The organism is Deltaproteobacteria bacterium, assembly GCA_003696105.1.
Classification (GTDB): Bacteria; Myxococcota_A; Polyangia; order Haliangiales; family J016; genus J016.
This window is the reverse complement of the sequence record RFGE01000022.1, coordinates 1-57,671: the sequence shown is the minus strand read 5'-3', so window position 1 is coordinate 57,671 and position 57,671 is coordinate 1. Positions and strand designations below refer to the sequence as shown.

Genomic DNA, 57,671 nt, shown 5'->3' with positions numbered 1-57,671 from the left:
CGCCGTCGGCGCGCAGCGCGACGCGGTCCTGCCCGCCCATGATCTCGACGGTGACGACCGGGATGCCGTCGTCGGTAAACGCGAACCGATCGCTGTACAGGGCGCGCACTTCGTCGCCGCGCGACAAATCGGTCGCGGCCCGGTGCGCGCCGACGGCCAGGGCGACGCAGGCCGCCAGGATGGCCACCGATGTGCGGATCGCGCGCATGCGCCGTCGAGGCTACGCCGCCGGCGCGCGGCGGGCAAAAAACCGGCCTGCCGGGCGATGTGCACGCCGCCTACGACGGGCGCGGCGGCGCGCCGGCGTGCGGTTCCGGCGGCAGTTCCACCCGCGCGATGAACAGCAGGTTCAGGAAGTTGATCGTGAAGTGGGCCGCGATCGGTGCGCCGAGGTCGCCGGTCCACTCGAACACGTAGCCGAACACCAGCCCCATCGCGAACGCCCACGCGGTCCACGGCAGAAACCGCATCCCCGGGCCGACGTGCAGCAGCGCGAAGATGAGCGCCTGCGGCCAGACGCCGATCCACGGCTGGAGCGCGCCGCGAAACAGCAGCTCCTCGCCGACGGCGCTCGCCGCCGCGAGGATGACGATCTCGCGGGTCGTGAGCGGGCCCAGCAGCGCGCGGAAGTCGCGGTGGAGTGCGCGCGCCCACGCGAATCGATGGACGGCGGCGCGAGACGCCGCGACGACGGCCAGCCCCAGGGCGGCGCCGACCAGTGGACTCAGCAACAACCAGGTCGCCGTCGACCGCCCCTCGATCCGATAGATGTCGACGTCGTCGCGGCCTGCCGAGATGAGGACCGCGACGAGCGCGAGGGCGCCGTACAGCGCCATGATGAGGCCGGCCCGAGACGGGCCGGCGGGCTCGGACCCCGGCAATTCCATGCGCATCGGACTATATCCGCACTTGACAGCGACGGGCCGTCCGAATATCACTACCCGCGGCGAATCGGGCTGTCGTTTCGCGAGGCTGGCGGAACTGGCAGACGCGCTAGACTAAGGATCTAGTGGGGCAACCCGTGGAGGTTCGAGTCCTCTGCCTCGCACCGGCCCGATTCGCCGCATTCGTTTCCGCGCGCGGCGGTCACGACATCCGGTGAATCTTCAGCAGGTTGGTCGATTCGCCGGCACCGACCGGGACGCCCATCGTGATCGCGACGTACTCGCCGGGCTCGGCCAGCTGGCGTTCGCGCAACACGGCTTCGATCCGATCGATCATCTCGTCGGTGGTCGCCGCCGGCGAGATGAGAATCGGCGTGACGCCCCAGTAAGGCGCGAGGCGGCGGTAGGTCACATCGTTGGTCGTCAGCGCGAGGATTGCCGCTTCGGGGCGGTACTCGCTCATCAACCGGGCGGCGCCTCCCGACTCGGTCACCAGCGCGATCGTCTTGATGCGCATCTGCCGGGCGGCGATCGCCGCCGCGTGGGCGATCGCGTTCGCCGACACGGGCAGATCGAGCGTCGGCGGCTCGATGTGCCGGCGGTAGTACTCCGAGTGCTCGACCTCGCGAATGATCCGGTCCATCGTCCGCACGGCTTCGATCGGGTACGCGCCGACTGCCGTCTCGCCCGACAGCATGAGCGCATCCGTCCCGTCGAGCACCGCGTTGGCGACGTCCGATGCTTCGGCGCGCGTGGGCCGCGAGTTGTGAATCATCGACTCGAGCATCTGCGTCGCGGTGATGACCAGCTTGCCGTGACGATTCGTGGTTTCGATGATGCGTTTTTGGATGAGCGGCACCTTTTCGGGCCCGAGTTCGACGCCGAGGTCGCCGCGCGCGATCATCGCACCGTCGGCGACCTCGACGATCTCGTCGAGGCGATCGACCGCCTGCGGCAATTCGATCTTGGCGATGATCGGGACGCGGACGCCGTCGACCGTTGCGAGTTCGCGCGCGAGTCGTACGTCTTCGGGGGAGCGTACGAACGACAGTGCGATGTACTCGACCCCGACGCGCACGCCCCATGCCAGATCGCGCCGGTCCTTGTCCGACAGCGTCGGCGCCGACAAGTTGACGTTGGGGAGGTTGATGCCCTTGTTGTCGCGCAGCGTCCCGCCCGCGACCACCTTGGTGTGGACCTCCGTTTCGGTCACGTCGGTGACGACCAACGACAGATAGCCGTCGTCGAGGAGGATCTGATCGCCGGCCGCGACATCCTTCGGCAGATGCTCGTAGGTCGTCGATACGCGCGTTCGGTCGCCGACCACGCTGCGGTCGGTGGTGATCGTGAACGCCGCGCCGGGCTCGAGGTCGACCGCGCCGTTCGCGAACCGGCCGACGCGAATCTTGGGACCGGCGAGGTCGAGCAGCACCGCCACGGCGCGGTCGCGGCGCTCGGCCTCGGCGCGGACTGCGCGCAACGTGGCCTCGTGCGTGGCGTAGTCACCATGCGAGAAGTTCAGCCGCGCCATGTCCATGCCGGCGTCGATCAGCTCGCCGATGCGCTCGGGAGTCGAGGTCGCGGGACCGAGGGTGCAGACGATCTTGGCGCGCCGCATGGCGCGAAGCATAGCGCAGCCGGTGCGTGGCCGGCGGCCGGTCGGACTATCGGCGTGTGGGGGGCGTGTGGTATGTGGGCCGTTCCATGGCCCGGAGCCTGCCGATCCTCTCCGCGGCCGCGGCGCTCGTCGCGGCGTGTACGGTGGCGCGCGACCGCCCGGACCTCGTCGGCCAGGACGTTCGCATTACCATCGTCCACACGGCCGACATCCACTCGCGGCTGTTTCCCTACACGCTCACGCCGAACCGGTTCGACGAGGGCTACGGCCTGCTTCCCGAAAACGGCCCGTTCGGCGGGATCGCGCGCATCGCCACCCTGGTCAAGGAGCAGCGGGAGCGGGCGGCGCGGTCGCTGTGGCTCGACTCGGGCGACGTGTTTCAGGGCGCGCCCGTGTTCAACTTGTTTCGCGGCGAGGTCGAGGTCCGGGCGCTGTCGCGCGCCGGGCTCGACGCCGCGGTGTTGGGCAACCACGAGTTCGACCTCGGCTCGCGCAACCTCTACGAGCAGATCGACCAGTGGGCGACGTACCGGTCGCTGGCGGCCAACTACGTGTTCGAGGAGCCGAACGACCCGATGGAGCCGTGGCTGCGCGACGTCGTTCAGCCCTACGCGATCTTCGATCTCGACGGGGTGCTCGTCGGCGTGATCGGAATGGGCAACTGGTCGTCGATGACCGGCATCTTCGAGGGCGGCAACTCGCTCGGCATTCGGCCGATCGAGGACGGCCAGGTGGTCGCCAGCTACGCGCGGCTGTTGCGCCCGGTCGTGGACGTCGTGGTCGTGCTGTCTCACCTCGGGCTCGAGGAGGACGAAGGACTGAGCGCGGCCGACATCGAACTCGACCGCAACGAACTGCTTCCGCTCGCCGACGTCGACGTGATCCTCGGCGGCCACCTGCACATCGTGCTCAACCCGCCCAAGGTCATTCGTGACCAGGACGGCAACGAGGCGATTCTCGTCCACTCCGGAGCGTTTGCGAAGTACGTCGGGCGCCTCGATCTGGTCGTCCGGGTGGGCGAAAACAACCGCGATCCGGCCGATCGCAGCCGCATCACCGCCTTTTCGTACGAAACCATCCCGGTGGACTCCACGGTTCCGGACGACGTCGAACTGACGGATCTGCTGCAACCGTACTGGCAGCAACTCAACGCGAAGATCGACCTCGACGGCGTGTTCGCCTACGTCGACGCGCCGGGCGGCGCGAAGATCGTTCGCAACGACCCCACGGGCGGCGACTCCCAGCTCGGCAACCTCGTGGCGCGCGCGATGCAAACGCGGTCGGGCGTCGAGGCGGAGTTCGCGCTCACCAACTCACTCGGCATTCGAGCCGATTTCGAACCGGGGGCGCTCACCGTCGAACAGATGTTCAACGTGTTCCCGTTCGAAAACAGCATCACCGTCATGTACCTGTCGGGCGCCGAGGTCAAGGAGATGCTCGACTTCAACGCGCGGAAGTCGGCTAGCCGTGGCTGCCGGTCGCAAGCGCAGGTCGCCGGAATCTGGCACGACATGGTGTGCCGATCGCCGGACTGCCCGAACGGGTGCGCGAAGAACATCTTTCTCGGGGAGAACTGTCGCAACGGCAACCCGGACGGCCCGATCGACGAGACGAAGTGTGCGCCGCTCGAATTGGGCGCGCTGTACCGGGTCGCGGTCAACGACTTCATCGCGCGCGGCGGATCGGGGTTCGACGTGCTGGAGCGCAACACGGCGAAGATCGACACCGGCATTTCGCTGCGCGACGCGCTCACCGATTTTTTGCGCCGGCAGCCGGCGTGTACTGATCCCGCGGTCATCGCCGAGCACGGCGCGATCGCCTGCATCGACGAGACGGTGGAGCCACACGATGGGCGTATTCGCCCGGTGTTCGAGTAGGAAGGCGTGGGCGGCCGCCGCGGTGGCCGCGTGTGCCGCCGGCTGTACGGATCGGCTGCCGCCGCTCGAGGGCACGACGTCGCTGCGAGTCGACCTGATCGCGCCGGCCGATCCCGGCACCGCCGACCGCCGGTTGCCCGACGACGCTCGAGACGTGGTCGTCCGGGTCACCGCGCTGGACGCCGCGGGGGAGGTCGATACGGGCTTTGCCGCGGACCTGCGCGTGTTCGTGCACCACCTCGGCAGTCTCACGCCGGAGCTGAATTCCGGCGAGGCGCTCGCGACCGTGGCGATCGCGGGCGGTCGGACGGGCGACGTCGCGCTGTCGTTGCCCCGCGTGTTCGGCCCGGCGTTCTTGTGGGTCGAGGACGCGGTCGGCCCGAACGCCACGTTCGCCACCGGCACGTCGCCCCGCATGTGGTTTCGGGACCCGTGGCTGGTGGACATCTCCATGCCCGAGGACGAGACGGCGCTCGACGCGCTGTTCGTGTCGCCGCTCGAGCGCAAACAGGTCACGGTGACGCAGAGCCGCTACGGCGCCGAGGGACGGCTCGTCGTCACCGGCGTGTACGCCCAGGGGTACACGCTGTCGGACGTCCGGTGCGCAGACGCCGCGGGCACGCCGCCGTGCGTGGCCGGCGACTACGACCACATTTTCGTGTTCACCTTCTCCCGCCCGGAGACGGTGGACGGCGGTGACATCCGCGCCGGCGACGTGGTGGCCGAGGTGGGCGGCGGCGTGTCCGAGTTCGAGGGGCTCACGGAGATCGGCTTTCCGCGCACGCGCATTGCCAGCGGCGAGCACGACCCGGCGCGCATCCCCGCGCCGGTGCCGATCGATCCGGCGTGGCTCGACACGCGCATCGAACTCGAGCGGCTGGAAGCCGGCGTGGTCGCGGTCGAAGGCGGCGTCGTCTGCCCGCTCGACGACAGCTTCGCCGAGTTCGGCCAGTGGAAGCTCGACGTCGGCAAAGGCTGCTTCGACTCCATCTCGGTGTCCACGTTGGGCCAGGTGCCCGACTTCGATCCCGCCGCATTCGTCGGCCGCGCGCTGCCGCGCGTGGTCGGCACACTTCGGCCGCTCAACTTCGCCTCAGGCGGAAACATCTGGCTCGTGTACCCGCGCGACCTGTCCGACCTGACGCTGCCGTAAGGAGCTTTCGTGTACCGCATTGTCCCTGTTGCCGCGATCGTGTTGTGGTCGGCCGCCGTGTTCGCGCAGGCGGCCGGCGAGTCCGAGTCGCCCACGGCTCAGCGGCCGGACGACGCTGCGCCGTGGGCCGCCGCGCCCGCGCCGGGAGGCGGCGCCGAGCCGGAGGCGCCCGCGCCGGGAGGCGGCGCCGAGCCGGAGGCGCCCGCGCCGGAGCGAGCAGCCGCGCCGGAGCGAGCAGCCGCGCCGGAGCGAGCAGCCGCGCCGAAGCGCCCAGCCGCGCCGGAGTCGCACAGTGACTTCATCGACACGCGGTTGAACTTCACGTTCACGAACGAAAACGTGTTGGCCGATCCGAACGAGACGCACGTGCCGAACGTGCCCGGCTATCGGTTCGGCCGGCCAAACCAACTCGGCACGCTGTTTTTCGACAACTACGACACGCGGTTTTCGGGGTTCGAAACCCTGTCGCATGCCGTGCTGTACAAGCGCCACTCCGCCGGCAACTGGGACGTCGAAGGCGCGCTCGTGCTGCGCGTCAACGACCTAGCCGAGCGCGACATCCGGCTGTCGGATGCCGGCTCGTACATTCGCGTCGCCCGGTGGGCCGACGCCGAGCGGCGGTCGCCCGCGCGCGTGTCGCTCACCGCGTTTCCGACGTCGTCGGATCGGTTTCGCCTCGGGTACAGCTATCGGCTGTCGTGGGGTGGGTCGAACGAGTACCAGCGCACGAAAAACGCGGTCCCGGGCGTCAAGCTGCAGTGGGAGAACGACCGCGTGTACGCGTTCGTCGGCGCGAAGTCCGCGGTGCTCGTCGACGACACGATCGACGAGGAGCGATCCGTATTCGCGTACCTGGCCGGTGCCGGCGTCGATGTAACCGACATGCTGCGGGTCGAGGTCAACGGCGGCTATTTCGACCGCGGTACGAACGAACAGGAAGACGTGCGATCGGAGCACGTCCAACTCTTCGGCGCATCGGTGCAAGTGGCGCTGCAGCAGGGGATCCCGGTCGGGTCGTCGATCGATTACAAGCTCTACCGCAACGACCTCGAGAGCATTCGCACGCTGTTTCGCCAAAAGGACGAGTACCCCGGCGGATTCGCGTGGATGGTCGCGTCGGAGGCGACGGTGCTCGGACAGACGCTCAAGGATCCGGCCGCGCCGGGGACGACGACGATTCAGTACGCGTTCGCCGGCGACGTGAACGTTCGCGCCAAGCTCGACTACACCCGGTTTCGTGTCGACCTGCAATACCGCGACGCGGCGTATATCCTGCACTCGGCGCCGTCATTGCCGTCGTACGTCGACTTTGCCGACGACTATGAACTCACGCCGAACTTCTTCGCGGCCGCCGGCGTCGACCACCACTACCCGGGTCCCAATCTCACCACGGGTATCGTCCTCGGGCTCGAACTGCCCGCGACGATCGCGTCGCCGAAACCGATCGTCGAGGTCGACCAAGTGAGCGCGGGTGAGGCGGTGTACGTGATTCGGGCCGAAGGCGACTACACCATCTTGCCGCCCGGCGAAAAGGCGCTGCCGCAGCTCGCCGCGAAGTTTACCGCGCGGCTCGACTTCGCCGACGATCGATTCGCGTCGATCCTCGACGTCTACTATAGCCGGGACCCGAACCGCACGCGCCTGCGCCGCGACGGACCGGAGGACCTTCTCCAGTACGAGTTCGACGACTTCAACCAGCTCGGTTTCAATCTCACGCTCCAGGCGCGATTCTGACCGGCGGCCGCGCGTTTCGGCCGGCGGCGCGCGCTTCCTCGATCCGCGTGCTGCCTGACGCTGTGGCGCATCAGCGTGGTCGCCAGTGGTCGTGGCCTCGCGCGATTGCGGCTACAATCGCGCATCGGGATGACGAGCCGGGATTTCGACTTCCCCGGGACCGAACGGTTCGAAGTGCTGTCGCGGCTCGGCTCGGGCGGGATGGGGGTCGTCTACGAGGTGTTCGACCGCGAGACGCAACGGCGCGTCGCGCTCAAGACGCTCCGGGTGAAGAACGCCGAAATGCTGCTGCGGTTCAAGGACGAGTTTCGCAGCCTGCAGAGCGTCCAGCACCCGAACCTCGTCCAACTCGGCGAGCTGTTCGAACACCGCGGCTTGTGGTTTTTCACGATGGAACTCGTCCACGGCGTCAACTTCGTCCGCTACGTGCGCGACGGCGCGGCCGGCGGGGACGCCTTCGCCGCGGCGGCTGCGCTCGAGGCGTCGGAGCTGTTTCGCGCGCGCCGCGCGACGATGGGCGAAATTCCGGCCGCGAAGACCACAGGGAAGTTGCCGTCGGCGCTCGGTCTCGGCTTCGACGTCGACAAGCTCGCATCGGCGCTCGCGCAACTCGCGCAGGCACTGATGGCGCTTCATCGAGCGAACAAGGTCCACCGCGACATCAAGCCGTCCAACGTACTCGTGACGCCGGAAGGGCGCGCAGTGTTGCTCGACTTCGGGTTCGTCATCGACAAGACGACCACCGGCCATACCACCGACGGGATCGTCGTCGGCACCGCCGACTACATGGCCCCGGAGCAGGCCGCCGGTAGGCCGGTAACGCCGGCGGCCGACTGGTATGCGGTCGGCGTGGTGTTGTATCGCGCGATGACCGGCAGGCTGCCGTATACCGGCTCGCGGATGGAAATTTTGTTGCGAAAGCAACAGGTTGCGCCGCCGCCGCCCGGCGCCGTGCTGGGCGGCATTCCGCCGGAACTGGACGACCTGTGCGTGCGGCTACTCGCGATCGACCCGTCGCGCCGCGCGACCGGTCGCGACATTCTCGCGACCCTCGGCGTCGATGCGAAGGTGACCGTCGCACCGCGCCAGATCGATCCGGCGATGGACCAGCCGTTCGTCGGTCGCCAACGCGAGCTGGCGCTGCTGCACGACGCGGTCCAGCAGACGGCGCGCGGCCGCGCCGTAACGCTGTATCTGACTGGCGACTCCGGCGTCGGAAAGACCGCGCTGCTGCAGCGGTTCGCGCGCGGCGTAGTCGCCGGCGACCCGCGCGCGATCGTGCTCGCCGGACGTTGTCACGAACGCGAGTCGGTTCCCTACAAGGCAATCGACGGCGTGATCGACGTGCTCAGCCGCGTGCTGCGGCGGGAGCCGGCGGAGGAGGTCGCCGCGGTGTTGCCTCTCGACGTGGGGCTGGCGGCCAACATTTTCCCCGTGCTGCGACGGGTAGAAGCCGTTGCGAAGGCGCCCGGGCCACCGCACGACATCGCCGACCCGCTCGAGCAGCGGCGGCGTCTGTTCGCGGCGGTGCGCGAGCTGTTTTACCGGATCGCGGAACGGCGCCGGCTCGTCGTCATCATCGAGGATCTGCAGTGGGTCGACGGCGACAGTTTGGCGCTGTTGCGCGACGTGATGAAGCCGCCCGATGAGCCGCCGATGTTGCTCGTGGCGAGCGCGCGCACGGAGGCGTCCGAACCGGCAGCGGCGCTGGCGTCCGTGCCGCAGTTTTCGGTGCGCACCGACGTCGCTGACATCCGCCACGTCCACCTGGGGCCCCTGCCGCCGGCGGAGGCGCGCGAACTTGCGGCCGTGTTGCTGCGCGAGGCGGACGTCGACCCGCGCGCCGGCGCGGACGCGATCGCGCACGAGGCGCGCGGCCATCCGCTGTTTATCGACGAACTCGTACAGCACGCGGTCTCGCTCGGCGGTGCGCACATCGCGCTGCCGGATCTCGACGCCGCGCTGTGGTCTCGAATCGAGCAGCTCGGGGACACCGCGCGCGCGATTGTCGAGGTCGTGTCGATCGCCGGCGCGCCGATCGCGCAGGAGGTGGCCGCGGAAGCGGCGGGGGTCGAGTTTGGCGAGTTCACGGAGGTAGTCGGCCGGCTGCGCGCGAGCAAGCTCACGCGGACGACCGGGGTCGGCCGCGCCGAAGAGATCGAGCCGTATCACGGTCGGGTGCGCGACGCGGTCATCGACCGAATGAGCGACGAGCAGCGCGCGGCGTGCCATCATCGACTTGCGCTGTCGCTGGAAGCCGTCGGCGCCGACGCGCAGGCGCTCGCGGTCCACTGGGCGGCCGCTGGCGATCTGCCGCGCGCGGGCGCGTACGCGGAGGAGGCGGCCGGGCGTGCGGCCGCGGCACTCGCGTTCGATCGCGCCGCGCAGCTGTATCGGCAAGCGATCGAGTGGCAACGTCCGGAAGGGGTCGTCCTGCGCCGGCTGTACACGCGGCTCGGCGACGCGCTCGCGTACGCGGGACGCGGTGCGGACGCTGCGCGCGCATATCTCGACGCGGCGGAGGGATCGTCGGCCGCCGCGCAGCTCGAGCTGCTGCGGCGGGCCGCGGAACAGCTGTTGCGCAGCGGCCACGTGGCCGACGGGCTCGACGCGCTCGGGCGGGTGCTCGACGCCGCCGGGCTCGGCTCGGTCGACAGCGAGCGGCAGGGCGCATGGTCGCTGGCGCGCCAGCGCGCACGCCTTCGCGCACGCAGCCTCCGATTCAAGCCGCGCGACGCGACGCAGGTTTCGCTCGAGGCGCTCACCGTGGTCGACATCCTGTGGACGGTCGCGATGGGGTTGGTCCACGTCGATCCGGCGCGCGGCGCGGACTTTCAGTTGTTCCATCTGGTGGAGGCGCTCGATGCCGGCGAGCGATTTCGCGTGTGCCGCGCGTTCGCTGCCGAGGTCGCGTACAGCGCCGGCGGGTCGGAGCGGCAGCGGCGCCGGATCGACCAACTGCTCGCACTCGCCGCGAAGTTGGCGGACGACCTCGACAGCGATCGCGCGCGCGGCCTGGTGAGCTTGACCGAGGGCATTGCGGCGGCCGCGGCGGGCGAGTGGACGCGGGCGCTCGCCGCCGCCGAGGCGGCAGACGTGATCCTGCGGGACTGCACGAACGTGTGGTGGGAGCGGGGAAGCGCGCAGCAGGTCGCGCACCGCGCGTTGGCGTTTTTGGGCCGACTGCGCGACCTGGCTGAGCGCGTGCCTGCGCGGCTGCGCGAGGCCGACGAGCGCGGCGATCGACTGGCGACCGCTTCGCTGTTGTCTGGGTGGTCGAACCTGGTGTGGCTTGCGGCCGACGACCCGACCGGCGCGCGCGCGCGCGCCGACGAGGCCATGCGCGGCTGGTCGAGCGATCGGTGGTGGCTGCAGCACATCGACGACCTCGTGGCGCAAGTCCACATCGATCTGTACACGCGCGACGTGGCGGCGGCGATCGACCGGGTGGACCGCGCGGGGCCGGCGATCGCGGCGTCTCGGCTGCATCGACTGCCGGCGATCGCTCCGGTTGTCGCACACCTGCGCGCGCGCGCGCTGCTCGCCGCCGGCCGGCGGCGCGAGGCGCTCAAGGCGGCGCGGCCGCTCGCCCGTGGAGGGAGCTGGGAACGGGCGCTCGCTGCGCTGGTGGCGGCCGGCGCCGCGGCGTGCGCCGGCGACGCCGCGGGCGCTGTGCAGCGCCTGCGCGGCGCGGTGGCCGCGTGCGACGCGGCGGAACTCGGGCTGTTCGCGGCGGCGGCGCGCTGGCACCTCGGCCGCCTGGTCGGCGGGGACGAAGGCGCGGCGCTCGTCGCCGAAGCGGAGGCCGCGTTCGCGCACCAAGGCGTGCGGTCGATTTCGCGCCTCGCCGCGCTGCTCGCGCCCGGCTTTGGGGTATCGTGAGCGGCCCGGAGGGCATTGTGACGAGCAGAGCAGAAGAAGAGTATTTCTTTCGCCAAGAGGTCGAAAAACTGAAGAAGCTGGCCGAGCAACGGCGCAAGGAACTCGAAGCGGCCGAGCGCGAGCGGCAGAAGCAACTTCACTTCATGCACTGTCCGAAGTGCGGCGAGTCGCTGCACACGGTGCACTACGGCGCGATCGAGATCGACCGTTGCTTCGGCTGCGGCGGGCTGTGGCTCGACGACGGCGAACTCGAGAAGGTGCTCGAGCAGGAGAAGGCGCAAAACCGGTCGATCTTCCGCGCGATTCTCGGCGGCCTGCGAGGCGACTCGGCCGGTTGACGCGACAGGCGACGCGCGACGCGAATGCGGGGCGGCTCGCCACGCCTCCGGGGCGCGGCCCGGTGTTCCACGTGTCGCCGCGTCAGTGGCGGCCGAGGGCGCGCAGGACTTCCTCTCGCACGATCGCGGCCAATGCGTCGGTGCTCGCGCTGGCCACCGGCGCGGGCGATTGCGCTGCGGCGGCGCGGTCGGCCGCCGCGCCCAGCCCGGCTCTCGCGCGAGCCGCCAACAGCGGCCCGATGGCGTCGGCCGGGAGCGGGCGAACGCCGCCGACCGCCTGCGCCGCGATCGCGATGCGCGCGAGGTGTTCGACGAGTTCCATCCGCAAGTAGGCCAGCTCGACGTCGGCGGCCCACGTGAGCACTCCGTGGTTGCCGAGCAATGCGGCGTCGACGTCGCGGGCGACGGCCGCCACGGCGCGCGCGGCGGCCGGTCCGGGCGGCGCGAACGGCACCGTCGGGATCGCCGGCCCGAGGGACACGACCGCCTCGGCGATGAACGGGCGCGCGAGCAGATCGGAACCGCTGCACGCCAGCGCCGTCGCGTGTGGCGGGTGAGCGTGGACGACGGCACCGACGTCCGTCCGCGCCGCGTAGATCGCCAGATGCAGGTTGATCTCGGAAAACGGCCGCGTGCGGCCACTGACGCGCTTGCCCTCGCCGTCGACGACCAGCAGAGAGTCGCGCGTGACCTTCGCTTTCGACGTGGCGGTCGGGGTTGCGAGGTACCGGTCGGCTCCGAGCCGGACCGTCACGTTGCCGTCGTGGTTGGCCACCCACCCGCGCGCGTGAAGCGCGCGCGCCACCTCGACGACGGCGTCGGCTTGTCGGCGGTCGGCGGTCATGGCGTGTCGCCGTCGGCGCGGTCGACGGCGTCGACGATGCCGACGATCAGCGAGCGAATCGGCACCTGCGATCCGATGCCCAGGATCTGGCGCACGCCGTTGCCCTCGCGCATGACGAGCACGCGATCGCCGGGACCGGCCTGCACCGTATCGACGGCCAAAAAGCTCGCGCCGCCGTCTTCGGGGTGGACGACCATCAGGCGACGTCCTTCGTAGACGCCATGCTTGATCGTGGACACGACGGTGCCCGTAACGCGGCACACCTTCATGGCGTCACCGGTTCGCTGGCGACCTGGTCGACGATGCCGACGATCGCGGCGTCCACGGGAACGAACGAGGGATCGAGGGCGAGCGCGGCCTCGCGCGAGCCGACCAGGAACACGAGGTCGTCCGGGCCCGCCTGGACGGTGTCGACCGCCACCTCGGGGCGGCCGGTGGCGGTACCGGCGTCGTCTACGGGCTGCACGAGCAGTAACTTGCGCCCCTCGAGCCCTGCGTACTTGCGCTGAGCGACGACCGTGCCGATGACGCGTCCCAGGTACATCGGCCCGCAACCCTAGCACGAACGCCGGTCGGCGTCAGGGGACCGAGAACTGGTCGATCACGCTGCCGCCGTCGCCGACGACGACGGCCGTGATGCCGTCCGGCCCGACCTCGTACAAGCCGACCGACCGGGTGGCCGTGTCGGTCACCTGCGGCGCGCAGACGTCCGGCGTCCCGCCGGGCGAGCCGGGCCGGAGCCGGCCGGCATTGGCCATGACGTGAACCGGGCCGCCGGCGATGGTGGATCGCTCGTAGTACTTGTCGTGCCCGGTGAGCACGAGGTCCACGCCGCCGGCATCGGCGAACGCGGGCAAGATGTGGTCGACCACCCACTGGTGCTGGTCGGCGCGCGACGCGTAGTGACTCGAGCACGCCGGATAGTGCCACGCGCCGATTACGAACCGCGGCGGCGCGGTCGACGCGCGCTCGGCCGCGAGCGTCGACCGCAACCAGTCGAGTTGCGCCGACCCGACGTCCGGGTTGGCCCCGTCGTAGGTCGAGTCGAGGGTGTAGATGGATGTGTCGCCGAAACGCGTATGGTACCAGCGCTGTGCGTCGGGCAGCACGAACAGCGCCAGCGCATTGCCGTTGCCGGCCGGGCCGTTGACGTGGTTGGAGTGCGCGGGGAGCAAAAACGCATTTGCGGTCCATGGCGCGGCGGTGCGAAAGAAGCTGCGCCAGTCCGCGAGATCGTCGCCCGAGTCACACATGTCGCCGGAGTGGACGACGGCATTCGGCTCGAACGCGCGGATCGCCTCGGTGAACCGGGCGACGTGATCCGCTTCGCTGGCGGCGTGGAACTCGGCGAGGTGGACGAAGCGCCAGCGCGAGCCGCCTGGTGTGGTGAACACGCCGGGCAACGACACGTCCGTTCCGTCGATGAACACCTCGTAGCGGTAGCGCGTGCCGGGGACGAGCGGCCCGAGTTCGACCTGGTGGAGGACAGCGAGCGACGGCGACAGCACGACGCCGCCTCCGCGGTCCGACGTGTAGCGCACGCCGCCGCGCGTCGGAGCGACCGTCCGCCAGCTCACGACAACGCGGTCGGGGGCGGGGAGAGTGAGCCACGGCGGAAAGTCGATCGCGTCGGGGATGGGCGCGGCCGGTGGCCAGGTCGGGACCGGAGGAGCGGCGGCGTCGGCTGCGGCGGCGTCGGGCGCGCGCGCGTCGGGGATCGAGAGGGCGGCGGGTACGTCGCCGCACGCGCTCGCGGCAGCGGCGACCGCGACGGCCGCGGCGGTGCGCAGGCGTCGGCGCCGCGCCGAGGCCGGCGGGCGACGCGGCGGGCGCCCGGCATGGCGCGCCCGGGGGCGGGGCGATGACACGATCATCAGGATCGGCGACGCCCGCGGCGAGCGCAACCCGCCGGCGCGCGGCGGCCGGGTGCGGCCGGCGCGTCAGCCATCGGTGGCGACGCCCAGGCGCGCGCGCGCGTCGAGGTAGGCGTCGCGCAGCGCGACGTCGATGATGTGGCGCGCTCGATCCGGTCCGCCGGCGACGCGGATCGCCGTCGCGATGTCGCCGCACACGAGCAGGCCGGCGCGATCCGCCGCCCGGTGACACGCCGCGACGTAGCGGTCCGGGTCCAGATCGCGCGGGTCCGCGCTCGCGAGGATCTCTTCGAGCCGTGTCCGCACTTTCACGGGCAAGGTCTTGCGCAGCGTGGCGTCCTGTTCTCGCTGGCCGGCAGCGATGTCGTCGCGCGACGGACCCGGGCCGAACGCGCGCCGAAGCGATGCGACGAGGGAGGCGAACTGATCGCGCGGCAGCCCGACCGCGATTGCGCGTTCGGGCCGCGCAAACTCGGCGGCGCGCCCCAGTAGGAAGCGCAGCTCGAGATCGCCCGGCGCATCGTCGCCTCGCTCTCCGCCGGTGGTGACCTGCAACCGGCGACCGAGCGCGACGATCGGCGGTGCGACGCACGCGACGGTGATGTCGGCGCCGGTCTGGGCGGTGTACAGCACGGTGCGCGGGGCGCCGAGAGCGCGCGCGATGTGCGGATACATCACGGCCGCCACGAGGTCGGAGCGCGCGCCGACGCGCTCGGCCTCGGGGATCCCCATGCGTTCGAGCGCGTCCGCGGGTTCCGACCACAATAGCGGCGCCGCTTCCCACAACACCTGGAGAACCGAGGCGAGCGGCTCGTCCCTCGGGTCCGCGATCAGCTGCGCGCGATCGCTGTCGTCGAGCGCGCCGCGGTATGCCTCATCGACGTCGAGCACGCGCTCCGGGTATTTCGCCAAGAAGGCGACGTCGTCCGGCCCGAGCGACTCGCCGAGGGCCGCCGCGAGTTCGAGCGCGGTGCGGCTGCCGTCGACATGCACCGGCCCGGCGGAGGTAGCGCGACACAGCATGCGCGCCAACGCCAGGATGTCTGCGGGGCGCTGGTCGACGCGCGCGATCTCGCGGGCGAACGCGAGGCAGCGGTCGCGACGCTCGTCGTCGTCATCCCACAGGTCGAGCAGTTCGCGGCGCGCGCGCAGGGCGGCGTCCGACTCGGGCGCGACGTCGACGGCGCGTTCGTACGCGGTCACGGCGCCCTTGAGATCGCCGCGACTGCGGCGCGCGTCGGCCAGCCGCCGCCACAGGTCCGCGGCGCGTGCCGCTGTCACGTCGTCGGCCGGCGCCGCCGCACTCAGGGCGCGGCTGAGCACCTCGGCGGCGCGATCGTACGCCTCGCGTTTCATCATCAGCTCGGACGCGATCGTGGCCCCGGTGAGATCGTAGGGATCGGCATCGACGGCTCGCTCGGCCGCCGCGACCGCGTGGTCTTCGTCGCCTGCGGCGAGGTAGTTCTGCGCCGCCGCGACCAGCCGAGCGGCGCGCGCCGCCGGATCGGCCGCGAACGACGCCATCAGCTCCGCGGTGCGCGCGGCGCCCGCGTGGTCGCCGGCCAGGTCTTGTCGCTCGAGCAGCTTCTCGAGCAATGCGATGTGCTCGGAGCCCAGCGGCGATGCCGCCTGCACGGCGGCTTCGTAGCATACCCGCGCGCGCTGTTCGTCGTGTAGCGCCATCAGTGCGAGGTCACCGAGCGCCTCGAACAGGCGCACGCGCTCGGCGGGATCTTCGGTGGCCGTCGCCTGTCTGGTGAGCAGGTCCGCGGCTTCGTGCATGTCGCCGCGCTCCATCGCCAACTCGGCGAGCGCGTGCAGCGCGGGCGCGTAGTTTGGCTTGAGTTCGATGGCGCGCCGGTACAGCGGCTCGGCCTTGTTGGGACGCAGGGCGCGGATCTCGGCGAGCGCTGCGTGGTACAGGCCCTCCGCGACCTCGGCTGCGTGCTTGTCCGCGTCCGGATGGTCCGCCAGCGCCCCGAGATGGAGCGCCGCTTCGCGCCAGCGGCGCGCGCGGTAGCGGTTTTCGCCGAGCGCCAGTTTGACCAACAGGTTGCCGCGATGGCGGCGATCGGCTTCGAGCAGCGTGTGGTACGCATCGTCGTCGCGGCCCAGCGCCTCGTACGCTGCGGCGAGGCGGCGGTCGATCTCGGCGCGGGCGTCGCCTGCGTCGCGGTCGACGTGCGCTCGAGCTTCCTGCAAGAACGCGACGAGCTGCTCGTGCTGCTCGCTCTCGGCGAGCAGATCGGCGCGCGCCAGGATCGCCGGCACGTGGCCCGGCACGGCGCGCAGCGCCTCTTCGAGGCGCCGCTCGGCCGCGGCGGGGACGCCGGCGCGGCGCGCGAGCGCGGCGAGCTGAGTGAGGATTCGAGCGCGGTCTGCGGGCGCGAGAGCCTCCTGGTCGAGCTGGCGCTCGAGCAACTCCGCGGCGGCGTCGGGATCGCCGCTTTCCTCGATGAGGCCGGCCAACTCCCAGGTCGCTTCGGGATGCGCGGGGCGAAGGGCGAGCACGCGTTCGAACGCCGCGCGGGCCGCGTCCGAATCGCCGCAGCGCTCGCGCAGCGTGCGGCCCGCGTCGAGCAACGCGGCGATCTGATCGTCGATGTCGCGGAGCGCGTCGGCTTCGCGCAGGCGCGCCTCCGCGTACGCACGCGGGTCGGTGTCCGTGTCGGCCAGGCGCGTGTGGACCGACAGCGCGGTCGGGTGATTGGGCACCAACTCGAGCGCGCGGTCGAGCGCGCGCCGTGCGCCGTCGATGTCGTCGAGCGCATCGGCGCGGAGCTGCGCCAGGCGGATCCACAGCGCCGCGATGTCGCCGGCGGCCGCGCCGTCGCGGGTGAGCGCTTCGACTCGGCCTTCGAGCACCGCGGCGGCCTCGCGTTCGCGGCCGGCTTTGACGAGTGCGGTGACCAGATCGTCGGCGAGCTGCGGGTCGTCGGGATTGAGCGTGCGCGCGTGGCGCAGCGCGGCGGCCGCTTCGTCCGGGTTGCCGAGCCAATCGAGAAGTACGCGCGCGCGCCGATGCAATAGCGCGGCGCGCTCGGCAGGGTCGTCGGCGAGTGACGCGCGACGCCTCAGTGTATCGGCCAGTTCGTGCCAGCGCGCGTGGCTCTCGTACAGGCGATCGAGCGCGGCGTACGCATCCGCATCGTCGGGCCACGCGGCGATGATCTCGTTGTAGGCATCGATCGCGCGATCCGGTAGTTCGATCTCTCGCTCGTAAATGGCGCCGATGCGGCGGAGCGCCTCGCGTGCGCGCGGCGTGCCCTCGGCGAGGTCCGCGATCTTGTGAAGCGCGTCGACTACAGCGCTGAAATGGCCCGCTTCCTGGTTGATTTCCGCGATCTGATCGAGGACGTCGAGATCGTCCGGCACCAGTTTGCGCAGTCGATCGAGCGCATCGAGCGCGTCGTGCGGTCGGTGAAGTTTGTCGCGGTAGATCGATGCGAGTTCGCGCAACAGCGCGGGGCGTTCGGCTTCCGGTGCCGCGGCACCGAGGCGAGGATCCGTGCGCTCTTCGAGCGACGCCGCAAGGTCGACCCAGCGGTCGGACGCTCGATATAGCGCCTCGAGGCGCTCGCGCGCGACCGCGTCATCCGGTCGCATGCCCAACACTTTACGGTACAACCGTTCGGTTTGCTGTGCATGGCCCTGATTTGCGCGGATCGCGGCGACTTCCATGTACAGCGCGGCCGCCGTGTCGGCGGTGTCCGCTCGTTCGGCGGCGGCCTCGTACAGCTCCGCCAGTCGATCCCACCGGTCGTGGTCAGCGGCGAGCCGGTGCAATCGGGCGCGCGGCTCGGCGTCGTCGGGAGCGAGCGCGAGCGCGCGCTCGAGCACCTCGAACGCGCGGTCCACGTCGCGGGCGCCGGCTTCCCACACCTCGGCCGCGCGGAACAGCCAGCGCAGCTTGTCCGCGTCGCTCGCCGCCGGTAGCAACTCGTAGGCAGTGGCGAACTCGTCCCACGCGGATGCGTAGTCGCGGTCGGGCATCGCGGGCAGGGAGCGCCCGCGGACGGGACGTGGCGCGGCGCGTTTCGCGGCAGGTGGCGTCGCGCTCCGGGGAGATCGCGGATGGCGTTCAATCGTCGGCCGGCGCGGCGGCGGGGGCGGCGGCTGGCCCGGCGCGCGGACCCCCGGAAGCCGCGGGCGCGACGACTGCGGCGGCGGTACCGGCGCCGTGTCGTCGCCGGGTCGGAGGGCCTGGATGAGATCCTCGGTCCGCAGCTCGATGGTCGGATCGCCGCGAGATTCGCCCTGCCGGGCGACCGGCTCGAGATCGTTGAGGTCGAGTTCGACGGTCGAGTCCTCCCGCGGCGGCGGCTGCGGGCCGCCCGCCAGCGGGATGAGATCCGACAGCGTGAGTTCTTGTGTCGGCTCGCCCCGCGACGTCGTCGATTGAATTTCGATGCGCGGCGCCGGCACGGTATCGGCAGCCCGTCGCCCCGGTGCGGTCGGGCGCGCCGACTGCACCGCGGCCGGTTCGTCGATCTCTGTCGGTTCGACGTGCGCCGGCGGCGGCTCCGGCTTCGGCCGTCGATCGGCGGGCCGATAGTCCCCGATGTCCCGTGCGAGCCGCCACAGGTGCGCGACGGTGTCGCCGTCGTCCGGCGCGAGCAGAAACGCGGCCAGGTGGGTGCGGAACGCGCGAACGCGTTCGTGCAGGTGGTCCTCGATCACCTGCGCCTTGCGGCGCAACACGGCGATCGCCTCCTCGCGCGACGGCGCGCGCTGAAACAGCGCCGCCTCTACGGCGACCACGTCGGTCCACCGCCGCGTGCGCTCGGCGAGCGCGTAGATCGCCTGGCGGGTCTCGTCGCGCTGCGGTTCCCAGGCGAACGCGCGCAGCAGCTCTTCGAAGGCGCCTTTCGGGTCGTCGAGCCGCTCCTCGTAGATGCGCGCTCGCCGCGTATGGAGGGCGACCCGCTCGGCTCGACCGACCGCCGTCAGCGGTACGCCGAGGACGTCGATCAGCTTCTGCCACAGCGCGGGCTCGTCGGCTTCGAGTGCGATGCGCTCGGCCTCGGCGACCAACCCGTCGTCCAGCGGCGCCGCGGCGAGCGCGTCGCGCAGTGCATCCATGGCGCGCGCGCGGTCGCCGAGGCGCCGCTCCGCGATCGCGGCCACCTGGCGCGACGCCGCGACGTACGCGTCCGGGTCCGCCGGACCGCCGGCTCCGGCGAGCGACCGGCGCTCGCGGTCGTAGACGTCAGCGAGTTCGGCCCACAGGCCGTAGGCCTCCGCGGCACGGCGCAGTTCGGCGATGGTGGTGGGATCGGGCAACTCCTCGTGTGCGGTGCGCAACACGGCGAATGCGCCCTCGGGGTCGTGCAGCCGCTCGGCTTTGGCCTGCGCGATGCGGATGTACAGCGCGCGGCGGTCGCGCTCCGCCGCGACGCGCGGCAGGCGCCGTTCGAGCGCATCGACGTGCCGGTGCCAGTCGCCGACCTGCGCGTACAACTCGGCCGCGGCCGCGAGCGCTTCGTCGTGGTCGGGAGCCAGCTCGAGCACGCGCTCGAACGCCTGGAGCGCGCGGGTTGCATCGCCGAGCTGGTCGCGGCACAAGAGGCCGATTTCCATGCCCCGCGCGATCTTCTCGGCCTCGCCGGCGCTAAGGTACATCTCGCGTTCGGCGATTCGAACCGCGGCGTCGAAGTCCCCGCGCGCTTCGTACAGGCGGCGCAACGCCTTGTGTGCGTCGAGGTTCCCGGGGTCCACGTCGGCCAGCAGCGCTTCCAGCGCGTCGATCGCCTCGACCGGCGCGCCGAGGCGCTCCTCGAGCAGGCGCGCTCGCCGGAGAATGACTTCGGCCGCCTTTGCCGGGTCGTCGTGCGCGTACAGCGGGGCCTGCCGCTCCAGGATCTCGGTGAGGTCGCGCCACTGCCCGCGCGCTTCGTACAGCCGCGCCAGCGCGTCGAGCGCGTCGCGGTCTTTCGGTTGGATATCCAATAATTGCCGCCAGGCGCGGATCGCGCGCGCGTCGTCGCCGAGTTCCCGGTCGACGACCCGGGCGAGCTTCTTCAGTTTTGCCGCGCGGCGGGCGGCTTCCGGCGTGCCGGCGGCGGGGGCGCGTTCGAGCGCCAGCGAGCGCTCGAGCACGTCGGCCAGCTCGGACCACCGGCGGTACGTCTCGTACAGGTGGGCGAGTTCGACGAGCGCCTCGGCATCGTTGGGCGTGGCCGCGAGCACGCGCTCCCACCGCTCCATGGCCGCGGCGGGGTCGTCGCGGTCGCGGGCGAGACGCGCCAGCCTGCGCAGCACGCGCGCGCGCTCGGCCGGGCCGGTCGCCGCCTCGGCGTGGTACTCGAGCGTCTGTTCGAGGCGGACCGTGTCGCCGGCGCGTTCGAGAACGCGCTCCATCCGGTCGAGCGCGTCGCGGTCGCCCGGCAGAATCTCGAGAATGCCCGCGCACGCGAACACGACGCCCTCGACGTCGGCGAGCCGTTGCTCGTACATCGTTGCGAGCCGGCGCAGCGTGGTGAGCCGTTCGACCCGCTGCGCGACCGGCCAGTCGCGTGCGGACGCAGCCGCTTTGCCCTCGGCGCGCAGGCGCTCGGCGACGCGCCGCGCGTCGACGTCGAGCTGCCGCCGCAGCGTGCGCGCGAGCCCGGCATCGTCCCCCTCGCGCTCGTACAGCTCCGCGAGCGCTTTGAGCGCGCTTTCGTCGCCAGGGAACGTCTGCAGCACTTCCTCGAACAGCGCGATCGCCTGGCGCGGATGGACGTGCCGCTCGCGGTAGACCTGAGCGATGCGGCGCAATGCCTCGGCGCGCTCGGCCGGGCTTTGCGCTTGCGCCGCCTCTTGCTCGAGCACGCCGACGAGCGACTCCCACATCTTCGCGCGGGATGCCAACCGGCGCAGCGCCTCGCGGGCTCGCGGATTGTCGGGCTCGATCTGCTGCACGCGCTGCCACGTCGCGACCGCGCGGTCGACGTCGCCGAGCCGCATTTCGGCGAGCTGGGCCAATTCTTCGAGTTGCCGGACGATCTCGCCGGGCGGCGCGCCTGCGTCGCGGGCGTTGTCGATCGCGAACTCGGTGAGGTCGGCCAGGCCGCGCCAGTCGCGCCGCTCGCGGAAGTGCTCGTGATAGCGCGCGAGCGCCTCCGGATGTGTCGGATCGATCGTGAGGATGCGGTGTAGATACTCGGCAGCGCGGTCGCGTTCGCGCAGGTGCTCCTTGGCGATCGTCGCCAGTTCGAGCAGGGCGTCCGTGAGCGGGCCTGGCTCTTCTGGCACGTTCGCGATGTCGCGCTCGATCAGCGCGGCGAGCGCGGCCCAGTTCTCCGTTTCCCGGTACAGCTGTCGGAGGCGGCGGCTCGCGTCGCCGCCCGGCGGTTCGGCCGCCGCGATCTGTTCGAGGATGGCGATGAGTTCGTCGCGGTCGTCGATCTGCTCCTCGTACAGCAGGGCGCGCTTGCGCAGCAGAACGAGTCGCTCGCGTGGATCGTCGGTGAGGCCGAGACGGTGCTGGTACAACCGATCGAGCTCCTCCCAACGGTCGTCGATCGCCAGCGCCTCCTCGAGCGACTCGGTGCCCGCCCGCGAGTACGGGTCGACGCCGAGCGCGCGGCGCAGGTAGGTAATCGCGCGTTCGCGGTCGTCGTCGTCGAGCGCCGCTCGGCCGAGTTCGACGAACAGCTCGCCGGCGCGCCGCTGTGGATCGGACTCGCCGGCGAACACGGGCGACGCGTACACCTCGGCCAGCGTTTCGCGCGCGTCGGCCCAGTCGGGCGCGAGCGCGACCGCGTTCTCCGCGTGCGCTGCCGCTGCGGCCGCGTCGCCGCGCCGCAGCATCAGACGCCCGAGGGCGAGTTCGAGTTCGGCGCGGCGCCGGGCCGGCGCGCGCTCGCCGATCGCGGCCAACTCGGCGCGATACAACTCGGCCACCATGTCGTGGTCGCCGAGGCTCGCGTAGATTGCGCGCGCCGCCTCGATCGCGTCCGGTTTGTCGGGCTCGAGCCGCCACGCGCGCTGCCAGTGATGTAGCGCGCGGTCGACCCGGCCCAGGCGTTCGTCCCAAAGCTGCGCGAGCAGTCGGTGGCGCTGCGCGCGCCGCGCCGCGAACGGCTCGGCCGCTCGCTTGCGCGCGCCCGCCGCGTCCGCGGCTCGGCGCTCGAGTTCGGCGAGTTCGGCCTCGAGAACGGCTGCAGCGTCCGCGAACCGCTCGGCGACCATCAGGCGTTCGGCGTAGCGGGCGGCGGCGCGCTCGTCCGCCGGGTCGATGGCGAGCGCCTGTCGCAGGTCGCGGTCTCCCCGGTGTTCGTCGCCGATGAGCAGGCGCGCCTCGCCGGCCTCCGACCACATGGCGGCCGCCTTGCGAGGGTCGCGTTCGTGTGGGGCGCGCAGCTCGCAAATTTCCGCCAACAGGTCCGGATGACCGCTTTTGCGCAGCGCCGCGCGCAGCTCGACGTACAGGTCGGCGTCGGTCGGGTCCTTGCGGAACGCGTCCAGTTGCGCCTGCAGCACGTCGATCGGCTGCGGGTTGGTCGGCGTGACGTCGTCGGTCATCGGCCCCACGAGTAAAACGCGAGCGCAGACGCGACGTTATCACGGCCGCCGGGCGAGCGGGAGCCGCCTGCGCGCACAACTGCGGTCCCGCCGCCGGCGCGCGACAAACCCGGCACCTAGCAGGCGCGCCGATGCGCAACGGCTGCCTAGACGAACGCGGGCACGTCGTGGCCGTTGCCACGCCCGTTTCCGCGCCCGCTTTCGCGCCGGCGTTCGCGCGCCGTCGGAGTGTCGTCGGGGCGGTCCGCGATGCCGAGGCGGTCGAACACGAACTCGACCGCCCGCACGCGCTCCTGCATCGACACGCTCTCGACCGGCAGGTACTTGATGCGGTACTGCTCGAGCAGCAGCTTGACCATCCCGTCGATGCGGACGACCTCGTCCCACGACACGCCGGCGCGCACGCCGTCGTCGCGCAACAGCGACGCGTGCGGCCGCAAGAAGAACACGACGCCGCCGGCGACCCACTCCATGTACTCGTCGAACCGCGGGTCGCCGAGCAGTTCCGCGAGGATGGTGGTGTGTTCGGCGGCGTAGGCGAGGTTGTCGAACGCGCGGTCGGACACGAACGAGCCGTCGTGCTGGCGCTCGACCTGCATTTGCCGCTCGAACACGCGCCGTTGGTAGGCTGCGACCAGGTCCATGTCGGTGCGCAGCGCGTCGAGGTTGGTCTCCTGTTCGGCGAGGATGAGGCGGGCGACCTCGGTGATCATCGGCAGGCGATAGCGGTGGCTGACGTAGCGGCACAGCGTCGTCTTGCCGGTGGCGTGGCTTCCAATGAAATAGACGCGCATGTGCGGTATATAGGCGGCGAGTCTGACAGGCGGTTCGCGCGGCGACCGGGCCGGGCGCGATTCGGCGGCGATCCGCCGGGGATCGCCGGCACATCCGCCGGCCGACAACGAGGAGGAGCGATGTTGCAACGCAAGCTGGCAGTGGCAGTGGCGTGCGCGGCGGTGTGGTTGGCCGCGTGCTCGAAGGACGGCAAGCCGGCCGACGGCGAGCCGGCCGACCCGTCCGAGCCGCCGCTGTACACGCCGCGGCCGGCCGCGCAGGTGCCGCAGCCCGAGATGTTGAAGCTGATCCCGGCGGACACGCCGTTCGTGATGGCGGGGCTGAGGCCGCTGCCCGACGACGCCGCCGCTCGGTTCGGCGCGGTGTGGGCGCCGATCGCGAAGATGGCGGCGGAGGCGGAGCCGCCCGCGGATCCGATCGCCCGCGCGGTCTACGACGCGCTCGGCGGCGACCTGTCGCCGGACGGCTTGCAGCGCGTGGGGCTCGCGCTGCCGCCCGCGTACTACGCCGTGTACGCGATCGGGCCGGCGCTGGCGCTGCGGGTCGCGCTGAAGGATCCCGCCAAGACCGAGGCGCTGTTCGCACGACTCGACGCGGCCGGCTGGGGCGCGGCGCCGCGCGCGGTCGGCGGCGCGTCGCTGCGGACGTGGCCGGTCGAGGACGTGGGGCTGTTCGCGGTCGGCGTGGCCGGCGGCGATCTCGTGATGGCGGTGCTGCCCGCGGGCGCGGCCGACGACGTGTTGCCCGTACTCACGGGGGCGCGTCGGCCCGCGCGGTCGCTGGCGGACACCGGGGCGCTGCGGGACGCGATCGCCAATTACGGCCTGCTCGGCGTGGCGGCCGGCTACATCGATGCGCGCGCCGTCGTCCGGTGGGCGCTGGCCGACGGCGGGCTCGGGGCGTGGGGGGAGTCCGCCGACCTGTCCGCGGAATGCCGCAAGGAGATCGAGGCGATCGCGGCGTCGGTGCCGCGGGGCGTGTTCGGCTACACGCGAGCGGACGCGCACGCGTTGGACACGCTGGTCGTCGTCGAACTGCGCGACGACCTGGCGCGCGATCTCGCCGGGTGGCGGGCAGACGCACCCGACATGCGGGCGCTGGCGCACAGCTCGCCCCTGTTCGCGATGGGAGTTGCCGTCGACATGAACGCGGTCGTCCAGTCGATGCAAAGCTGGGCTCGGCGGGTGCAGGCCGCACCCTATCAGTGCGCGGATCTGGCGGAGCTCAACGACGCCGCCCGACAGATCGCGGCGGACACGGTGCCGGCCGAGGTCGCGGCGATCCGCGGCGGTGCGTTCGCGGTGCAGTCGCTGTCGCTCGACGGCGCGTCGCCCACCGGCAGCGGGTTCGCCGTGGTCGGCACGACCGCCGGAGACGCTCTGCTCGCGAAGCTGGCGACCGCGCTGCCGGTCCTCGCCGGCGTCGACCTGCCGGCCGATGGCAAACCGGTGGAGGTACAACTGGGGCTGCCGATTCCCGGCAAGGCGCACCTGGCGCGCCGCGGCGACTGGATCGGCCTGTCGCTCGGCCCCGGCGCGGTGGACCGGATGGTGCAGTTTCTCGGCGCCAAGCGGCGTCACGACGGACCGCTGGTCGCGTTCGCGTACGACTACGGCCGCTACATGAAGCTTCTGTCGTCCGCGTTCGCGATGGGGACGCCCGACCCGAACGTCGTGCGGTTGGTCGACCGCATCGCGGCCGCGTTCGGCACGATCGAGGTCGCGGTCTACGCCGATCGCGCGGGCGTCGTCGCCGTGTCGCGAATGGAGATGCCGTAGGCGGTGGGGACCGGGCGCGCGGCCCGCGCGGCGCCTCGGGGTCACGGCGCGGCGACGGCCGCGGTGACGATGCGCCGGACCGCGTCCGAGATGCCGGGGCAGCCGCTTTCGCGACTGCCAGCGACGTTGAGTGTCGCGATCCCGCGGTCGGCCAGCCATGCGCGCAGCGCGCACGCGGCGGTGCGCTCGTCCGTCGATGCCAGATCGACGTGCAACAGCGGCTTGGCGTGGCGGCGCGCCAACGCGGCGGTGAGCGCGCTGCCTCCGGTCGGCGCGCCGCGGGTGAACAGCACCGTGCCGTCGCTGTCGAGCACGTTGCGCTCCGTCCGCTGTGCATAGTCGGCCGACTCGGTCTCGCGCAACCGGTAGCGGTCCGGGATGCGGCCGTCCTCGGCGCGCCGGCCGCGCGGACACCAGCCGCCGTGCTCGATGCCCAGCGCGATCGCCGCCTCGAGGCCGCCGCGGTCGGCGCCGGTCTGACCGCCGGACACGATGCGGACCAGCGGGACGGATAGGAGGCTGTTGCGCATAGCCGCTGGCTGCGGTCACGATCGGCGGGCGATCTTCGGCGTACGTCCTCGCGCCCTTCGGTACCGTATGATTATACGCGCCCTCGTGCGCTACGGGCGTGCGCCGAACCTCGCCTCGCATCTCGCAACCTCGCTGGCGCGCCTATACGCAACCGCCTCCTAGCGGAACCGATACAGGACCTGGACGACCGTGCACGCGGGCACGGGTGTACCATCGATTTCGTACGGGCGATATCGCCACGCGCGCATCGCGCGGATCAGCGTCGCGTCGTACGCCGGGTACGTCGTGCTTCGCAACACGGCGAGATCGCGCACGCGGCCGCGCGAGTCGATGCACAGTCGCACGCTGGCGCGGACGCGGTCGACGCCGGCTCGCGCCATGGCGACCCGCACGGCGTCCGGCGGTTCGATCCGGTCGGAGCCGGCGATGCGGCGGCCGCGGAGCAGCTCGGGAGGGACGATGCGGTCGCGCGGCTCGGGGGGATCGGGGACCGCGACCTCGGTGATGCCGGCGACGCCGCAGGGCGGGTTGCGGCAGGTCCCCGGAACGATGTGAAGCCCGCGCCCGTCGCCGCCGGCGACGCCCCACGCGTCGTCCCCCCAGACGTCGCCGTCTGCGTCGCGGCCGCCTGCCGCGGTCGCCGCGTCCTCCTCGACCGCGAGCGGCTGGACGCCGGCGGCCCGTTGCTTGCGGGCGGGGTCTGCGCGGCCCGCACCGCCGTGTGCGCGGCGCAGTGGCGGCGGCTTGCCGTCGCCGCCGCCGGGCGCAGGAAGCGCGGGCGGGACGGCCATCGCCAGGTAGACGGGCGGGGTGGACTCGGCCGGCAGCTTGGCGACGCGCCAGGCGCCGGCGGCGATCAGGGCGGCGATCGCGGCCGCGTGGGCCGCCGCCGACGACAGGCACAGGACAGTGCGGTGCGCCATGTCCCGTTAGACGTCCGACCGGCGCCCGCGGTCCATGACAACGGCTGACGCGGCCGCGTTGCGCCGGGGGCCCGCGCGACGCGACGCTCGCGCGCCGTGATACCGTACCGGGCCATGAGAGATGCACTCGCCGGCTTCGTGCTCGCGCTCGGCGTCGCCGCGCCGGGCGTGGCGGCCGCACAGGCCGACGGCGGCGCCGTGGACGCTGCCGCCGCCGACGCCGCGACGGTCGACGCCGCGGCGCCCGACGCGACGCGCGCCGACGCGGGGCGATACCCGCCCCCGATCGACGACAACGACGGCTGCGACTGCCGCACCGCCGGCGCGATCGACGGGGGCGCGACCGCCGCGTTGATCGCGGCGGCTCTGTGGCTGGCGGGACGCCGGCGGTAGCGCAGCCGGCCGGGCGCGCGCCCGTCGACCGCGGCGCGGCGTCAGCGCGGGATCGGAGGGCCGGCCGCCGCCAGCGCCGCGCGGTGTCAGCGCGGGATCGGAGGGCCGGCCGCCGCCGGCGCCGCGCGGTGTCAGCGCGGGATCGGATGGCCGGCCGCCGCCAGCGCCGCGCGGTGGTCCTCGATCAGTTTGAGGAAAACCTCCGCGACCTCCGGGTCGAACTGCGTGCCGGCGCAGCGTTCGATCTCATCGACCGCGACCTGATGCGGCAGCGCTTTGCGGTATGCGCGGTCGCTCGTCATCGCGTCGTACGCATCGGCAACCGCCACGATGCGGCCCAGCAACGGGATGTTCTGGCCAGCGATGCCGCGCGGATAACCGCCGCCGTCGAACTGCTCGTGGTGGCACCAGCAACCGTCGATCAGATTGCGCATGAACGGGATCGGCTCGAGGATCCGCTTACCCTTGTCTGGATGTTCGCGGAACATCTCGACCTCTTCCGGGGTGAGTTTGCCCGGTTTGTTGAGCTTTTCGCTCTTGATGCCGATCTTGCCGATGTCGTGGAGGAGCGCCGCCCGGACGACCGTCTGGACGTCATCGTCTGGAAGGGTGAGGCCTTCGGCGATCAGGCGCGCGTACTCGGCGACGCGATCGCTGTGGCCGCGCGTGTAGCGATCAGACTCTTCGAGCGCGTGCGCGAAGCCGACGATCGTCTGGCGGAAGTTCTCCTCGAGCGACAGATTGGCCGCCTCCAGGTCGCGATTCTTGACCACGAGGTCCTCGTACAGCCGCGCGTTTTCGATCGATGTCGCCGCCCGGCTCGCGAGGATCGACAGCATCTTGCGGTGGCCCTCGTCGAACTTCTTGCCGCGCGTGAACGAAAACACGTTGAGCGTTCCGATGACGCGGCTGGCGACCCGCAGCGGCACGGATACGAAGGACACCAGGTTGCCCGCGGGGCGGGTGCGAAAGAACCGGTTGGCCTTGAGCCCGTGGGCGAGCACCGCCTCGCCGCGCTGGAAATAGCCGAGCAACTCGTCCACGTCCGGTGACGGCGGCGCGTTCGCGTCGGCGTCGCGCGCGACCTGCCCGAGCGCTTTGATGCGCTCGTCGAACTGGCCGGTCGCCGGATCCTGCAGGTGCAGGGTCGCCACGTCTCCGTCGACCTCTCGGATCGCCGCATCGAGGATCACGTCGAGCACGTGCTCGATGTCGAGCGACGTCGCGATTGCCTCGGAGACGCTGTACAGCGTGAGCGCCTCCTTCAGCCGTACGTTCTCCGCCTGCAGCGCCTGCCGTTCGAGACCTCGCTGGACGACGTGGACCACCTCCTCGACCTTGAACGGCTTGAGGATGTAGTCGTAGGCGCCCTTCTTCATCGCCTCGATCGCGGTTTCGACCGTGCCGAACCCGGTCATGATGACCGTGAGCACGTCGATACCCTCGGCCTGGATCTGCTCGAGCAACTGGAGTCCGCCGACCTTGGGCATCTTGAGGTCGGAGATCACCATGTCGTAGGGCCGCAGGCGCAGCTCGGTGATCGCGTCGGCGCCGTCCTCGACGCTCCTCACGATGTACCCCTCCATCGTGAGGAACTCCGACAGGATTTCGCGGATGACCTTCTCGTCGTCGACGACGAGAACGCGCGCCGTCTGCTGTGCCCGCTCGACCTCCATCCGCGGTCCGCTCAGCTCCCGCTCGTATTGCCGCCGGTCGCGGCCGGCTTCGGTTGGGTGGCCGGCTTGGGTTGGGCGGCCTTCACCATGGCCTCCCACTGTTTCTTTTTCGCGTCGGCCTTCTGTTTGATCTGCATCGCCTGGGCGCGGGCGCGCTGCGCGCGCTCCGACCGCTCCTTGTATTGAGTCTCGAACACCGCCGGATCGAACCCCTTGGGCCGAATGTTCTTTTTCTGCGCGATGCGCGCCTTGGCCAGCTCGTACTTGGCCTCCGCCGCGTACATGGCCTCTTCGGTGTAGCGCAGCCACTTCTTGAGGTATTCGCGGTAGACCTTCAGCCACGACACCTTCTCGTCGGCCGCCTTGCGAGCCAGTTCGGCCCGGTGAAGCTCGGCCGCCGCCGCATTGATGCGCGTGAGATCGTTCGAGTCGTCGGCCGCCTTCTTTTCGGTGCGGGCGGACTTTTCGGCGAGCAGCGCCTGCTCGCGCTCGTTCTCGGCGACCGACAGCTTGGTCGCCGACTCGTTGTAGTCGGCCTCCGCCTTGGCGCGCTCCATTTTCGCTGTGGCGTAGGCGTTTTGCGCTTCGATGACCGACTGCTTCTCCGCGATCGGCACCGCGGCGATGTGCATGTCGTCGAAGTGGTGCGACAGCGGGCGCGGCCCCGGATCGCCGCCGCCTCCGCAGGCGAGCAGACCAAGGCACACGAACCCAGCAACATGGATGCGCATCGTCGGATTCCTCCCCGTGGTAAGCGAACGAATGGTCGCCAGGGAGCGTACTACGGCGCGCCGCCGCGTGGGTAGGCCCCGGCGACATCCCGGCGGGCGCCGTGACGGGGGCATCCCCCGTGGCCGCGCCAGGGGGCGGCGCACCGGCGCGCCGCGCGCGGCCGCCGCCGCGCTAAGATGTCGCCGGCATGGCCAATTTGCTCGCGGTCGACGTCGGCAACACGAACACGGTGTTCGGCCTCTACGAGGGCGACGAACTCGTCGACCACTGGCGGCTCGCGACGGAGGCCAACCGCACCTCGGACGAGTACGCCGTGCTCGTCCAACAACTGTTCGCGCTGCACGGCCGCGACTGGCATGCGGTGAGCCACGGCATCGTCGCGTCGGTCGTTCCGCCCGCGCTGCACGCGGTCGTGCGGCTGTTTTCCCGCCACCTCGGCATCGAGCCGATGGTGGTCGGTCCCGGGATCAAGACCGGCATGCCGATCCTGTACGAGAATCCGCGCGAGGTAGGCGCCGACCGCATCGCCAACGCGGTGGCGGCGTTCGACAAACATCGCCGCGGCCTCGTGTGCGTCGACTTCGGCACCGCGACGACGTGGGACGTGGTCACGCCGAAGGGCGAGTACCTCGGCGGGGTGATCGCGCCGGGCATTCTCATCAGCGCCGAAGCGCTGTACCGCCGGGCGGCCAAGCTGCCGCGGGTGGAGATCGTCAAGCCGGAGCGCGCGGTCGGGCGCACGCCTGTGACGTCGATGCAGTCGGGCCTGTATTACGGGTATGCCGGGATGGTCGACGCCGTGGTCGACCGCATCGCCGCCGAGGTGGACTTCGACCCCTATTGCCTTGCGACCGGCGGGCTCGCGCGACTGATCGCCGGCGCGTCGCGCGCGATCCGCGAGGTCGATCCGCTGCTGACGCTCCGCGGATTGAAGATCTTGTTCGAGAGGAACCGCTGATGGCGATTGCGCGTACACCGATCGAAGCGGAGCGGCTCAGTGAGGCTGCGCGCAAGGCGCTGGCCTCCGGGCCCATCAAGATGATGGCCGCGCGCGGCCTCGCGCCTCTGCCCAACCCGGTTGATTTGATCACCGTTTTGTATCAGCTCGCGATCGACGCGGACGGCGCGGTCGCTCAGGCGGCCGCGAAGACGGCCACGGAGTTGCCCGACCGGGTGCTCACCGGCGCCCTGTCGAACCCGCAAGCGGATCCGCGCGTGCTCGACTTCTTTGCCGAGCGACTGGCGAACCGCGAGGCGATGCTCGAGCTGATTCTGCTCAATCCGGCGACAGCCGATGAGACCGTCGCCGAACTCGCGGGCGCGGTCGGCGAGCGCCTGGTCGACCTGATCGCCTCCAACGAGCAGCGGCTGTTGCGCCATCCGGCCATCATCGCCGCGATGTACGTCAACCGCGCCGCCCGCATGTCCACGGTGGATCGGGCGGTGGAACTCGCGGTGCGCAATCAGGTGCGCGTGCCGGGGATCGCCGCGTGGGACGAGATCGCGCGCGCGGCGGTCGCGACGGCGAAGGCGGGCCCGCCGTCTGACGAGGGGCGCGACGCGGCCGACGCGCTGTTCGCGGCCGCGGCGGAGCAGGCCGCCGAGGAGGCGGACGACGATCGCGCCGCCGCAGCAGACGAGGGCGATGAGCGCGACCTCCCGCTGTCGGCGATGACGATCCCGATGAAGATTCGCCTCGCGACGCTCGGCAACAAGTTCGTGCGCGCGCAGCTGGTGCGCGACTCCAACAAGATGGTCGCGCTCGCCGCCATCAAGGCGCCCGGCGTCACCGAAATGGAAGCGGTCAAACACGCCGGAAACAGCGCGTTGTCCGAGGAAGTGATCGCCTACATTGCGCGCAAGCGCGAATGGACCAAGCTGTACGCGTGCAAGCTCGCACTGGTCAACAACCCGAAGACGCCGCTGGCGATCGCGATGCGGCTCGTGCCCCACTTGCGGGACAAGGACATCCGCGCGCTCGCGCGGTCCAAGAGCATCCCGTCGGCGCTGGCGGCCCAGGCGCGGAAGCTCGTCATGACCCGGTCGACCGGCGGACGCGGCGGCCGGTGACCGCGGAACGATGATCTGGTGCCCGACCTCGTTCGCCGAGCGGATCGGCGCGGCGCTCGCCGCCCCGACGGCGGCACTGTCGGCCGCCGACGATCCCGCCCACGCCGGGCGCGCGTCGTCGGACGCCACCGCCGTGCTGCTGGCGTCGGCGTTCGCGCTGCACGTCCGCGCGCTCGTGGCGGCGGCCTGGATCGGCGCGGTCGACTCGGCCTTGGCCGGTGTGGTCGCGGCCGCCGGGGTCGTCGGGCGGGCGATCGGGTGGGATCTGGCGTTCTTGTTCATTGCCGGCGGCGTCGTGACCATCGCGGCGGGGCGGCGCCGCGCGGTCGGCCGCGACTTCGACCTCGCCGCGGTCGCCTACGTGCCGTTCGCATTCGTCCGGCTCGTCGCCGGCTTCGCCGCCGCGCTGGCGGGCGGGTCGCTGTCGCGGGCGGCGACGGACGTCGCCGGAGTCGCGGCGCTCGCGTGGGGCGGGGGCGCGGTGGCGCTCGCGATTCGCGTCGCTCGCGCGCGGGGGGACGCCCGTGGCTGATCCGGGCCGCCGCGCGCGGTGGGCGGGCCGGGCGGCGATCGCGCTGGCGCTCGCGACCGCCGCGTTCGGCGCGGTGGACGTCGCGCGCAACTGGCACGCGATGCGGCCGGTCGCCCCGGGAGACATGGCGCCGCTGTTTTCGCTGCCGCGTGCCGACGGCGGCGGTCGCGTGTCGCTGGCCGACGCCCGCGGCGATGTCGTGCTCGTGGACTTCTGGGCGTCCTGGTGCGGGCCGTGCATTCGCGCGATGCCGGCGATCGAGCGGGCCTGGCGGCGCCTTCGCGGCGATGGCTTCCGCGTGCTGTCGGTCAACATCGAGGGCCGCGCTGGCCGCGCGGCCGCGCTGGCCGCGGCGCGGCGCCTCGGCGTCACGTTCCCCGTGCTCAGCGACGATGGCGCGGTCGCCGACGCCTTCCGGGTGACGACCATCCCGCACCTGGTCGTCATCGACCGGCGCGGCGTGGTCGTCGCGGTTCACCGCGGGGCGGCCGTCGACCTCGACGGCTGGCTCGCCGACCAGGTCGAGCCCCTGTTGGCGGCTCCGCGTCCCTGACGGCGGCCGAGTCGCGGCGACACGGCGCGGCGCGCCGGCCGGGCGTCAGCCGGAGTTGGCCTCGGTCGGGTCGACGCGGACGTAGTCGGCGTTGCGGTGGCGGGCGGTCGGCAGGTGGGCTTCCCAGCATGCGACGCTGCAGAACCGCAGCTTGAAGCGGCCCGAGTTGCACGACGCCACCGAACAGCGCACGTAGGCCGCGCCCGCGGGAAGCGGCGCCTTGCACATGCAACACATGGAGTCTTTGAGCGTCGGCATGGCGGGCGACGCAGGGAGCGTAGCATTCCCCTCCGACAGCGCCGCGCGCATCGGCTTAACGCGTTGAAACTGTTGCTGTTTTGCTTGTGTCGGAATTTGGAGGCGTCGCGCGCCGCGTGATACCCTGACGGCGTGCGCCTCGGGAGCTGTGTGGCCGTCGAGCTCGCCGTCGGGGTCTCGCTCGCCGCCGGCCTCGCGCTGGCGGGGACCGCCGGCGTGCGCGAGCTTCGGGGCCGCTGGGCGCATGCCGGCCGCGCGCCCGCGGCTCCGGCCGAGCGGGTCGAAATCCGCTGGCCGGAGCGGCCGAGCCTCGGCCCGGTCCGCCGCGCGCTCGGCCTGTTTCGCGGCGTGGCGGACGACCAGCTGCTCGCGCCGTTGCGCACCGGCGAGATCGACCGCGTGGCGTTCAACCTCGGCGGGTCGTCGATCTCGCTGCGGATCGACTTCGACAACGGCGCGCGCGCCGCGTTCAAGCCGCGCCAGACCAACTGGCAGACCGTGCCGCGCCGCGAGGTGGCGGCGTACCGGATCAACCGGCTGCTCGGGTTGAGTACCGTGGCGCCGGCGATCGGTCGCATGTTCCGCGTCGACGACATTCTGTCGCACCTGGAACCGGACAGCGCCTACATTGCGCCGCGGCTGCGAGCGGAGATGATCCAGAACGACGGCTGGGTGGTCGGCGAGCTGTCCTGGTGGATCCCGCGCATCGCCAAGCCGAGGATCGACGGCTACCCGGTCGACAGCGTCGACGGCGTCGTGACCTGGCACCGCTATCTGACCATCGGCGAGCCGGTGCCGTACCGGGAGGCGCGGCTCGTCGCGCAGATCAGCGACATGGTGGTGTTCGACTTTCTGATCAACAATCTCGATCGGTGGAGCGGCGGCAACGTCCGCTCGTCGCCGGACGGGTCGTTTTTGTACTACATGGACAACACCTTGTCGTTTGGGCGGCAGCCCGCCGGGGCGGAAAAGGTCCGCTCCTACCTGATGAAGGTGCAGAAGTTTTCGCGGTCGCTGGTGGCGGCGTTGCGCGCGCTCGACGAGGAGGCGGTGCGCGCCGCGCTCGCCGACGATCCGGGGCCGTTTCACGAGTTGCTCGACGACAGCGAGGTCGCGGCGCTGATGGCGCGGCGCGACTACGCGCTGCGTTACATCGACGACCTGATCGCGCGCCACGGCGCCGACAACGTGTTGGTGTTCCCGTGACCGCCGTCTGTCCCACCTGCCAGCGTCCGATCGATCCCGCGCGTGCGCCGGTCGCGCGGGTGCGAGGCGGGCACGTGTACACGTACTGCTCGGCAGCCTGTGCCGACGGCGCACCGGCGGCCTGCGCCGACGGCGACGCGGCCGCGGACGCCGATCGCGCACCGCCGATCGAGGTGCGCGCCGAAAACACGCCGGCGCGCGCCGAGGAGACCGCGATGAGCGTGGCGTGGTACGAGCGCGCCGACGAGGCCGTCGCGCGGGTCGCCGATTCGCCGCGCGACGTCGACGACTTGTGGGACGACGAGCCCGCGTCACCGGTGTCGGCCCCGGTCGTCGGGCGCGGGCACACGTGGGACGAGCGCGCGCAGGCGCGCATCGACGCGGAGGAGCGCGGTGCGGCGTCGCCGGCGGCCGGCCGGCGCGGAAACAAGCGCCGCGCGCTCGCGATCGCCGGGGCGGTCTGCGTCGGGGGCATGGCGATCGCGATCGTCGACGCGGTGTCGCCGTCGTCTCCGACGGATGCGACCGCCGCGACGGATGCGCCCGTCGCGCCGGCGCCGGCGCCGGAGCCCGCCCCGCCGCCGGCCGCGGACGCGCGCGTCGATCCGGCGGTGTTGCGCGACGCCGCCGTCGGCGCGCTGCGCGAGCTGATGCGGTCGCCGTCGCCTCGGCTGGCGCGCGACGCCGCGCTCGCGCTCGCCCGCGTGCGCGATCCGGACGCGCTCGCCGCGCTCGGCCGGCGGCTCGACGAGGAGCCGAGCCCGGCCGCGCGCCTGCGCGTCGCGTACGTGCTCGCCCGGTCCGGCGACGCGCGCGGCGTAGCGGCGCTCGAGGCGGCGTTGCGCGATCCGAGCCGCGACGTGCGCCTCGACGCCGCGCGATCGCTCGCGCGGCTCGGCAACGACGCCGGCCGCACCGCGCTGCGCGCGATGCTGCGCGTGCGCACGCACCGGCTCGGGGCCGCCGCGGCGCTCGCGCTGCTCGGCGACGACGCCGGGCTCGCGGTGCTGCGCGAAGCCCTCGCGGGTTCGGCGCGCGTTGCGCGCACGCGCGCGGCAGTGGCCCTCGGCGCCGCCGGCTACGACGAGGCGCGCGACGCGCTGGCCGACATCCTCACCGCGGGCGACCGCGTCGGCGCGGCCCACGCGCTGGCTGCGCTCGGGGACACCCGCGCGGTTGACGCGCTGGTCGAGCAGCTCGGCGCGAGCGCGCTGCGGGTGGACGCCGCGATCGCCCTTCGGCGGTTGGACGCGCAGGTCGACCTCGCGCCGCTGGCGCGCGCGCTGGTCGACGGCGACGACGTGGGCCGGATCACCGCCGCCGAGGCGATCTTGATCTTGACCGCCGACGAGCGGCCGGCGGAGCTGCGCTGATGGCTCGCGACCTTCGCCTGTTCTACCTGTTCCGGCTGCTGGCGACCTCGTACCTGTGGGTGCCGATCTTCGTCTACTTCTTCGAGTCGCGCGGGCTACAGTGGAGCGAGATTTCCATTCTCGGCGCGATCTACTGCGGCGTCGTCATCCTCGTCGAAATCCCGACGGGCGCGTTCGCCGACCGCATTGGCCGGCGCCGCTCCATGATGGCGGGGACACTCGCGATGGTCGCGGCGTGCGTCACGGCGTACTTCGCGCACGGCTTCGCTGCGTTCGCCATCGCGGAGGTGCTGGCGGCGACCTCGATGTCTCTGTGCTCGGGCGCGGATTCGGCCTACCTGTTCGACTTGCTCGTCGACAACGGTCGCGCGGACGAATACGCGCACCACGAGGGGCGCGCGTCCGCGTGGCACTTCGCCGGCCAGACGCTGGCGTTTGCGGCGGGGGGTGTGCTCGCGGAGATCGACCTTGCGCTGCCGTATCTGGCGACGGCCGCCGTGTCGGCAGCCGCGTTCGGGGTCGCGTTGCTGATGGACGGCGAGCGCGCCGCGATCGTGTCGCGGCCGCTGCGGCCGGCGCGCGAGGAGGCGCGCGCCTACTTCCGCCATATGCGCGAGTCGTTGCGCGCCGCGCGCAGCAATCGGGCGCTGCTGTGGGTGATCGGCTATGCGGCTGTGGTGTTCGCGCTGCTCAAGGCGATCGCGTACCTTTACCAGCCGCTGCTGAAGGCCCAGTCGTTCGGCTACGCGGAGGTGGGGTTCATTTTCGCCGGCGTCTATGCGGTGGCGTCGTTCGTCGCTCACCAGGCCGACGCGCTGCGCCGCCAGTACGGCGAGGACGTGCTCGTGTGGGGCGTGTTGATCGCGCTGGCCGGCAGCTTCCTGTTGCTCGGCCAGGTTCGCAGCGAGTGGGTGATGATGTTGTTGCTCGTGCAAGCGATCGCGACCGGCCTGTACTCGCCGCTGGTCAAGCCGCTGCTCAACCGGCAGATCGCCAGTTCCGATCACCGCGCGACCGTGCTGTCCATCGAGAGCATCGCGAAGCGCTCGTTCATGATCGGCGCCGTATTCCTGCCGATCGCGGCGTCCTACGGGCCCGCCGCGGCGCTGTACTGGTGCGGCGGCGTCGGTCTGGCCGGGTTCGCGGTGCTGGCGGCATTCGGTCGGGCCGCGCCGCTGAGCGGGCGCGGCGCCGTGTTCCGCGCGGTCGTACCGGAGGATTCCGTGCCGGCGCTGTCCGGCGATCCTCCGTGTCCGTCGAAGTAGCGGCGCCGTCAGCGGCCGGCACCCGACTTCGGTTCGCGCGCGGTCGGGAGACGAATGCGGACCGTCGTGCCGGTCCCCGGATGCGAGTCCAGCGCGATCGAACCGCCGGCCGCCTCGACGATCGTGCGGCAGATCGCGAGCCCGAGGCCCGTGCCCCGGCCGGCCGGCTTGGTCGTGAAAAACGGCTCGAACACCCGGTCGACGTCGGATTCGGCGACGCCAGGCCCGTTGTCGGAGATCGCGATCTCGACCGCGCCGGGCGGCGCTTCGGTGACACGCACCGCGATGTGACCGCTATCCGGATCGCGGCCGTCGAGCGCGTCGGCTGCGTTGAGGAGCACGTTGAGCACGACTTGCCCGAGGCGAGCGCGGTCGATCGGCACCGGCGGCACGGCGGCGACGGTGCGCTCGACGCGGGCGCACCGGCGCAGCGCGTGGCCCGCGAGCCGCAGCGCCGAGTCCACCACGGCGACCACATCGACGGGCGCCGGGGTGCGCCCGGCGGCGGGCGCGCGGGCAAACGACAGCAGGTCGCCGACGACGGCGCGGATGCGCTCGGCTCCGTCGATCACGTCTTCGACGTGCTGCTGCAAGTGCGACAGCGGGCTGGCGGCGAGTTCGCGGCGGATGCGCTCGAGGTTCAGCAGCACGAAGGTGAGCGGGTTGTTGATCTCGTGGGCGACGCCGGCGGCGAGCTGGCCGACGGCGGCAAGCTGGCTGGCGCGGATGATCTCCTCCTGGCGCCGGCGGCGATCGCTCACGTCGCGTCCGACGCCGAGCAGTGCCGGGCGTCCGTCCCACGCGACGCGCACCGACGAGATTTCCATCGTCATGCGGCCGCCGTCCTTGCGGATCCCGGTGTACTCGCTCGGCCCGAGTCGCTCGCCGGCGAGCGCTCGCGCCATGCGTTCGCGCATGCGCGGCAGCTCGTCGGACGGGACGATGGCGGCCACGGGTTTGCCGATCAATTCATCCGGCTCGTCGTAGCCGAGCGCCGCCGCCGCAGCCCGGTTTGCGTACACGAATCGGCCATCCGCGGCCACGGTGATGGAGTCGGGCGCCTCGTCGGCGAGCGAGCGGAACCGGTGCTCCGACTCTCGCAGCGCCGCGGCGATCGCCGCTCGGTCCGTCACGTCGCGGATGAACGCGATCGTCGCGGGCAAGCCGCGGTACTCGGTGCGCGCGAACGTCAGCTCGACCGGTATGCGGCGGCCGTCGCGGGCGACGAGCGCGGTGGTCAGCGGCGCGGGGGCCGCGCCGGTGTCCCGCGCGCGCCGCGCGATGAACGCGACGCGGTCGCGCTCGTCGGCGGCGACCGGCAGCATCGGCGGCATGTCGGCCACTTCGTCGACCCCGTAGCCGAGCAGGTCGGCGGCCGCGCGGTTGACGTAGAGGCGTTCGAGCCGATCGCCGCGGTCCACGGTGATCGAGATGCCGACGCCCGCCGCGTCGAGCAGGTCGACCAGCGGATCGCCGAGGGCGGGCAGCAGCGGCGATCGCGGCGGGGCCATGGCTTCATTGTAGACCGACCGCGCGCCGAGGCCGGCCGGCGGCCGATCGCGATGGCCTGGGCGGCGCGCCGATTTGCGTTGACAGCGCCTCGCCGGTTGTCCAGCATGGCGGGTTCGTGACCCGCAGTGTCTACATGGTGTCGCTCGGCTGCCCCAAGAACCGGGTCGACACCGAGGTCATGCTCGGCGCGGTGGACCGGGCCGGCTATCAGATCGTCGATGACCCCGAGCGAGCCGAGGTCATCGTCGTCAACACGTGCGGGTTCATCGGACCGGCCGCCGAGGAGAGCGTCGACACAATCCTCGAGCTGGCCGAGTACAAGCGGGCCGGCAGCTGCCGCAAGCTGGTGGTCACCGGCTGCCTGACCCAGCGGCACCCGGACGAACTCGCGGCCGAGTTGCCCGAGGTCGACCACATCCTCGGGTCGGGCGATTTCGCGCACATCGCCGACGTGCTGGACGGCCGCGACGCCCGCCGGCTGCAGGTCGCCGACACGCCCGAGTATCTGTACGACCACACCACGCCGCGGTTGCCGTCGGGCCCGGTCCATTCCGTGTACGTCAAGATCGCCGAGGGATGCGACCGCCCGTGCGCGTTCTGCATCATCCCGCAGCTTCGCGGCCCGCAGCGCAGCCGCGCGGTCGACTCGGTCGTCGCCGAGGTCGCCCGGCTCGCCGCCGCCGGCGCGCGGGAGATCAATCTCGTCGCGCAGGACCTCACCCGCTACGGGGTCGATCGGCCGGAACGGCCGACGCTTGCGCAGCTCGTGCGCGCGGTGGCGCGCGTCGACGGCGTGCGCTGGGTGCGGTTGCATTACACCTACCCGACGGCATTCACGGACGAGCTGATCGACGCGATCGCCGACGAGCCGAACGTCGCCAAGTACGTGGACGTGCCGCTGCAGCACATCGACGACGGCGTGCTCAAGAAGATGCGCCGCGGGCACGGCGGCAAAGCGGCCCGCGAGCTGGTCGACCGGCTGCGGGCGCGGATTCCCGGCGTCGTGTTGCGCACGACGTTCATCACCGGCCATCCGGGCGAGACCGACGCGGCATTCGACGCGCTGTGCGCGTTCGTGCGCGAGGTGGAGTTCGACCACGTCGGCGTGTTTCCGTTCTGCCGCGAGCAGGGCACGGTGTCGGCGCTGCTGCCCGGGCGGGTCCCGCGCCGCGTCGCCGAACAGCGACGGGACGCACTGCTCGCGATCCAACGCGACATCAGCGCCGCGAAACTGCGCGCCATGGTCGGGCGCGAGATCGACGTGCTGGTCGACGGGCTGTCCGACGAGACCGACCTGCTGCTGCAGGGACGCTGGCAGGGGCAGGCGCCGGAGGTGGATGGCTGCGTCTATCTCACCGACGGCACCGCACAGCCGGGCGACCTCGTACGCGCGCGCGTGACCGATTCGGCGGACTACGATCTGGCCGCGTCGATCCTGTGATCCGCGATCGTGCGGCCGTGTGATCGGCTATCGTGCCGCGCGGCCGTCGGCGCGCGGCGTGCTACCGTCGGTGCGTGCTTCGGCAGACGCCGGTCGTCGCCCGCGGGGCGCTGTACTTCAAGCTGGAAAACCTCCAGGTCACCGGCTCGTTCAAGGCGCGCGGCGCGTGGCGCAAGCTCCGGGCGATGCCGGCGGAGGTGCGCGCGCGCGGCGTCGTGGCCGCGTCGGCGGGCAACCACGGCCAGGGGCTCGCCTACGCGGCGCGCCACGTCGGCGCGGCCGTGACCGTGTACGTCCCGGAGACCACCCCGGCGGTCAAGCGCGACGCGATCGCGCGGCTCGGCGCGCGAGTCGTCGTCGAGGGCGCCGGCTACGACGCCGCGGAAGCCGCGGCGCGCGCCGCCGCACGCGCGACGGGGGCGGCCTTCGTCTCCCCGTTCGACGACGACGACGTCATCGAGGGCAACGGCGGCGGTCTCGCCGACGAACTCGTCGCCCAGATCCCCGATCTCGCGCGCGTGATCGCTCCCGTCGGCGGCGGCGGCTTGATCGCCGGCCTCGTCCGGCGGCTGCGCCCGCGCGGCATCGACGTCGCCGGCGCGCAGCCGCGCGCGAACTGCGCGATGTACGAGTCGCTGCGACAGGGGCGCGCGCTCACGCACTACCGGGGGGCGCCGACGATCGCCGAGGGGTGCGAGGGGGCGGTGTGCGAGCGCACGTTCGCGGCGGTGCGCGACGGGGTGGCGGAGATCGGGCTCGTGTCGGAGGAGGCCATCCGCGCCGCGGTCGCGTGGTGTTACCGCCGCCTCGGCCAGATCGTCGAGCCGACCGGCGCCGTCGCCGTCGCTGCCGTGCGCTCCGGCGCGGTCGCCGCGGCGCCGGCGGGGGCGACGGCGATCGTCGTCACCGGCGGAAACGTCGACCCGGACCTGTTCGAGGCCTGCATCGCCGCCAGCGTCTGATCGGGCGCACATCCGCGCACAGCCGACTTGGAATCCCCTCCGCACCAAGTTGGAAACGCAGGCGCCGGCGGCGGGCAGCGGCCACGCGGCCGTATCGAGGGGTTTGCCTGGCAGCGCGCTTGCATCGCGTGCGGCTGTGGTCGCAGCGCCGTCGCAACTCCGCCGTCTGTCGTTGCCGGTCGCTCTGCTCGCCGCGGCCGCGCTCGCGGCCGCGGCCGTCGCGGCCGCCGGCGCACACCACACGGCGGCGGTCGCCCGCCAGTTCGCCGCGCGCGACCGAGCGCGCCTCGCTCGCCAGGCGGCGGCGCGCATCGGTGCGACGCTCGCGGACGTCCGGCACCGGTTCGGCGACCCGACGGCCCGCGCGGCGGCGGAGGTCGATGCCACGACCGACCCGGCCGCGCTGCACGCGCGGCTGGCCGCGTGGCTCACCGACGACGATCGCGCCGCCGGCATTCACCTGCTGGTGCACGACGGGCGGGGGCGGGTGCTCGCGACCGACGACCTCGCCCCGGCCGCGGCGGCCGCGGCGCACGCCGGCCACCGGCACCGGGTCGCCGCGCACGGCGGCGGCTACGGCGTGTGCGACGCATGTCTCCGCCACGGCGGCGACCTCACGTTCGACACGCCGCTGGCGTCGGGCCTGCGGCTGTCGGTCAACATCGACGCCGCGGCCCTGGCCGCCGCCGCGCTCGCCGACTTGCGCGGCGAGGGCGACGCGGGCGACGACAGCGGCGCGTGGGTCGTCGGCCCGGATGGCGCCGTGTTGTACGCCGCCGGCGCGCGACCCGCTCCGCCGCGCGACGGCGCCGCGACCCGCGCCGTCGCCGCCGTGCCGGGGACGGGCGGCGCGTGGTCGGTCGTCGCCGCGGCGAGCGACGCGGCGCTCGCCGCCCCGGTGACGGCGGCCGCGCACCGGCTCGGCGCGATCGCCGCGGTCGCGATCCTGCTGGTCGCTGGCGCGGCTGCGTGGCTCCTGTGGTCCGAGCGGCGCCACGCGCGGCAGCGGGTCGAGATGGTGCGCGCGTTGGCCCATCAGGAACAACTCGCGACCGTGGGCGTGATGGCGTCGAGCATCGCGCACGAGATCAACAACGCGTTGATGGTCGTGTCGGCGAGCGCCGCGTTGTTGTTGCACCGCGCGCGCGACGACGAGCGAGAGGACGTCGCAGCGCTCGAGCGGTCGATCGAGCGCATCCGGCGCATCGCCGCGCGACTGTCCCGCGCGAGCCGGCGCGATCCGGGGCCGCCGGGCCCGGTGTCCGTCGCGGCCGCGGTCGACGATGCGATCGAGACGACGGCGCCCGCGCTGCGCGCCGGACCCTCGGTTCGCGTCGATCTCGCCGCCGGCGTCGACTGTGTCGCCGGCTATCCCGGCGAACTGGCACAAGTCCTCGTCAACTTGATCCTCAACGCGCGCGCCGCGATGGACGGCCGCACCGGCGCGATCGTCGTCCGCGCGGCCCCCGCAGGCGGCGGCGTCGAGATCGACGTCGACGACGACGGGCCGGGCATCGCGGCCGGCGCGATGGACCATCTGTTCGAGCCGTTTTTCACGACGAAGCCTCCCGGCGAGGGGACTGGGCTCGGCTTGTGGATCTCGCGGCAGTTGATCGAGCGCGCCGGCGGGACGCTACACGCCGCCAACCGCGACGGCGGCGGCGCGCGATTCACGATCTGGCTGCCGGCCTATCGCGCAGGCGCAGCCGAGCGCGCACCCGCCGGCGCCGCGGTAGGCGAACGACTCGCCGGACGTTGCGCCTAGCCACTGGCTGCGGCCGCGATCGGACGGCGATCGCCGGTGTACGCCCTCGCGCCTTCCGGTACCGCACGTTCATATGCGCCCTCGTGCGCTGCGAGCGTGCGCCGACCCTCGCCCGTGGCACTTCCGCCGGCGCGCCTGTGCGCCGTGGCGCTCCTATCCGATGTCGGCGAGCACCTGGGCCGGATGTGCGTTCACGTCGACCGACTCGTACACCCGTTCGATCGTCCCGTCGGGGCCGATGAGGTACGAGATGCGCTTCGCGTAGCCCGCGTCCGGCGCGTCGGCGGCGCCATAGGCCAGGCCGATGGTGCGGTCCGTGTCGCACAGCAGCAGAAACGGAAACGAAAACTTTTCGGCGAACGCGCGGTTTTCGTCGACCGTGTCGAACGACACGCCGTAGACGACCGTGTTCTTGCTGTCGAACTCGCGGATTCGGTCCCGGAATCCCTTGCCCTCGATCGTTCAACCGGGGGTGTCGGCTTTCGGGTAGAACCACAACAGGACGCGCTTGCCCGCGCAGTCGGACAGGCGCACGGTCGAGCCGTCGTGCGCGGTGACTTGGAAGTCGGGGGCCTTGTCGCCCGGTTTGAGCATCGGCATCGCCCCGGACTCTACCGTAGATCGCCGGCCGGTGCCGGCCCGGCGTGGGTGCCGGGCGCGATAATGACGCCGTGCCCGCGCCCGCCGCCCGCCGCCGTCGCGACCTCGGCCAGTGGTTCACGCCGCCCGCCGTCGTCGACCTCGCGCTCGCGCTCGCCGGTGCCGGCCCCGGCGCGCGGGTGCTCGACCCGGCCTGCGGCGACGGGGCGTTTCTCGCCGGCGCACGCCGCGCCGGCGCGTCGCAGGTCGTCGGCATCGAACTCGATCCGGCACACGCGGCGGTCGCGCGCGCGCGCGTGCCGGGCGCCCGCGTGATCGCCGGCGACCTGTTCGCGCGGCCGCCCGCGCCGTTCGACGTCGTCGCCGGCAACCCGCCGTACGTGCGCGCCGAGCGGCTCCCGGCGGCGGCGCGCGCGCGGGTGCGCGCACGGCTGGCCGCGGACTGGCCGGACGCTCCGGCGGCCGCGCTCGATCGAGTCGTCCGGCGCGGCGATCTCGCCGCCGCGTGCGTGATGCGCGCGCTGCGGTTCGCGCGCCCCGACGGCGGCCGCGTCGCGCTCGTCGTGTCGTCGGCGCTGGTCGACGCCGACTACGGCGACACGCTGTGGGCGTTCGTTCGCCGCCACGCGGCGGTGCGCGCGGTCGTCGACGCGCCGCGCGAGCGCTGGTTCGCCGACGCGGCGGTCAACGCGGTGATCGTCGTGCTCGAGCGCGGCGCGCGCGACTCGCGTTCGACCGCGCTCGCGCGGCTGCGCGTGCCGACCGCCCGCGCCGCGGTCCCGCTCGGCTCGCTCGCGACGGTGGCCGACGTGCGCGCCGGAGACGATCCGCGCGCGTGGCGGGCGCTGCTCACCGCGCCCGACGCATGGTTTGCGTTCACGGCGGCGGCCGGCGATCGGTTGATCGCGCTCGGCGAGGTCGCGGACGTGCGGCGCGGCGCGACGACCGGCGCCAACGACGTGTTCTACCTGCCGCGCGCGCGGGCGGCGGCGCTCGGCATCGAACCCGAGGCGCTCGTGCCGCTGCTCAAACGGCCGGCCGACCGGATCGACGTCGACCCGCGCGCGACGCCGCTCGTCGCCGTCGCGGTCGACCCGGCCCGCGCCGCGCGGCTGCCCGGCGCGCGCCGCTATCTCGCGTCGCGCCGGGAGGTGGCCACACGGCGGACGCTGCGCGCGCGCGATCCGTGGTGGGCGCTGCGGGTGCAGCGCGCGCGGCTGTTCTTCACCAAGGCGTACCACGACCGGTTCGTGCAGCACCGCTGCGCCGAGCCGATCGCCTGCGATCAGCGCGTCTACGCCGTGCGGCCGAAGCCGGGCGTGCCCGCGGCGCGGCTGGCGGCGGTGCTCAACTCGACGTGGACCGCGCTGGCGATCGAGTCGCTCGGGCGCGCGTCGATGGGCGAGGGCGCCCTCGAGTGGACGGTCGCGGGAGCCGCCGCGCTGCCGGTCGTCGACCCACGTCGCATCTCACCGGCGGCGGCGACGGCGCTCGAGCGGGTCGCGCGCCGGCCGATCGGTCCGATCGCCGACGAGGTGCGCCGCGCCGATCGGGCGGCCTTGGATGCGGCGGTGTTCGACCACCCGGATCGCGCCGCGTGGTGGACCCAACTCGCCGATGCGGTCGCGCGACGGGTCGGCCGCCCGCGCGCGCCGGCGCCGCGTCACGACCGCGCCGGCCGGCCGCGGTGACGGGGCGGATCCGGCGGCCGCGCCACGGGATCCGCCGGCGCGCAGGTGACCCTGCCGCGGCGTGCGCGGCGGCCGCGCCACGGGAGCCGCCTGCGCGCAGGCGACCTGCCGCGGCGTGCGGGACGGCCTCGCCGTCAGCGCCGGTCGCCGGGCTCGGCCCGCGCGGCGCGGAACGCCGCGATCGCCAGCCACGCGGCGGCGATCGCCACCGCCCGCACGGCGCTGGCGCCCGCCGTCGCGGCGGTGGTCGCGTGCGCGATCGTCCGCACGTGGTGCGTCACCGACAACTGTTGTATGGCAAACGGAATCTGACCGATGATCAGGTCGACCAGCGCCAGGTATGCGATGGCCACCGTGGTCGGGTGGCGAGGCGCGATCGAGCCGACGCCGGCGGCTGCGCCTGCCGCCGCGACCGCCCCGACGGCGACCGCGGCCACCGCGGCGGGCAGCTGCGCCGACGCGATCGCGCCGAGCGCGGCCCAGTGTGCCGCGACCGTGGCGATCGCCAGGCCGGCGGCGACGGACGGGGCGAACGCGAGCCACTTGCCGGCGACGACCGACCAGCGCGGGATCGGCCGCGACCACAGGTACGACACCATGTCGTCCTCGATTTCCTCCGCCAGCGCGGGGGCCAGCCACAGGGCGGGCACGACCGCCACGAGCAGGGTCAACGCCTCGAGCGTCGCGTCCCACGCGCGATCCCGCGAGCCGATCGCGGCGGCGAGCCCGGCCGGCGCCAGCAGGACCGCCGCCGTGATCCACGCCAGCCGCCCGCGGCGCGCGCGCGCCAGCGCCAGCTTCGCGACGGAGACGGTAGCCTGCAGTCCGGTCACGCCGTTGCCCCCCGGTCGTCGGTGAGGTACGCGAACACCGCCGCCAGATTGTTGTCGGGGGACGACAGCGCCGTCACCGCGATGTCGAGTTCGCAGATCGCGTCGGCGAGCAGGTCGTAGCAGGCGTCCGGCGCGCGCGTCTCGACGACCACCGCGCCGTCCTCGAGCGAGAGCCGCACGACGTGGTCGGCGCGCACGACGGCGGCGGCCAACTCGCGCGGCCGATCGCACGCGACCCGAATGCGATGCGGGTGGCGGTCGATCAATTCGCGAATGCGCATCACGTTGCCCTCGGCGAGTACGCGGCCGCGGTGGAGCACGAGCACCGTGTCGGTGATCGCCTGGACCTCGGGCAACACGTGGCTCGACACGACGACCGTCTTGCCCGCGGCGCCGAGGTCGCGGATGCGGGAGATCAGGTCGCGCCGCGCGAGCGGGTCCACGCCGGTGAGCGGCTCGTCGAGCAGCAGCAGGTCCGGATCGTGGACGAGCGCCTGGGCCAGCTTCGTGCGCTGGCGCATGCCCTTGGAGAAGCCGGCGATGCGCCGGTGCATCGCGTCGGCCATGCCGACGCTGGCGAGCGCGTCCTCGGCGCGGCGGCGGGCGGCGCGCCGGGGCACGCCGGCGAGTTCGGCGAGCGCGGCGACGAACTCGAGTGCAGTCAGCTCGTCCCACGCGCGGTCGTGCTCCGGCGCGTAGCCGATCCGCGCGCGGGCGTCGCGCGACGCCGCGGGCGGTTGTCCGAACACGGTGCAGCGTCCGCGCGAGGGTCGCATCAGGCCGGCGACGAGCTTGATGAACGTCGACTTGCCAGCGCCGTTGGGGCCGAGCAGGCCGACGACCCCGGCGCCGGTCGACCAGGACACGTCCGACAGGCCGAGCACCTGCCCGTACCACTTCGAGCAGTGGTCGAAGGCGATCGCTGCCGCGGAGTCGACGCCGGTCATCCTGTCGCCACTCCCCGCCGGTACGCGCGGCGCACGCGCCAGCTCAGCGCGCCGAGCGCCGCGCCGACGTATCCGATCAGCGCGAGTACCGCCGCCCACTCCGGCGGCAGGAGGTCGTCGCCGCGCACGATGCGGACGTCGAAGATCGCATACGCGAGCGCCATCACCGACTGCTTGAGACTCAACGCGCCGACTTCGGGGGCGCCGACGGCGTGGCCGATGCCGATCGCGACGTTACCGGCGACGAGATACAGCAGCGCCCACGCCGCCGCGGTATAGCGCCGCCGCGACCCGAGTGCGCCGATGCCGAGCGGCACCACCGCGAACGCCGCCGTGGCGATCGCCCCCGCCGCGATCGCGCGCGCCACGCCGGCCGCCGCGCGCGCGGTGTCGGTCGACAGCGCGAGCTGCACGAGGGCGACGACGACCGGGCCGCACAGGGCGATCGCTCCGATCATGATCGCGCCGCCGAGCAGCTTCCCGGCGATGTAGTCGCGCGCGCGAATCGGCCGCGCGAAGTAGAACTCGAATGCGCCCGCGCGCAGGTCGTCGGCCACGGCGCCCGCGAGCGCGGTCAAGCCGACGACGAACGCCAGCGTCGTCATCACGTCGACGGACAGCGGCAGCAGGTAGTCCGTCAGGCGCAGCGGCGTGCCGCTGCCCGCGAGCGCGTGTTCGACGATGCGGTTTTGCGTGAGAAACGAAAACACGTACGTGAGCGCGCCGAACACGACGACGGCGATCACCGCCGCGATCACCCACGCGCGCAGTCGCAGCCACCCGCGCCAGCTCACCGCCACGAGGTTCCGGGCGATGGCCCGGTAGCGCGTGTGCAGAGGCCGGCGTACGCCTTCGTAGGGGCGATAGCTCAGGTCGTGGACGGCGGCGTCGCGCGACGGCGTCACGGTGCGGCTCCGATCTCGCGCAAAAACGCGGTCTCCAGCGACACCGTGCGCGGCGCGATGTGTCGCACCTGTACGCCGGCGTCGCGCGCGTGGTGCAGCACGAGCCGCGCGTCGGCGCCCGCGGGGAGGGCCACTTCCAGGTGCAGCGGATCGCGCACGTCGACGCGGCAGCCCGCGGCCGCGAGGCGCTGCGCCAGCGCGGGCGCATCGCGCTTGACGCCCACGTCGTAGACGCCGTCGCCGCCGCCCGATCGCAAAGCGGCGATCGAGCCCGAGTAGCGGATGTGTCCGGACTGCAGGATGGCGACCGCGTCGCACACGCGGTCCACGTCGGCCAGAAGATGCGTCGACAGCACGACGGTGCAGCCGCGCCGCGCGGGCAGATCCTCGATCAGTGCGAGCATCTCGTCGCGCGCCCGCGGGTCGAGACCGTTGGTCGGCTCGTCGAGGAACAGCAGCTTCGGATCGTGCACGAGCGCCTGCGCGAGCTTCACCCGCTGCTTGAGCCCGGTCGAGTAACCGGCCACCGGCAGGTACCGCTTGTCCTCGAGCCCTGCGTAGTACAGCGCCTCGTGCGCGCGCTGCATCGCCTCGTGTCGCGGCAACCCGCCGAGTTCGCCCGCGTACGCGCACATCTCGACGGCGTTGAGGTCGGCCAGGTACGAGTCGCGCTCCGGCATGTAGCCGATGCGGTCGCGGATGCGCAGCGCGTCGGTGCGGCACGACAGGTCCCACACGCGCGCGTCGCCGGAGAACTCCGTGAGACCGAGCAGCACCTTCAGCAACGTGGACTTGCCGGCGCCGTTGGGACCGAGCAACCCGATGACGCGCCCTTCGATCGTTGCGGTGACGTCCGACAACGCCTCCACCGAGCCGTAGCGCACGGTCACGTGGGCCAACTCGATCATCGCCGCTTGCCCGCGCGGCGGCGGGCGCCGCGTCCGTCGCCGAGCTCGACGACGACGATCTCGACCCGCGCGACCCCCGACCGCAGCATCCCGAGGCGGCGCGCCGCCGCTTCCGACACGTCGATGATGCGATTGCGCCGCCCGTACGGGCCGCGGTCGTTGATCCGCACGATCACCGACCGGCCGTTGGCGAGGTTGGTGACTCGAACGCGCGTGCCGAACGGCAACGTGCGGTGGGCGGCGGTGAGCGCGCGGCGGTCGAACCGCTCGCCGGACGCGGTCCGGCGCCCGTGAAACTTTGCCCCGTACCACGCGGCCAGTCCGCGCGTCACCGCGCCGCGCCGCGCCGGCGGGTGGGCCTGGGCGCCGCCGCACGCCGGCGCCGCGGCCACCGCGAGCGCAACGGTTGCTGATACAATCAGTCGCCGCCCGTGGCATGCCCGTCGCCGGCCCCCGGTGCAGACTGCGCGCGCCGCGTTCGCTACTTGTCGCATCCCTCGCCGATCGCAGCCCCCGCCGCCTCGAGCGCCGCGCGGCGAAGTTGCCGTCCGGTCGGCCCGTCGCCGAGCCGCGCGCGGAACGCCTCGCCGTGGCCGGGCCCGGTGACGTCGCGCAAATACGCCTCGTAGTCGAACGTATCCGAGTGCAGCTCGTTGTGGCATGTCACGCAGGTGTCGACCGGCGGCGCCCGCACCAGCGACCGCGGCCGTTCCTTGCCGTCGGCGTCGACGTGCAGCGACGCGGGCCCGTGGCACACCTCGCACTGGACGTCGCGCAGCGACTCGCCCTCCGGCGGATTCGCCAGCGTCTTGAGCGTCGCGCCGCCCGGCCGGTCGAACCCGGTCACGTGGCAGTACACGCACTCGAGGTCGTACTGCTTGCCGAGCTGCTCGAGGGTCTCCCACGCCCTGGCGTGGACGGTGCCGCGCCAAAACGCCACCGCGTCGGCGTGGCAGAACGCGCACTCGCCGATGCCGGCGTAGCCCGCCTGGCCCGGCGGCACGGGCGGCGGTTCGGCCGGCGCGCGCGCCAGGTTGTCGCGGCCCACCGCCAGGTCATACGCACGCTTTTTCGCCACCACGTCGGCGTCGCACGCGAGCGCCTTGCGGATCGGGATCTGCTCGAGCACGAAGTAGCTGCCCTCGGCGGGCACCCGCAGCGGCTCCGCGGCCAGCGCGGCGCGGCGCGCGCGCAGCTCGGCGAGATCCGCCCGCTGGGCGGCGACGAATGTCGGGTCCGCCGCCGGGTCCGCGGCAAACTTGGCGACGTCCGCCTCGACCACTGCGATGCGCCGGTCGAGCTCGGCCAGTTCGGCGCGCGCGCGCGCCGGGCCGATCGCGTCGGCGAGCGGCCCGGGGCCGCGCCACGTGAGATCGATCCGGGAGACGACCTGGCCGCGGTTGGCCGGCTGCACCAGCCACGCGTCGCCCGCGCGCTCCGGCGCCGGCGACACGCGGTCGGGCTCCGGCGCATCGGCGCCGACGACGGCCAGGTGGATGCCGGGCACCGCCGCGGCGAGCGACCGCGCGTCGGCGCGACTCATGTGGAGCAGCGCGACGATCACCTGCGCGCCGTCGGCGGCCAGCGACCGCACCGCGTCGCGCGCCGCGGCGACCGGGTCTGAAGCGTCGACACCTGCCTTGGCCACCCGCGCCGGGTCGACCACCCCGAACACGCCGACGCGGACGCCGCCGGCGTCGATCACCTTCGGCGGCTCGGTGCGGACGCCGCGCGCGTTGGCCGCCTGGCGCGGCAGGCGCACCCCGTCCGGGCCGCTCGCGAGGTCGAACGGGCCCAACCCGATGGCGGCGGCGCCGAGCCGGTCGCGGTAGACCTCCGCGACGAGGTCGGCCTTGCGTTCGGCCTGTACGGCGCGGTCCGGGCGCACCCGCGCCTCGCCGTATAGCAGCGATCCCCCGTCCACGACCACGACCGGCCCGGCCCGCCGTGCGCCTGCAATCAGCGCCGCGGTGCGCGCGAGGTCCCCCATCGGGTCGCTCGTACAGCCGCACGGCTCGGTCTGGCCCTTGACCTCCGTGGTGACGAACACGGTCAGACGGCCGGCCGAGTCGCCGGATCCCGCGGTCTTGGGCCGCGCGGAGCAGGCGGCGAGGGCCGCGGCGCAGCAGGCGACGAGCGCACGTCTGACGATCACCACGACGGCCCGGATATAGCACGGCGCCGCGGCCGCGCGCTGCGTGTGCGGCCGCGCCCGGCGCGGAGATTTCGGGTGTTGACAGGGTCGTCGGTCGCGTGTAGGTTGCCGCGCTCTATGGCAGTCTCGATCCGATTGGCCCGCCAGGGCGCCAAGAAGAGGCCGTTTTACCGCATCGTCGCGGCCGACCGGCGCAAACCGCGCGACGGCCGGTTCATCGAGCAGATCGGGTATTACGATCCGCGCGCCAAGGTCGTTCACCTCGACCAGGAACGCTACGGCTACTGGTTGTCGACCGGCGCCCAGCCGACCGACACCGTTCGCAACCTCGCCCGCAAGCTGCAGGCCGCGGCTGCGGAGTAGGCCCGCGCGTCGCCGATGCCGGCCCCCGATCTGATCGAACTCATCCGCTACCTGGCCAAGGGGCTGGTCGACCGGCCGGAGGAAGTCCGCGTCGAGCTCGTCGAGGAGCGCAACGCGAACGTCTACGAGATCGAGGTCGCCGACGAAGACCTCGGCAAGGTCATCGGCCGCGGCGGCAAGACCGCGCGCGCCATCCGCCAGGTCGTCGGCGCCGCTGCGCCGCGGTCGCGCAAGCGCATTCTCGTCGAGATCCTCGAGTAGCGCGCCGGCGGGGTCATGGCCGACGACCGCCTCCTGCTCATCGGCTACGTCGCGCGCGCCCACGGAGTGCGGGGCGAGCTGCGCGTCCACCTGCACAACCCGGAAAGCGAAACGCTCTACGCCGTCGCGACCGTCTACCTCGACGGCGAACCCTATGCGGTCGCGAGCGCGCGGGCCGGGACGCGCGGGGCCGTGTTGCTCGCCGTCGACGGCGTCGCCGACCGCGACCGCGCCGAGGCGCTCAAGGGGGCGGCGGTCGCGGTCGATCGCGCCGACGTGCCGCTGGCGCCGGGGGAGGTCTTCGAGGTCGACCTCATCGGTTGCGCCGTCGAGCTGGTCGACGGCACGCCGTGGGGGCGCATCGAGGCGGTCATCCCCGGCGCGCAGGATCGGCTCGTCATACGGGACGGCGACGTCGAGCGCGAACTGCCGCTCGTCCGCGGCGCCCTCGTCGTCGACATCGACCTCGACCGGCGCCGGGTCGTCGTGGATCCGCCGGAGGGGTTGCCCGAGGTGCGCCGGTGAAGTTCACGGTCGTCACCCTGTTTCCCGACATGTTCGCGTCGTTTCTCGACGCATCGCTGCTCGGCAAGGCGCGCGCCGCCGGCCTCGTCGAGGTCGAGTTCGTCGACCCGCGCGCATTCGCCACCGACAAGCACCGCACCGTCGACGACGCGCCGTATGGCGGCGGCCCCGGGATGGTGATGATGGCGCCGCCGGTGCTCGCTGCCATCGAGTCGGCCCCCGGCGCACACCGCATCTTGCTGTCGCCGGCAGGCGCACCGCTGTCGCAACGCCGCGTGCGCGAACTCGCGGCGCTCGACCACATCTTGCTGGTGTGCGGCCGCTACGAGGGCATCGACGCCCGCATCGCGCCGGCGATCGACGAGGAACTGTCGATCGGGGCCTTCGTGCTGTCCGGCGGTGAGCCCGCGGCGATGGCCGTCATCGACGCGGTGTCGCGCTACGTGCCCGGCGTGCTCGGCGAGGCGTCGTCCGTCGACGAGGAGTCGTTCTCCGAGCCGCTGCTCGAGTACCCGCACTACACGCGGCCGGCAAAGGTGCGCGGTGTGCGCGTGCCCGAGGTGTTGCAATCCGGCAACCACGCGGCCATCGCGGCATGGCGGCGGGCGCGCGCGGTGGAACGCACGCTGGCGCGGCGGCCCGACTTGTTGCTGCGCGGGCTCGCGGCGCGGGCCGGGGCGACGTACGTGTGCCTCGTCCACCACCCGGTGCTGGATGCCGGCGGCCGCACGATCACGACGTCCATCACGAACCTCGACATTCACGACATCGCGCGATCGGCGACGACGTACGGCCTCGCCGGCTACTACGTGATCACGCCGATCGCCGCGCAGCGGGACATGGTCGCGCGCGTCATCGCGAACTGGCAGGACGGAGCAGCTCGCGAGGCCAAGCGCGGCGTGGCGCTCGCGGCGGTGCGGGCGGTCGCGAGCCTGGACGACGCGCTGGCCGACATCGCGCGCCGCCACGGCAAGCGGCGCCCGTGGGTGGTGGCGACGTCGGCCCGGGAGCGGCCCGATGCGGTGCCCGTGCCGGTCCCGGCGGATCCCGACGCGCCGCTCGCGCTCGTGTTCGGGACGGGCCACGGCCTCGCCGACTCCGTGTTTTCGTTGTCAGATCAAGTGCTTACGCCGATCGTCGGCCCCTCGGAATTCCGCCACCTGTCCGTGCGGACCGCAGTCGGCGTCTACCTCGATCGTTTCTTTGGAAAAAGGGCTCCCTGACGGCCCGAAAATGCTGTAGAAGTACCGCCCTATGTCCGCTCCGCACCCCGTCATCCAGGATATCGAGAAGGAATACCGGCGCGACAAGAAGCTGCCGGACTTCCGCCCCGGCGACACCATCAAGGTGTGGGTCAAGATCCGGGAAGGCGACAAGACGCGCCTGCAGGCGTTCGAGGGCGTGTGCATCAAGCGCACCCGCGGGGGGGCGCGCGCATCGTTTACCGTCCGCAAGATCAGCTACGGCGTCGGCGTCGAGCGCATCTTCCCGTTCTATTCGCCGAACGTCGAGAAGGTCGAGGTGCGCGCCCGCGGTCGCGTGCGGCGGTCCAAGCTCTACTACCTGCGCGAGCTGCGCGGCAAGGCGGCGCGGATTCGCGAGCGGGTGTACGACCGCGCCAAGGCCAAGGCCCAGGCGGAGGCCGAAGCGCGGGCGGAAGCCGCTGCCGAGCAGGCCGCCGCCGAGGCGCAGGCCGTTGCCGAGGCGCAGGCCGCCGGCGACGCGGCGGACTCGGAGTAGCGCCGACCGGCGACGGCGCGGTCTGGTTGCACATGCAACTGTAGAGCGCCGCGCACATGAGCGATCGGCTCGCCGCGGTCGTCGCGCGGCGCCCGCCGTCGGAATTGGGCCGTCTCCGCGCGGCGGTCGCGGCTGGCGGTCATTCGCCGCGCGCGGCCGCCTGGCGGTCGGCTGCCTGCGCCCGCTCGTCGGGGTGTTCGGCCGGCGGCGCGGTCCACAAGAACACGAGTCCCATGGCGACGAACAGGACGCCGGCTCCGCGGCGCAGCCAGATCGCGGGCACGTAGCGGCCGACCGCCGCGCCCGCGATCACGGCGATCGCGGTCGTGGCGACGAGCGCCAGCGACGCGGCGGCGAACACGGTCCACCGCGACGATGTGCCGCCCGCGAGCGCGAACGCGGCCAACTGGGTCTTGTCGCCGATCTCGGCGACGAAGATGGCGGCGAAGGTGGACGCGAACAGCTTCCATGCCATGGCTGAGCTCCTCGTGTGTAGCCGCCCAGTCGTGTCGCGCGGCGGCTCGACGGCATCATGTCACACGCCCGCGGTATGCGGGGAGCATGGTGCGGGATCGTCGGCTGGACGCTGGACGGGCCGCGGAGCGGGTCGCGGTCCGCTATCTGCGGCGCAAGGGGCTGCGCATCGTCGCGCGCAACGTGCGCCTCCCCTCCGGAGAGATCGACATCGTCGCGCGCGATGGGGACACGCTGGTGTTCGTGGAGGTCCGCTGCCGCGCGTCCGGCCGCTGGGGAACCGCTCTCGATGCGATCGGCCCGGCCAAGCAGCACCAGGTCGCACGGGTCGCCGAGGCATATCTCACGCGGCATCCGGCGTCCGCGTGTCGGTTCGACGTCGTCGGCGTCACCGGCGACGTCGTCGTCCACATCGAAGACGCATTTCGCCCCGACGACCGCGCGTTCGCGCGCACATGGTGACGTCGCGGCCACCGCGTGCGAGGACGGCGGCCCGCGACATCGCTACTGGCCGCCGCCGCACTCCGGCAGGTTGTCGCGCCCCGGCAGGTTGCAGCAGCGGTTCGCCTCGTCGCTCGGGTCGCACGCCTTCGGCAGCGGAATGCCGCCGTCCGGGATGATCAGGTAGTCCTTGCAGATGCACATTTTGCGGCAGCAAAACGGCCCGACGACGACGGGGACCGCGCAGGTGAACCCGTTGACGCACGGCGACTCGGGCACCTTCTCGCAATCGCCGTCCGAGTCGCACTCGGCGGTGCACAGGTCGGCGTACTCCGACCCTTCCGGTAGTTGCCCTTGCAGCGGCTGGTGCAAACACGTGCGCGACGGACATTCGAGCGCCGGCGACGCGATGACCGCTTGTCGCGGGTTGCCGGCGTCGATGCCTAGGAAGCAGATTCGTCCGACCGGCTCGCCGCTGCACGCCGCGAGCGCGGCAAGCGCCGCGAGCGCGAGCCACCGCGTCGCGCGGTGCGCGCCGCTACGAGCCGGCGTGGCGCCACGGTCACGGACGAAAACCCTTGTCACAGCCAGTCTCGAGCGTCGCATGCGCACAACTCCTCGTAACCCGGGCGCCATCATATGATGGCGCCCTCGGATGTCAAGGGCGGCGGCGGGCAGATGCCGACGCCGTTGGTCATTGTCAGCCGGCGCGCGAAGTGACGGCGCGGGATCGTGGCGCGCGCTTGACAGTGACTGCGCCGCGAGACGAAGATGCCCCTCGCCGCGTGTTCGAAGTCGCCGCGCCCGCGAGTCGAGGAGTTGCCGATGCTACGAACGAACCTGCTCACCGCCCTGTTGATCGCCCTGTCCGCCGTCGCGGCGCCGCGGCTGGCGGCCGCCCAAGATGGGCAAGACGGCGACGAGATGACCTTCGAGGCCGACGACGGCCAGCGGCTGCCCCCGTCCAAGACGCTGCAGCGCGCGATCAAGCTGTACGAGAAGGGCGACTACTACTCGGCGTCGATCGAGTTCTACAAAGTCGTCAACGGCGAGACGGAAGACGACGCGGCGAACAAACAGCGCGCGGAGTTCTTCGTCGGTAAGACCCTGTACCAGATGGGATATTACGCGGCGGCGCTCGCGTACTTCGACCGGATCGTCCAGGCGGGCGCGGCCCACCGCTACCACGGTGCCACGCTCAAGTGGCTGGCGGCGCTGTCCCGCGTGCTGCCGGAGACGTCCGGCATCCTCGAGCGAATCGGCAGCTACGACGTGAGCGCCCTCGACGAGCCGATCATGGAGTCGGTGCGGGACGAGCTGTACTACTTGCTCGGCCGCCACTTCTATCGTCAGGGCGACTTCGACCAGGCGATCTCGCTGTTCACCCAGGTCAGTCGCGAGAGCCCGTTCTTCATCAAGGCCAAGTTCTTCGAGGGGGTCACCTACGTCCGCAAGTACCAGGGCAAGCCCGCGCTCGACGCATTCAAGGAGATCCTCGCGATCGCGCAGGAGCGCCCCAAGCAGTACTCGGCCGACGACATCGAGAAATTCGAGGAACTGGCCAACCTGCAGATGGCGCGCATCTTCTACTCGACGCAGCAGTACGACCTGTCGATCAAGTACTACGAGAAGCTGGACCAGCGGTCACCCGACTGGCTCAAGTCGCTGTTCGAGGCCAGCTGGGCCTACTTCATGAAACAGATCAACTCCAAGGCGCTCGGAAACATTCACACGCTCAACGCGCCGTACTTCGAAAACGAGTTCTTTCCCGAGTCGATCCTTCTGAAGGCGGTCATCTACTACAAGTACTGTTTGTACGACCGGGCGCTCGAGGCGGTGGCCGAGTACAACACGCAGTACGGGCCGCTGCGCAAGAACCTCAAGGACATCTTGTCTAAGTACGAGGACAACGCCGAGTTCTACGGCTACGCGAAGAAGATCCTGGCCGGCAAGGCCGGGCTCGATCCGGCCACCCAGCGGCTGGTGTCGTCGGTGCTCGGCGACCGCACGCTCAAGAAGACCTACGCGTGGGTCGACGAATTGGACAAGGAACTCAAGGACTTCGAGAAGGCCGACAAGGCGTGGCGCACGACGGCGATCGCCGCCGAGGTGCTGCAGGAACTCACGGTGCAGAAGTCACTTGCCGAGGCGGACGCCGGACGCCTATCGCGCGAGCGTATCGAGCGGCTCAACAAGGAACTCACCGAGCTGTCGCGCGATGGCCGCAAGATCCGCATCGAGGTGCTCAACGCCCGCGCTGGCCAGATCTCGGCGGAGGCGCGCGGTACCCGGATCTCCGGCGATGCGAAGCCCGAGCCGATTCTCGTTGACGACGAGCACTTCATGTGGAAATTTAACGGCGAGTACTGGAAGGACGAGCTGGGCTTCTACCGGTTCCGCATCCAGTCCAAGTGCCCGAAGAAGGGCGCCAAATAGCTAGCTCGATTCGTCGGCGACCTCGCCTTGCCCACTCGAGGTTATGACGACGAAAGCCAGCACATTCGGGGACGCGCGCAGCGGCGACCGGTCGCGCGCGCGTCCGTGCGTTTCGGGGAGCCCGTGAGCGGGCGAGCTTCGCCCACCAGCCGAAGGAAAGGTTGAAGTATGCGTGCGAACGTTGGGATCGCGATCGGAGTTGCCGTCAGCTTGGCCCTGCCGCTAGCGGCGAACGCTCAGGTCGGCCGCTACAAACGCAAGTCGGTCCGCGTCAAGGTGAAGGCTACCGAGCGGACCGCCAAGCTCCAGCCTCGCGAAAAGAGCGACAAGGAGAAGAAGAAGGAGCAGGTTCCGGAGATCACGGCCGATCAGTTCATGCAGATCGAGACCAAGGTCCAGTCGATCCGCGACGAACAGATCAAGGAATACATCGCGCTGATCCAGGAGACGGACGCTGACGATCCCGAGCGCCCCGACCTGCTGTTCCGCCTCGCGGAGCTGTATGCGCAAAAGCAGCGCTACCTCCGGTTCCAGGCAATGGAGCTGTACTCGAAAATCGACCGCGCGAAGTCGGCGGCGAAGAAGGCCGCGCTCAAACGGAAGCAGAAGCAGTACTTCGACGCCGAGAAGAAGTGGCTGCTGCGGTCGATCAAGGTCTACAAGGCGATCGCCGACAACCCGAAGTTCAAGGATTACCCCCGCATGGACGAGGCGTTGTTCTACTACGCCTTCACCCTGCAGTCGGCCAAGTACCACGAGCAGGCGCGCAAGGTGTTCTACCGCCTGATCAAAGACTACCCCGACTCGAAGTACATTCCCGATGCGTACCTGTCGTTCGCCGACTACTTCTTCAATCAAAATCAGCTCGCGAACGCGGAGAAGTTCTACGACAAGGTGCTCCAGTTCCCGAAATCC

49 protein-coding genes, 1 tRNA gene and 1 pseudogene (1 of these 51 running past the window's edge) are annotated in these 57,671 nt (G+C 72.0%); 27 read left to right on the top strand and 24 right to left on the bottom strand.

The features are described 5' to 3' along the window. Both D6689_01605 and D6689_01600 read right to left on the bottom strand, forming a co-directional pair. Nucleotides 1-208, bottom strand: the beginning of a protein-coding gene (locus D6689_01605; GenBank protein RMH44837.1) for a SpoIID/LytB domain-containing protein. The gene continues 1,475 nt to the left of window position 1, outside the view; the window shows 208 of its 1,683 coding nt (coding positions 1-208); the start codon lies at nt 206-208; its stop codon lies beyond the left edge, outside the window. A 70-nt stretch (nt 209-278) separates the two neighbouring features. Further along, nucleotides 279-893, bottom strand: a complete 615-nt coding sequence (locus tag D6689_01600) for a CPBP family intramembrane metalloprotease (protein RMH44836.1) — start codon at nt 891-893, stop codon at nt 279-281. Between the two features lie 73 nt (nt 894-966). Between D6689_01600 and D6689_01595 the strand changes: the two genes are divergently transcribed. Beyond that, nucleotides 967-1,051 (top strand) — tRNA-Leu (locus D6689_01595). Between the two features lie 35 nt (nt 1,052-1,086). Here the strand turns inward: D6689_01595 and pyk are convergent. Further along, nucleotides 1,087-2,502 (bottom strand): pyruvate kinase, encoded by a 1,416-nt coding sequence (gene pyk, locus D6689_01590; protein RMH44835.1) that lies wholly within the window; start codon nt 2,500-2,502, stop codon nt 1,087-1,089. 86 nt (nt 2,503-2,588) lie between these two features. Between pyk and D6689_01585 the strand changes: the two genes are divergently transcribed. From D6689_01585 to D6689_01565, 5 genes are all read left to right on the top strand, one after another. After that, a complete protein-coding gene (locus D6689_01585) occupies nt 2,589-4,379 on the top strand; it encodes a bifunctional metallophosphatase/5'-nucleotidase (protein RMH44834.1) in 1,791 nt (596 codons plus the stop codon). A gap of 22 nt (nt 4,380-4,401) precedes the next feature. Beyond that, nucleotides 4,402-5,532, top strand: coding sequence for a hypothetical protein (locus D6689_01580; GenBank protein RMH44833.1), 1,131 nt, complete (start codon nt 4,402-4,404; stop codon nt 5,530-5,532). 39 nt (nt 5,533-5,571) lie between these two features. Continuing rightward, nucleotides 5,572-7,266 (top strand): hypothetical protein, encoded by a 1,695-nt coding sequence (locus D6689_01575; protein ID RMH44832.1) that lies wholly within the window; start codon nt 5,572-5,574, stop codon nt 7,264-7,266. 129 nt (nt 7,267-7,395) lie between these two features. Then, the gene (locus tag D6689_01570) at nt 7,396-11,148 is read left to right on the top strand and encodes a serine/threonine-protein kinase PknK (protein RMH44831.1); all 3,753 of its coding nucleotides are present in this window, start codon (nt 7,396-7,398) and stop codon (nt 11,146-11,148) included. 14 nt (nt 11,149-11,162) lie between these two features. Further along, nucleotides 11,163-11,486 (top strand): hypothetical protein, encoded by a 324-nt coding sequence (locus D6689_01565; protein RMH44850.1) that lies wholly within the window; start codon nt 11,163-11,165, stop codon nt 11,484-11,486. Between the two features lie 82 nt (nt 11,487-11,568). Here the strand turns inward: D6689_01565 and D6689_01560 are convergent, their stop codons facing one another. The 6 genes from D6689_01560 to D6689_01535 form a co-directional block, all read right to left on the bottom strand. Continuing rightward, nucleotides 11,569-12,330, bottom strand: a complete 762-nt coding sequence (locus D6689_01560) for a class II aldolase/adducin family protein (protein RMH44830.1) — start codon at nt 12,328-12,330, stop codon at nt 11,569-11,571. Beyond that, complete coding sequence (locus D6689_01555) at nt 12,327-12,599, bottom strand: hypothetical protein (GenBank protein RMH44829.1); 273 nt, start codon at nt 12,597-12,599, stop codon at nt 12,327-12,329. The genes D6689_01560 and D6689_01555 overlap by 4 nt, the downstream gene beginning before the upstream one ends. Next, a complete protein-coding gene (locus D6689_01550; protein RMH44828.1) occupies nt 12,596-12,874 on the bottom strand; it encodes an ethanolamine utilization protein EutN in 279 nt (92 codons plus the stop codon). The genes D6689_01555 and D6689_01550 overlap by 4 nt, the downstream gene beginning before the upstream one ends. Nucleotides 12,875-12,908: 34 nt before the next feature. Further along, on the bottom strand, nt 12,909-14,204 hold the full coding sequence (locus D6689_01545; GenBank protein RMH44827.1) for a hypothetical protein: 1,296 nt from the start codon (nt 14,202-14,204) through the stop codon (nt 12,909-12,911). A 66-nt stretch (nt 14,205-14,270) separates the two neighbouring features. Next, nucleotides 14,271-22,712, bottom strand: a complete 8,442-nt coding sequence (locus D6689_01540) for a hypothetical protein (protein RMH44826.1) — start codon at nt 22,710-22,712, stop codon at nt 14,271-14,273. 146 nt (nt 22,713-22,858) lie between these two features. Next, nucleotides 22,859-23,506: a hypothetical protein gene (locus D6689_01535; GenBank protein RMH44825.1), complete on the bottom strand. Its 648-nt coding sequence runs from the start codon at nt 23,504-23,506 to the stop codon at nt 22,859-22,861. 120 nt (nt 23,507-23,626) lie between these two features. On the opposite strand from D6689_01535, the gene D6689_01530 reads away from it, so the two are divergent. After that, nucleotides 23,627-25,285 (top strand): hypothetical protein, encoded by a 1,659-nt coding sequence (locus D6689_01530; GenBank protein ID RMH44824.1) that lies wholly within the window; start codon nt 23,627-23,629, stop codon nt 25,283-25,285. Between the two features lie 41 nt (nt 25,286-25,326). Here D6689_01530 and D6689_01525 read toward each other — a convergent pair whose 3' ends face one another. After that, nucleotides 25,327-25,815, bottom strand: coding sequence for a molybdenum cofactor carrier (locus D6689_01525; GenBank protein RMH44823.1), 489 nt, complete (start codon nt 25,813-25,815; stop codon nt 25,327-25,329). A gap of 159 nt (nt 25,816-25,974) precedes the next feature. Then, nucleotides 25,975-26,739 carry a TonB family protein gene (locus tag D6689_01520; protein ID RMH44822.1) on the bottom strand — a complete coding sequence of 255 codons (765 nt, stop codon included), beginning with the start codon at nt 26,737-26,739 and terminating at the stop codon, nt 25,975-25,977. Between the two features lie 131 nt (nt 26,740-26,870). On the opposite strand from D6689_01520, the pseudogene D6689_01515 reads away from it, so the two are divergent. Beyond that, nucleotides 26,871-27,098: pseudogene (locus D6689_01515) on the top strand (PE family protein). Between the two features lie 165 nt (nt 27,099-27,263). Here D6689_01515 and D6689_01510 read toward each other — a convergent pair. Beyond that, nucleotides 27,264-29,627 (bottom strand): response regulator, encoded by a 2,364-nt coding sequence (locus tag D6689_01510; protein ID RMH44821.1) that lies wholly within the window; start codon nt 29,625-29,627, stop codon nt 27,264-27,266. A 100-nt stretch (nt 29,628-29,727) separates the two neighbouring features. On the opposite strand from D6689_01510, the gene D6689_01505 reads away from it, so the two are divergent. The 4 genes from D6689_01505 to D6689_01490 are packed head-to-tail and all read left to right on the top strand — an operon-like array spanning nt 29,728 to nt 32,695. Next, complete coding sequence (locus D6689_01505; GenBank protein ID RMH44820.1) at nt 29,728-30,498, top strand: type III pantothenate kinase; 771 nt, start codon at nt 29,728-29,730, stop codon at nt 30,496-30,498. After that, on the top strand, nt 30,498-31,610 hold the full coding sequence (locus D6689_01500; protein RMH44819.1) for a hypothetical protein: 1,113 nt from the start codon (nt 30,498-30,500) through the stop codon (nt 31,608-31,610). Before D6689_01505 ends, D6689_01500 begins: the two co-directional genes overlap by 1 nt. Nucleotides 31,611-31,620: 10 nt before the next feature. Then, nucleotides 31,621-32,142: a hypothetical protein gene (locus D6689_01495; protein ID RMH44818.1), complete on the top strand. Its 522-nt coding sequence runs from the start codon at nt 31,621-31,623 to the stop codon at nt 32,140-32,142. Then, on the top strand, nt 32,135-32,695 hold the full coding sequence (locus tag D6689_01490; GenBank protein ID RMH44817.1) for a TlpA family protein disulfide reductase: 561 nt from the start codon (nt 32,135-32,137) through the stop codon (nt 32,693-32,695). The genes D6689_01495 and D6689_01490 overlap by 8 nt, the downstream gene beginning before the upstream one ends. Before the next feature lie 45 nt (nt 32,696-32,740). On the opposite strand, the gene D6689_01485 is transcribed toward D6689_01490, so the two are convergent. Further along, entirely contained in the window at nt 32,741-32,953 is a 213-nt protein-coding gene (locus D6689_01485) for a hypothetical protein (protein RMH44816.1), read from the bottom strand. Between the two features lie 150 nt (nt 32,954-33,103). On the opposite strand from D6689_01485, the gene D6689_01480 reads away from it, so the two are divergent. The 3 genes from D6689_01480 to D6689_01470 are packed head-to-tail and all read left to right on the top strand — an operon-like array spanning nt 33,104 to nt 36,797. Next, entirely contained in the window at nt 33,104-34,159 is a 1,056-nt protein-coding gene (locus tag D6689_01480) for a hypothetical protein (protein RMH44815.1), read from the top strand. After that, on the top strand, nt 34,156-35,532 hold the full coding sequence (locus D6689_01475; GenBank protein RMH44814.1) for a HEAT repeat domain-containing protein: 1,377 nt from the start codon (nt 34,156-34,158) through the stop codon (nt 35,530-35,532). The genes D6689_01480 and D6689_01475 overlap by 4 nt, the downstream gene beginning before the upstream one ends. Then, nucleotides 35,532-36,797 carry an MFS transporter gene (locus D6689_01470; protein ID RMH44813.1) on the top strand — a complete coding sequence of 422 codons (1,266 nt, stop codon included), beginning with the start codon at nt 35,532-35,534 and terminating at the stop codon, nt 36,795-36,797. Before D6689_01475 ends, D6689_01470 begins: the two co-directional genes overlap by 1 nt. 8 nt (nt 36,798-36,805) lie before the next feature. Here D6689_01470 and D6689_01465 read toward each other — a convergent pair whose 3' ends face one another. Continuing rightward, nucleotides 36,806-38,308, bottom strand: coding sequence for a PAS domain S-box protein (locus D6689_01465; protein RMH44812.1), 1,503 nt, complete (start codon nt 38,306-38,308; stop codon nt 36,806-36,808). A 134-nt stretch (nt 38,309-38,442) separates the two neighbouring features. On the opposite strand from D6689_01465, the gene rimO reads away from it, so the two are divergent. The 3 genes from rimO to D6689_01450 all read left to right on the top strand — a co-directional run bounded on the left by rimO (nt 38,443) and on the right by D6689_01450 (nt 42,477). Further along, on the top strand, nt 38,443-39,750 hold the full coding sequence (gene rimO, locus D6689_01460) for a 30S ribosomal protein S12 methylthiotransferase RimO (GenBank protein ID RMH44811.1): 1,308 nt from the start codon (nt 38,443-38,445) through the stop codon (nt 39,748-39,750). 29 nt (nt 39,751-39,779) lie between these two features. Further along, the gene (locus D6689_01455; GenBank protein RMH44810.1) at nt 39,780-40,712 is read left to right on the top strand and encodes a pyridoxal-phosphate dependent enzyme; all 933 of its coding nucleotides are present in this window, start codon (nt 39,780-39,782) and stop codon (nt 40,710-40,712) included. A gap of 136 nt (nt 40,713-40,848) precedes the next feature. Then, on the top strand, nt 40,849-42,477 hold the full coding sequence (locus tag D6689_01450) for a sensor histidine kinase (protein ID RMH44809.1): 1,629 nt from the start codon (nt 40,849-40,851) through the stop codon (nt 42,475-42,477). Nucleotides 42,478-42,630: 153 nt separating this feature from the next. Here the strand turns inward: D6689_01450 and D6689_01445 are convergent, their stop codons facing one another. Further along, a complete protein-coding gene (locus D6689_01445; protein ID RMH44808.1) occupies nt 42,631-42,936 on the bottom strand; it encodes a peroxiredoxin in 306 nt (101 codons plus the stop codon). Between the two features lie 3 nt (nt 42,937-42,939). Beyond that, a complete protein-coding gene (locus D6689_01440) occupies nt 42,940-43,077 on the bottom strand; it encodes a hypothetical protein (protein ID RMH44807.1) in 138 nt (45 codons plus the stop codon). Between the two features lie 20 nt (nt 43,078-43,097). Between D6689_01440 and D6689_01435 the strand changes: the two genes are divergently transcribed. Continuing rightward, the gene (locus tag D6689_01435; protein RMH44806.1) at nt 43,098-44,768 is read left to right on the top strand and encodes a hypothetical protein; all 1,671 of its coding nucleotides are present in this window, start codon (nt 43,098-43,100) and stop codon (nt 44,766-44,768) included. Between the two features lie 134 nt (nt 44,769-44,902). On the opposite strand, the gene D6689_01430 is transcribed toward D6689_01435, so the two are convergent. The 6 genes from D6689_01430 to D6689_01405 are packed head-to-tail and all read right to left on the bottom strand — an operon-like array spanning nt 44,903 to nt 50,519. Further along, nucleotides 44,903-45,601, bottom strand: coding sequence for a hypothetical protein (locus D6689_01430; GenBank protein RMH44805.1), 699 nt, complete (start codon nt 45,599-45,601; stop codon nt 44,903-44,905). After that, nucleotides 45,598-46,548: an ABC transporter ATP-binding protein gene (locus D6689_01425; GenBank protein RMH44804.1), complete on the bottom strand. Its 951-nt coding sequence runs from the start codon at nt 46,546-46,548 to the stop codon at nt 45,598-45,600. The genes D6689_01430 and D6689_01425 overlap by 4 nt, the downstream gene beginning before the upstream one ends. Beyond that, nucleotides 46,545-47,453, bottom strand: coding sequence for a hypothetical protein (locus tag D6689_01420; GenBank protein RMH44803.1), 909 nt, complete (start codon nt 47,451-47,453; stop codon nt 46,545-46,547). Before D6689_01420 ends, D6689_01425 begins: the two co-directional genes overlap by 4 nt. Further along, on the bottom strand, nt 47,450-48,361 hold the full coding sequence (locus tag D6689_01415; protein ID RMH44802.1) for an ABC transporter ATP-binding protein: 912 nt from the start codon (nt 48,359-48,361) through the stop codon (nt 47,450-47,452). Before D6689_01415 ends, D6689_01420 begins: the two co-directional genes overlap by 4 nt. Then, nucleotides 48,358-48,855 carry a septal ring lytic transglycosylase RlpA family protein gene (locus D6689_01410; GenBank protein RMH44801.1) on the bottom strand — a complete coding sequence of 166 codons (498 nt, stop codon included), beginning with the start codon at nt 48,853-48,855 and terminating at the stop codon, nt 48,358-48,360. Before D6689_01410 ends, D6689_01415 begins: the two co-directional genes overlap by 4 nt. Beyond that, the gene (locus D6689_01405; GenBank protein ID RMH44800.1) at nt 48,843-50,519 is read right to left on the bottom strand and encodes a hypothetical protein; all 1,677 of its coding nucleotides are present in this window, start codon (nt 50,517-50,519) and stop codon (nt 48,843-48,845) included. Before D6689_01405 ends, D6689_01410 begins: the two co-directional genes overlap by 13 nt. Nucleotides 50,520-50,633: 114 nt before the next feature. Between D6689_01405 and D6689_01400 the strand changes: the two genes are divergently transcribed. The 5 genes from D6689_01400 to D6689_01380 are packed head-to-tail and all read left to right on the top strand — an operon-like array spanning nt 50,634 to nt 53,405. Further along, on the top strand, nt 50,634-50,879 hold the full coding sequence (locus D6689_01400) for a 30S ribosomal protein S16 (GenBank protein RMH44799.1): 246 nt from the start codon (nt 50,634-50,636) through the stop codon (nt 50,877-50,879). Nucleotides 50,880-50,894: 15 nt separating this feature from the next. After that, on the top strand, nt 50,895-51,140 hold the full coding sequence (locus tag D6689_01395; protein ID RMH44798.1) for a KH domain-containing protein: 246 nt from the start codon (nt 50,895-50,897) through the stop codon (nt 51,138-51,140). 15 nt (nt 51,141-51,155) lie between these two features. Then, nucleotides 51,156-51,665, top strand: a complete 510-nt coding sequence (gene rimM / locus D6689_01390) for a 16S rRNA processing protein RimM (protein ID RMH44797.1) — start codon at nt 51,156-51,158, stop codon at nt 51,663-51,665. Further along, nucleotides 51,662-52,888 (top strand): tRNA (guanosine(37)-N1)-methyltransferase TrmD, encoded by a 1,227-nt coding sequence (gene trmD / locus D6689_01385; protein ID RMH44796.1) that lies wholly within the window; start codon nt 51,662-51,664, stop codon nt 52,886-52,888. Before rimM ends, trmD begins: the two co-directional genes overlap by 4 nt. A 31-nt stretch (nt 52,889-52,919) precedes the next feature. Then, complete coding sequence (locus tag D6689_01380) at nt 52,920-53,405, top strand: 50S ribosomal protein L19 (protein ID RMH44795.1); 486 nt, start codon at nt 52,920-52,922, stop codon at nt 53,403-53,405. Nucleotides 53,406-53,544: 139 nt separating this feature from the next. On the opposite strand, the gene D6689_01375 is transcribed toward D6689_01380, so the two are convergent. Continuing rightward, nucleotides 53,545-53,880, bottom strand: coding sequence for a TMEM165/GDT1 family protein (locus tag D6689_01375; protein RMH44794.1), 336 nt, complete (start codon nt 53,878-53,880; stop codon nt 53,545-53,547). Between the two features lie 86 nt (nt 53,881-53,966). On the opposite strand from D6689_01375, the gene D6689_01370 reads away from it, so the two are divergent. Then, a complete protein-coding gene (locus D6689_01370; protein ID RMH44793.1) occupies nt 53,967-54,341 on the top strand; it encodes a YraN family protein in 375 nt (124 codons plus the stop codon). Between the two features lie 42 nt (nt 54,342-54,383). Here the strand turns inward: D6689_01370 and D6689_01365 are convergent, their stop codons facing one another. Further along, the gene (locus D6689_01365) at nt 54,384-54,905 is read right to left on the bottom strand and encodes a hypothetical protein (protein ID RMH44792.1); all 522 of its coding nucleotides are present in this window, start codon (nt 54,903-54,905) and stop codon (nt 54,384-54,386) included. A 186-nt stretch (nt 54,906-55,091) separates the two neighbouring features. Between D6689_01365 and D6689_01360 the strand changes: the two genes are divergently transcribed. Together D6689_01360 and D6689_01355 are read left to right on the top strand one after the other, a co-directional pair. Next, complete coding sequence (locus D6689_01360; protein ID RMH44791.1) at nt 55,092-56,756, top strand: hypothetical protein; 1,665 nt, start codon at nt 55,092-55,094, stop codon at nt 56,754-56,756. 168 nt (nt 56,757-56,924) lie between these two features. Next, nucleotides 56,925-57,671 (top strand): hypothetical protein (locus tag D6689_01355; protein ID RMH44790.1); only part of this gene is annotated, 747 nt, incomplete at its 3' end.

What these genes read in the sequence shown, in the direction of transcription:
- D6689_01505 (RMH44820.1), top strand. Translation starts at nt 29,728, where the DNA reads ATGGCCAATTTGCTCGCGGTCGACGTCGGCAACACGAACACGGTGTTC.
- D6689_01500 (RMH44819.1), top strand. Translation starts at nt 30,498, where the DNA reads ATGGCGATTGCGCGTACACCGATCGAAGCGGAGCGGCTCAGTGAGGCT.
- D6689_01550 (RMH44828.1), bottom strand. Translation starts at nt 12,874, where the DNA reads ATGTACCTGGGACGCGTCATCGGCACGGTCGTCGCTCAGCGCAAGTAC.
- D6689_01400 (RMH44799.1), top strand. Translation starts at nt 50,634, where the DNA reads ATGGCAGTCTCGATCCGATTGGCCCGCCAGGGCGCCAAGAAGAGGCCG.
- pyk (RMH44835.1), bottom strand. Translation starts at nt 2,502, where the DNA reads ATGCGGCGCGCCAAGATCGTCTGCACCCTCGGTCCCGCGACCTCGACT.
- D6689_01370 (RMH44793.1), top strand. Translation starts at nt 53,967, where the DNA reads ATGGTGCGGGATCGTCGGCTGGACGCTGGACGGGCCGCGGAGCGGGTC.
- D6689_01485 (RMH44816.1), bottom strand. Translation starts at nt 32,953, where the DNA reads ATGCCGACGCTCAAAGACTCCATGTGTTGCATGTGCAAGGCGCCGCTT.
- D6689_01510 (RMH44821.1), bottom strand. Translation starts at nt 29,627, where the DNA reads ATGTCGCCGGGGCCTACCCACGCGGCGGCGCGCCGTAGTACGCTCCCT.
- D6689_01395 (RMH44798.1), top strand. Translation starts at nt 50,895, where the DNA reads ATGCCGGCCCCCGATCTGATCGAACTCATCCGCTACCTGGCCAAGGGG.
- D6689_01560 (RMH44830.1), bottom strand. Translation starts at nt 12,330, where the DNA reads ATGACCGCCGACCGCCGACAAGCCGACGCCGTCGTCGAGGTGGCGCGC.
- D6689_01415 (RMH44802.1), bottom strand. Translation starts at nt 48,361, where the DNA reads ATGATCGAGTTGGCCCACGTGACCGTGCGCTACGGCTCGGTGGAGGCG.
- D6689_01570 (RMH44831.1), top strand. Translation starts at nt 7,396, where the DNA reads ATGACGAGCCGGGATTTCGACTTCCCCGGGACCGAACGGTTCGAAGTG.
- D6689_01375 (RMH44794.1), bottom strand. Translation starts at nt 53,880, where the DNA reads ATGGCATGGAAGCTGTTCGCGTCCACCTTCGCCGCCATCTTCGTCGCC.
- D6689_01555 (RMH44829.1), bottom strand. Translation starts at nt 12,599, where the DNA reads ATGAAGGTGTGCCGCGTTACGGGCACCGTCGTGTCCACGATCAAGCAT.
- rimM (RMH44797.1), top strand. Translation starts at nt 51,156, where the DNA reads ATGGCCGACGACCGCCTCCTGCTCATCGGCTACGTCGCGCGCGCCCAC.
- rimO (RMH44811.1), top strand. Translation starts at nt 38,443, where the DNA reads ATGGTGTCGCTCGGCTGCCCCAAGAACCGGGTCGACACCGAGGTCATG.
- D6689_01530 (RMH44824.1), top strand. Translation starts at nt 23,627, where the DNA reads ATGTTGCAACGCAAGCTGGCAGTGGCAGTGGCGTGCGCGGCGGTGTGG.
- D6689_01425 (RMH44804.1), bottom strand. Translation starts at nt 46,548, where the DNA reads ATGACCGGCGTCGACTCCGCGGCAGCGATCGCCTTCGACCACTGCTCG.
- D6689_01470 (RMH44813.1), top strand. Translation starts at nt 35,532, where the DNA reads ATGGCTCGCGACCTTCGCCTGTTCTACCTGTTCCGGCTGCTGGCGACC.
- D6689_01535 (RMH44825.1), bottom strand. Translation starts at nt 23,506, where the DNA reads ATGCGCGTCTATTTCATTGGAAGCCACGCCACCGGCAAGACGACGCTG.
- D6689_01540 (RMH44826.1), bottom strand. Translation starts at nt 22,712, where the DNA reads ATGACCGACGACGTCACGCCGACCAACCCGCAGCCGATCGACGTGCTG.
- D6689_01495 (RMH44818.1), top strand. Translation starts at nt 31,621, where the DNA reads ATGATCTGGTGCCCGACCTCGTTCGCCGAGCGGATCGGCGCGGCGCTC.
- D6689_01440 (RMH44807.1), bottom strand. Translation starts at nt 43,077, where the DNA reads ATGCCGATGCTCAAACCGGGCGACAAGGCCCCCGACTTCCAAGTCACC.
- D6689_01360 (RMH44791.1), top strand. Translation starts at nt 55,092, where the DNA reads ATGCCCCTCGCCGCGTGTTCGAAGTCGCCGCGCCCGCGAGTCGAGGAG.
- D6689_01410 (RMH44801.1), bottom strand. Translation starts at nt 48,855, where the DNA reads ATGCGACAAGTAGCGAACGCGGCGCGCGCAGTCTGCACCGGGGGCCGG.
- D6689_01465 (RMH44812.1), bottom strand. Translation starts at nt 38,308, where the DNA reads ATGGCCCCGCCGCGATCGCCGCTGCTGCCCGCCCTCGGCGATCCGCTG.
- D6689_01520 (RMH44822.1), bottom strand. Translation starts at nt 26,739, where the DNA reads ATGGCGCACCGCACTGTCCTGTGCCTGTCGTCGGCGGCGGCCCACGCG.
- D6689_01545 (RMH44827.1), bottom strand. Translation starts at nt 14,204, where the DNA reads ATGATCGTGTCATCGCCCCGCCCCCGGGCGCGCCATGCCGGGCGCCCG.
- D6689_01600 (RMH44836.1), bottom strand. Translation starts at nt 893, where the DNA reads ATGCGCATGGAATTGCCGGGGTCCGAGCCCGCCGGCCCGTCTCGGGCC.
- D6689_01585 (RMH44834.1), top strand. Translation starts at nt 2,589, where the DNA reads ATGGCCCGGAGCCTGCCGATCCTCTCCGCGGCCGCGGCGCTCGTCGCG.
- D6689_01380 (RMH44795.1), top strand. Translation starts at nt 52,920, where the DNA reads ATGTCCGCTCCGCACCCCGTCATCCAGGATATCGAGAAGGAATACCGG.
- D6689_01525 (RMH44823.1), bottom strand. Translation starts at nt 25,815, where the DNA reads ATGCGCAACAGCCTCCTATCCGTCCCGCTGGTCCGCATCGTGTCCGGC.